Annotated in this window: 48 protein-coding genes, 2 tRNA genes and 3 rRNA genes (2 of these 53 only partly in view); 20 read left to right on the plus strand and 33 right to left on the minus strand. The window is 65.8% G+C overall.

What is annotated here, in order from left to right:
- The 6 genes from ACEN9N_RS25125 to ACEN9N_RS25150 all read right to left on the minus strand — a co-directional run.
- On the minus strand, positions 1-198 hold the beginning of the coding sequence (locus tag ACEN9N_RS25125; protein WP_413315032.1) for a tripartite tricarboxylate transporter substrate binding protein. The gene continues 792 nt to the left of window position 1, outside the view; 198 of the gene's 990 nt are visible here — the first part of the coding sequence; its start codon is at positions 196-198; its stop codon lies off the left edge, out of view.
- Positions 199-257: 59 nt separating this feature from the next.
- Positions 258-614 (minus strand): cupin domain-containing protein, encoded by a 357-nt coding sequence (locus ACEN9N_RS25130; RefSeq protein WP_007832571.1) that lies wholly within the window; start codon positions 612-614, stop codon positions 258-260.
- Between the two features lie 18 nt (positions 615-632).
- On the minus strand, positions 633-1,640 hold the full coding sequence (locus tag ACEN9N_RS25135) for a quinone oxidoreductase family protein (RefSeq protein ID WP_413315033.1): 1,008 nt from the start codon (positions 1,638-1,640) through the stop codon (positions 633-635).
- A gap of 3 nt (positions 1,641-1,643) precedes the next feature.
- Complete coding sequence (locus tag ACEN9N_RS25140) at positions 1,644-2,534, minus strand: beta-keto acid cleavage family enzyme (protein WP_495654774.1); 891 nt, start codon at positions 2,532-2,534, stop codon at positions 1,644-1,646.
- Positions 2,531-3,295 carry an SDR family NAD(P)-dependent oxidoreductase gene (locus ACEN9N_RS25145; RefSeq protein ID WP_495654775.1) on the minus strand — a complete coding sequence of 255 codons (765 nt, stop codon included), beginning with the start codon at positions 3,293-3,295 and terminating at the stop codon, positions 2,531-2,533. Before ACEN9N_RS25145 ends, ACEN9N_RS25140 begins: the two co-directional genes overlap by 4 nt.
- Before the next feature lie 136 nt (positions 3,296-3,431).
- Entirely contained in the window at positions 3,432-4,298 is an 867-nt protein-coding gene (locus ACEN9N_RS25150; protein WP_007837932.1) for a dioxygenase family protein, read from the minus strand.
- A 133-nt stretch (positions 4,299-4,431) separates the two neighbouring features.
- Here ACEN9N_RS25150 and ACEN9N_RS25155 point away from each other — a divergent pair, with 133 nt between their 5' ends.
- On the plus strand, positions 4,432-5,466 hold the full coding sequence (locus tag ACEN9N_RS25155) for a LacI family DNA-binding transcriptional regulator (protein ID WP_495654776.1): 1,035 nt from the start codon (positions 4,432-4,434) through the stop codon (positions 5,464-5,466).
- A 12-nt stretch (positions 5,467-5,478) separates the two neighbouring features.
- Here the strand turns inward: ACEN9N_RS25155 and ACEN9N_RS25160 are convergent, their stop codons facing one another.
- From ACEN9N_RS25160 to ACEN9N_RS25170, 3 genes are read right to left on the minus strand one after another with little or no spacing between them, the layout of a single operon-like run.
- On the minus strand, positions 5,479-5,820 hold the full coding sequence (locus tag ACEN9N_RS25160; protein WP_413315036.1) for a hypothetical protein: 342 nt from the start codon (positions 5,818-5,820) through the stop codon (positions 5,479-5,481).
- 16 nt (positions 5,821-5,836) lie between these two features.
- Positions 5,837-7,510, minus strand: coding sequence for a hypothetical protein (locus tag ACEN9N_RS25165; protein ID WP_495654777.1), 1,674 nt, complete (start codon positions 7,508-7,510; stop codon positions 5,837-5,839).
- 31 nt (positions 7,511-7,541) lie between these two features.
- Positions 7,542-7,736, minus strand: coding sequence for a YjiS-like domain-containing protein (locus ACEN9N_RS25170; RefSeq protein WP_007837912.1), 195 nt, complete (start codon positions 7,734-7,736; stop codon positions 7,542-7,544).
- Between the two features lie 100 nt (positions 7,737-7,836).
- Here ACEN9N_RS25170 and ACEN9N_RS25175 point away from each other — a divergent pair, with 100 nt between their 5' ends.
- Entirely contained in the window at positions 7,837-8,730 is an 894-nt protein-coding gene (locus tag ACEN9N_RS25175; protein WP_495654778.1) for a LysR family transcriptional regulator, read from the plus strand.
- Between the two features lie 7 nt (positions 8,731-8,737).
- On the opposite strand, the gene ACEN9N_RS25180 is transcribed toward ACEN9N_RS25175, so the two are convergent.
- The 3 genes from ACEN9N_RS25180 to ACEN9N_RS25190 all read right to left on the minus strand — a co-directional run bounded on the left by ACEN9N_RS25180 (position 8,738) and on the right by ACEN9N_RS25190 (position 11,402).
- Positions 8,738-9,775, minus strand: coding sequence for an aliphatic amidase (locus ACEN9N_RS25180; RefSeq protein ID WP_495654779.1), 1,038 nt, complete (start codon positions 9,773-9,775; stop codon positions 8,738-8,740).
- 173 nt (positions 9,776-9,948) lie between these two features.
- Complete coding sequence (locus ACEN9N_RS25185) at positions 9,949-10,449, minus strand: hypothetical protein (RefSeq protein WP_413315039.1); 501 nt, start codon at positions 10,447-10,449, stop codon at positions 9,949-9,951.
- Positions 10,446-11,402, minus strand: coding sequence for a LysR family transcriptional regulator (locus ACEN9N_RS25190; protein WP_495654780.1), 957 nt, complete (start codon positions 11,400-11,402; stop codon positions 10,446-10,448). Before ACEN9N_RS25190 ends, ACEN9N_RS25185 begins: the two co-directional genes overlap by 4 nt.
- Before the next feature lie 95 nt (positions 11,403-11,497).
- Between ACEN9N_RS25190 and ACEN9N_RS25195 the strand changes: the two genes are divergently transcribed.
- Positions 11,498-12,493, plus strand: coding sequence for an NAD-dependent epimerase/dehydratase family protein (locus tag ACEN9N_RS25195; RefSeq protein ID WP_007837906.1), 996 nt, complete (start codon positions 11,498-11,500; stop codon positions 12,491-12,493).
- Positions 12,494-12,500: 7 nt separating this feature from the next.
- On the opposite strand, the gene ACEN9N_RS25200 is transcribed toward ACEN9N_RS25195, so the two are convergent.
- From ACEN9N_RS25200 to ACEN9N_RS25220, 5 genes are all read right to left on the minus strand, one after another.
- Positions 12,501-13,445, minus strand: a complete 945-nt coding sequence (locus ACEN9N_RS25200; RefSeq protein WP_495654781.1) for a glutaminase — start codon at positions 13,443-13,445, stop codon at positions 12,501-12,503.
- Positions 13,442-14,350, minus strand: a complete 909-nt coding sequence (locus ACEN9N_RS25205; protein ID WP_495654782.1) for a DMT family transporter — start codon at positions 14,348-14,350, stop codon at positions 13,442-13,444. The genes ACEN9N_RS25200 and ACEN9N_RS25205 overlap by 4 nt, the downstream gene beginning before the upstream one ends.
- Positions 14,351-14,435: 85 nt before the next feature.
- Positions 14,436-14,933, minus strand: a complete 498-nt coding sequence (locus tag ACEN9N_RS25210; protein ID WP_007837902.1) for a BON domain-containing protein — start codon at positions 14,931-14,933, stop codon at positions 14,436-14,438.
- A complete protein-coding gene (locus ACEN9N_RS25215; protein ID WP_042674233.1) occupies positions 14,933-15,442 on the minus strand; it encodes a flavin reductase family protein in 510 nt (169 codons plus the stop codon). The genes ACEN9N_RS25210 and ACEN9N_RS25215 overlap by 1 nt, the downstream gene beginning before the upstream one ends.
- A 43-nt stretch (positions 15,443-15,485) precedes the next feature.
- Positions 15,486-16,400: a LysR family transcriptional regulator gene (locus ACEN9N_RS25220; protein WP_413315043.1), complete on the minus strand. Its 915-nt coding sequence runs from the start codon at positions 16,398-16,400 to the stop codon at positions 15,486-15,488.
- Between the two features lie 73 nt (positions 16,401-16,473).
- On the opposite strand from ACEN9N_RS25220, the gene ACEN9N_RS25225 reads away from it, so the two are divergent.
- Positions 16,474-18,462, plus strand: coding sequence for an alkyl/aryl-sulfatase (locus ACEN9N_RS25225; protein ID WP_495654783.1), 1,989 nt, complete (start codon positions 16,474-16,476; stop codon positions 18,460-18,462).
- Here ACEN9N_RS25225 and ACEN9N_RS25230 read toward each other — a convergent pair.
- Entirely contained in the window at positions 18,444-19,673 is a 1,230-nt protein-coding gene (locus tag ACEN9N_RS25230) for a nucleoside recognition domain-containing protein (protein WP_413335820.1), read from the minus strand. The two genes, ACEN9N_RS25225 and ACEN9N_RS25230, sit on opposite strands and share 19 nt — an antisense overlap.
- A gap of 71 nt (positions 19,674-19,744) precedes the next feature.
- Between ACEN9N_RS25230 and ACEN9N_RS25235 the strand changes: the two genes are divergently transcribed.
- Together ACEN9N_RS25235 and ACEN9N_RS25240 are read left to right on the plus strand one after the other, a co-directional pair.
- On the plus strand, positions 19,745-21,322 hold the full coding sequence (locus ACEN9N_RS25235; RefSeq protein ID WP_413315045.1) for a phospholipase D family protein: 1,578 nt from the start codon (positions 19,745-19,747) through the stop codon (positions 21,320-21,322).
- Positions 21,323-21,437: 115 nt separating this feature from the next.
- Positions 21,438-22,595 carry an ABC transporter substrate-binding protein gene (locus ACEN9N_RS25240; RefSeq protein WP_007837896.1) on the plus strand — a complete coding sequence of 386 codons (1,158 nt, stop codon included), beginning with the start codon at positions 21,438-21,440 and terminating at the stop codon, positions 22,593-22,595.
- Between the two features lie 107 nt (positions 22,596-22,702).
- On the opposite strand, the gene ACEN9N_RS25245 is transcribed toward ACEN9N_RS25240, so the two are convergent.
- The 8 genes from ACEN9N_RS25245 to ACEN9N_RS25280 form a co-directional block, all read right to left on the minus strand.
- Positions 22,703-23,407, minus strand: a complete 705-nt coding sequence (locus tag ACEN9N_RS25245) for an ABC transporter ATP-binding protein (protein WP_495654784.1) — start codon at positions 23,405-23,407, stop codon at positions 22,703-22,705.
- The gene (locus tag ACEN9N_RS25250) at positions 23,400-24,167 is read right to left on the minus strand and encodes an ABC transporter ATP-binding protein (protein WP_495654785.1); all 768 of its coding nucleotides are present in this window, start codon (positions 24,165-24,167) and stop codon (positions 23,400-23,402) included. The genes ACEN9N_RS25245 and ACEN9N_RS25250 overlap by 8 nt, the downstream gene beginning before the upstream one ends.
- Positions 24,164-25,126 (minus strand): branched-chain amino acid ABC transporter permease, encoded by a 963-nt coding sequence (locus ACEN9N_RS25255; protein WP_495654786.1) that lies wholly within the window; start codon positions 25,124-25,126, stop codon positions 24,164-24,166. Before ACEN9N_RS25255 ends, ACEN9N_RS25250 begins: the two co-directional genes overlap by 4 nt.
- 127 nt (positions 25,127-25,253) lie before the next feature.
- Positions 25,254-26,114, minus strand: a complete 861-nt coding sequence (locus ACEN9N_RS25260; protein ID WP_495654787.1) for a branched-chain amino acid ABC transporter permease — start codon at positions 26,112-26,114, stop codon at positions 25,254-25,256.
- A gap of 23 nt (positions 26,115-26,137) precedes the next feature.
- Positions 26,138-27,337 (minus strand): ABC transporter substrate-binding protein, encoded by a 1,200-nt coding sequence (locus ACEN9N_RS25265; protein WP_495654788.1) that lies wholly within the window; start codon positions 27,335-27,337, stop codon positions 26,138-26,140.
- Between the two features lie 96 nt (positions 27,338-27,433).
- Positions 27,434-27,757 carry a 2Fe-2S iron-sulfur cluster-binding protein gene (locus ACEN9N_RS25270; protein ID WP_413315052.1) on the minus strand — a complete coding sequence of 108 codons (324 nt, stop codon included), beginning with the start codon at positions 27,755-27,757 and terminating at the stop codon, positions 27,434-27,436.
- Positions 27,758-27,768: 11 nt separating this feature from the next.
- Positions 27,769-29,214 (minus strand): glutamine synthetase family protein, encoded by a 1,446-nt coding sequence (locus ACEN9N_RS25275; RefSeq protein WP_495654789.1) that lies wholly within the window; start codon positions 29,212-29,214, stop codon positions 27,769-27,771.
- A gap of 9 nt (positions 29,215-29,223) precedes the next feature.
- Positions 29,224-30,558, minus strand: a complete 1,335-nt coding sequence (locus ACEN9N_RS25280) for an aromatic ring-hydroxylating dioxygenase subunit alpha (RefSeq protein WP_495654790.1) — start codon at positions 30,556-30,558, stop codon at positions 29,224-29,226.
- A 262-nt stretch (positions 30,559-30,820) separates the two neighbouring features.
- Here ACEN9N_RS25280 and ACEN9N_RS25285 point away from each other — a divergent pair, with 262 nt between their 5' ends.
- Complete coding sequence (locus ACEN9N_RS25285; protein ID WP_413315055.1) at positions 30,821-31,555, plus strand: GntR family transcriptional regulator; 735 nt, start codon at positions 30,821-30,823, stop codon at positions 31,553-31,555.
- An 87-nt stretch (positions 31,556-31,642) separates the two neighbouring features.
- Here the strand turns inward: ACEN9N_RS25285 and ACEN9N_RS25290 are convergent, their stop codons facing one another.
- Positions 31,643-33,142 (minus strand): amidase, encoded by a 1,500-nt coding sequence (locus ACEN9N_RS25290; RefSeq protein ID WP_495654791.1) that lies wholly within the window; start codon positions 33,140-33,142, stop codon positions 31,643-31,645.
- A 105-nt stretch (positions 33,143-33,247) separates the two neighbouring features.
- Entirely contained in the window at positions 33,248-34,054 is an 807-nt protein-coding gene (locus ACEN9N_RS25295) for a metallophosphoesterase (protein WP_007838270.1), read from the minus strand.
- An 80-nt stretch (positions 34,055-34,134) separates the two neighbouring features.
- Between ACEN9N_RS25295 and ACEN9N_RS25300 the strand changes: the two genes are divergently transcribed.
- The gene (locus ACEN9N_RS25300; protein WP_042674327.1) at positions 34,135-34,353 is read left to right on the plus strand and encodes a hypothetical protein; all 219 of its coding nucleotides are present in this window, start codon (positions 34,135-34,137) and stop codon (positions 34,351-34,353) included.
- A gap of 9 nt (positions 34,354-34,362) precedes the next feature.
- Here ACEN9N_RS25300 and ACEN9N_RS25305 read toward each other — a convergent pair whose 3' ends face one another.
- The gene (locus tag ACEN9N_RS25305) at positions 34,363-35,343 is read right to left on the minus strand and encodes a LysR family transcriptional regulator (protein WP_413315058.1); all 981 of its coding nucleotides are present in this window, start codon (positions 35,341-35,343) and stop codon (positions 34,363-34,365) included.
- Between the two features lie 123 nt (positions 35,344-35,466).
- Here ACEN9N_RS25305 and ACEN9N_RS25310 point away from each other — a divergent pair, with 123 nt between their 5' ends.
- The 6 genes from ACEN9N_RS25310 to rrf all read left to right on the plus strand — a co-directional run bounded on the left by ACEN9N_RS25310 (position 35,467) and on the right by rrf (position 42,030).
- On the plus strand, positions 35,467-36,009 hold the full coding sequence (locus tag ACEN9N_RS25310; protein WP_007838266.1) for a hypothetical protein: 543 nt from the start codon (positions 35,467-35,469) through the stop codon (positions 36,007-36,009).
- Positions 36,010-36,775: 766 nt separating this feature from the next.
- Positions 36,776-38,310 (plus strand): 16S ribosomal RNA (locus tag ACEN9N_RS25315).
- 90 nt (positions 38,311-38,400) lie between these two features.
- Positions 38,401-38,477, plus strand: a tRNA-Ile gene (locus ACEN9N_RS25320).
- A 39-nt stretch (positions 38,478-38,516) separates the two neighbouring features.
- Positions 38,517-38,592, plus strand: a tRNA-Ala gene (locus ACEN9N_RS25325).
- A gap of 321 nt (positions 38,593-38,913) precedes the next feature.
- A 23S ribosomal RNA gene (locus ACEN9N_RS25330) occupies positions 38,914-41,789 on the plus strand.
- A 128-nt stretch (positions 41,790-41,917) separates the two neighbouring features.
- A 5S ribosomal RNA gene (gene rrf / locus ACEN9N_RS25335) occupies positions 41,918-42,030 on the plus strand.
- Together the 16S, 23S and 5S rRNA genes with 2 tRNA genes alongside form the textbook arrangement of a ribosomal RNA operon.
- A gap of 174 nt (positions 42,031-42,204) precedes the next feature.
- On the opposite strand, the gene ACEN9N_RS25340 is transcribed toward rrf, so the two are convergent.
- From ACEN9N_RS25340 to ACEN9N_RS25350, 3 genes are all read right to left on the minus strand, one after another.
- Positions 42,205-44,076 carry a phosphoenolpyruvate carboxykinase (GTP) gene (locus ACEN9N_RS25340; RefSeq protein WP_478180536.1) on the minus strand — a complete coding sequence of 624 codons (1,872 nt, stop codon included), beginning with the start codon at positions 44,074-44,076 and terminating at the stop codon, positions 42,205-42,207.
- Positions 44,077-44,228: 152 nt separating this feature from the next.
- The gene (locus ACEN9N_RS25345; RefSeq protein ID WP_007831971.1) at positions 44,229-44,381 is read right to left on the minus strand and encodes a hypothetical protein; all 153 of its coding nucleotides are present in this window, start codon (positions 44,379-44,381) and stop codon (positions 44,229-44,231) included.
- 119 nt (positions 44,382-44,500) lie between these two features.
- On the minus strand, positions 44,501-45,700 hold the full coding sequence (locus ACEN9N_RS25350) for a threonine ammonia-lyase (RefSeq protein ID WP_193386545.1): 1,200 nt from the start codon (positions 45,698-45,700) through the stop codon (positions 44,501-44,503).
- 116 nt (positions 45,701-45,816) lie between these two features.
- On the opposite strand from ACEN9N_RS25350, the gene ACEN9N_RS25355 reads away from it, so the two are divergent.
- The 3 genes from ACEN9N_RS25355 (at position 45,817) to ACEN9N_RS25365 (ending at position 51,168) form a co-directional block, all read left to right on the plus strand.
- On the plus strand, positions 45,817-48,141 hold the full coding sequence (locus tag ACEN9N_RS25355; RefSeq protein ID WP_413316319.1) for an ATP-binding protein: 2,325 nt from the start codon (positions 45,817-45,819) through the stop codon (positions 48,139-48,141).
- 62 nt (positions 48,142-48,203) lie between these two features.
- Positions 48,204-49,826, plus strand: coding sequence for a S41 family peptidase (locus ACEN9N_RS25360; protein ID WP_495654792.1), 1,623 nt, complete (start codon positions 48,204-48,206; stop codon positions 49,824-49,826).
- Positions 49,827-49,986: 160 nt separating this feature from the next.
- On the plus strand, positions 49,987-51,168 hold the full coding sequence (locus ACEN9N_RS25365) for a nucleoside hydrolase (protein ID WP_413316324.1): 1,182 nt from the start codon (positions 49,987-49,989) through the stop codon (positions 51,166-51,168).
- A 3-nt stretch (positions 51,169-51,171) separates the two neighbouring features.
- Here the strand turns inward: ACEN9N_RS25365 and recQ are convergent, their stop codons facing one another.
- Positions 51,172-53,064, minus strand: coding sequence for a DNA helicase RecQ (gene recQ / locus ACEN9N_RS25370; RefSeq protein WP_086012098.1), 1,893 nt, complete (start codon positions 53,062-53,064; stop codon positions 51,172-51,174).
- A gap of 287 nt (positions 53,065-53,351) precedes the next feature.
- Here recQ and ACEN9N_RS25375 point away from each other — a divergent pair, with 287 nt between their 5' ends.
- The 3 genes in view from ACEN9N_RS25375 to ACEN9N_RS25385 are tightly spaced (each overlapping or abutting the next) and all read left to right on the plus strand, a layout consistent with a single transcriptional unit that may run on beyond the window.
- Positions 53,352-54,323: an ABC transporter substrate-binding protein gene (locus ACEN9N_RS25375; RefSeq protein ID WP_495654793.1), complete on the plus strand. Its 972-nt coding sequence runs from the start codon at positions 53,352-53,354 to the stop codon at positions 54,321-54,323.
- Positions 54,304-55,182, plus strand: a complete 879-nt coding sequence (locus ACEN9N_RS25380) for an ABC transporter permease (protein WP_495654794.1) — start codon at positions 54,304-54,306, stop codon at positions 55,180-55,182. The genes ACEN9N_RS25375 and ACEN9N_RS25380 overlap by 20 nt, the downstream gene beginning before the upstream one ends.
- A protein-coding gene (locus ACEN9N_RS25385; RefSeq protein WP_056588378.1) for an ABC transporter ATP-binding protein crosses the window boundary here: on the plus strand, positions 55,182-55,627 show its 5' portion. Its footprint extends 334 nt past the window's final position; only the first 446 of its 780 coding nucleotides appear in the window; it begins with the start codon at positions 55,182-55,184; its stop codon lies off the right edge, out of view. Before ACEN9N_RS25380 ends, ACEN9N_RS25385 begins: the two co-directional genes overlap by 1 nt.

Consider the following 55,627-nt stretch of genomic DNA (forward strand, 5'->3'; position numbering starts at 1 on the left):
CAGTGCGGGCCCGAGCTTCTCGGCCACGAGGCGTGCGACGATGTCGGTGCCGCTGCCTGCGGTGAAGGGCACGACCAGCTTGATCGGCTGCGTGCCCGGCCACGGGCCCTGTGCGTGGGCGCCGGTCAGCGCGCAGGCGGCCAAGGCTGCTGCCGCCGCCAGTGTCTGCCTGCGGCTCCATGGGGATGTCTTCTTCATGCGTCTTGTCTCCGTTGAATTGTTCGATGAGCGATGAATGACCGAAAGAGGGGAGGCCGCTACGCCGGTGGCGCGTTCGGCATCACCAGCGCGACCAGCACCGGCCGGTTGCTCCGGTTCTCCAGCTGGCGCTTTTCGCCGGGTGCGAAGCGGCAGCTGTCGTAGGGCTCGAGCACGTCTTCCTGGTGTGCGCCGTCGATCTCGCCGACCACGTGCAGCTGGCCTTCGAGCACGAGATACAGCTTTTCCATCGGCGAGCCGTCGAGACCGGTGTGGCCGCCGGGAAGGATCTGGCTCACGCCCATCCACATCTGCGTGGACGGCCCGGCCTCTTTGCCTTGCAGCCGCAGGCAACGCATGTCGAAATGGTTGGGCGCCTCGTAGTGCGGCGCTTCGTTGAAACGGGTCACGTGCATGGTCGGGTGCTCCAGGGTTCAGGGTCGCAGCACGACGCGGTCGGTGCTGCCAGAGAGCACCAGCCGGTAGGCGTCGATCGCTTCGTCGAGCGTGAAGCTGCGTGCGACGGGAAAGGGCTTCAGCGTGCCGCGCTCGAAGCCTTCGCGCATGGCGTCGAGCTGCGCGGTGCTGGCGATGCAGTCCATCGCCAGCGAGTCGATGCCCACATAGGTGTGCATGCCCCGGTAGAACGCGAAGATGTCGAAGGGCACCGCGCGCTCGTGCGTGGCGATGAAGATCTGCGTCGCACCCTTGGCCATCGCCTTGTTGGCGGCCTCGAAGTAGGCGCTGCCGACGGTGTTGTAGACGATGTGCGCACCGCGCCCGTCGGTGAGTTCGCGCACCTGCGCGCCCACGTCGGCGTGGTGGCGCGCATCGATCACGTCCACCGGTCCGCTGGCAAAGCCCTCGAAGGGACCGGCATGCCGCTGTACCGCGATCACGCGTGCGCCGGCCTGCGAGGCCAGCTGCACCGCAGCCTGCCCGACTTTGCCGTTGGCGCCGAGCACCAGCACAGTCTGGCCCGCCTGCGGCATGCCGCTGCGGCGAAAGCCTTCGTAAGCGGTGACGAAGGGCACGCCCACCGCGCCGGCTTCGTCCATCGAGATGCCTAGGGGCTTGGCGCGCAGCGCCTGCTCTGGCAGCACCAGGTAGCGCGCATGCGAGCCGTCGCGGGTGATGCCCACGTCGCCGCCGGAGCCATAGACCTCGCGGCCGATCCACTCCGAAGGGCCGCTCACCACGGTGCCCGCGAAGTCGCGTCCCGGGGTGCGAGGCCACACGGCCTGCGGCATGATGCCCAGCGTGGCCTTCACGTCGCTGGGGTTCACGGCCGCGGCGGCGATGCGCACCACGGCATGGCCGGGCGGCGGCGAGGGCTCCGGCTGCGGCGTGGCTTCGAGCTGCAGCGCATCGAGGTTGGCTGCCTTCTCGTTCACGCGCAACGCGCGGGAGCTGTGGGCGGTATGCATGGCTGCGACGCTCATCGTTCAGCTCCTCGCACCGGGCAGGCCCAGCATGGCGCGCGCCTCGCGCGGGTTGGCGATCTCGCCACCCAGGCTCTGCAGGATGTCGCGCGCCTTCGCCACGAGCTGGGCGTTGCTCTCGGCGAGCACGCCCTTCTCCAGGTAGATGTTGTCCTCCATGCCCACGCGCACATGGCCGCCCAGCAGCCATGCCTGCGCGACGATCGGGAACTCCATGCGCCCGATGCCGAAGGCGCTCCAGAAGGCGCCGCGCGGCAGCATGTTGCGCGCATAGAGCAGCGTCTCGGGCGTGGGCGCGAAGCCGTACTTCACGCCGAGCACGAAGGTCCACATGGCCGGGCCGTCGAGCGTGCCGTCGGCGATCAGGTCGAGCGCGAGGTTGATGTCGCCGGAGTCGAAGATCTCCAGCTCGGGCTTCACGCCGGCCTCGCGCATCACCTTCGCCATGCGCCGCACGTTCTTCGGCGTGTTGATGACCACGTCGGGCCCCGAGTTCATGGTGTTGAGGTCGAGCGAGCACACGTCGGGCCTGATGAGCGCAATGTGTTCCACGCGCTTCTCGGGCGGCAGCAGCGTGGTGCCCGGTGCGGCGATCTTCGGATCGTCCTCGCTCGGAATGAAGCGCCCGCCCGGCCCGGTCGTGAGGTTGACGATCAGCTCGCGGTTCTCGCGGCGGATGCGCTCGACCACCTCGCGGTACAGCTCGACCTCCATCGAGGGCTTGCCGGTTTCGGGATGGCGCACGTGGATGTGCACCTGCGCCGCGCCGGCCTCGGCCGCGGCGAGGCACTCGTCGGCGATCTGCACCGGCGTGATCGGCAGGTGCGGCGTCTGCTCCGGCTTCACGAGGTTGCCCGTGACCGCGCAGGTGATGAGTGTCTTGGCGGTGCTCACAGGTGGCGCCCTCCGTCGACCACGATGCGCGTGCCGGTCACGAAGCGCAGGGTGGTGGCCAGCGCTTCGACCGTGGCCGCCACGTCCTCGGGCAAGCCGATGCGGCCCAGCGGCGTGGTGCTGGCCATCTTGCTGGCGAACTCCGCGCCGCGCCCGGGCACGAAGCCCGATTCCACCGCGCCCGGCGACACCGACACCACGCGCACCGACGGCGCGAGTGCCTTGGCCAGTGCGTCGCCCACCACGTCGAGCCCAGCCTTGGCGGCCACGTAGGCGAGGTTGCTGCCCACGCCCGTGAAACCCGCGATGGAAGAGATGTTGGCCACCAGCCCGTCGCCGCTGGCCTTCAGCATCGGCGCAAAGGCGCGGATGGTGGCGAACACGCCGCGGAAATTGGCGCGCACGATGTCGTCGATGAGTTCGTCGGTCAGCGTGTCGAGGTCGCCTGCCGGCACCGGCTTCGTATGGCCCGCGCTGTTGACGAGGATGTCGCAGCGCCCGAGCGTGGCCTTCACCTCCGCCGCCGCGGCCACGAGGCTGGGCGTGTCGACGATGTCGGCGCGGATCGCGGCATGGCGCTGGCCGCTGACCGAGGGCAGGGCGGCCGCGCGCGCCGCCGCATCGTCACCCTTGCGGTGCAGCAGCACGCAGGTGGCGCCGAGCGCGGCCAGGCGCGTGGCCGTGGCATAGCCGATGGCGCCAAGGCCGCCGGTGATGACGGCGACCTTGCCGTCGAGTCTGGAGACTGGATCGAAGCTCATGGATGTGAAAGGAGTGGATGAGTCGGTACGGAGTCTTTTCGCGGAACACCGCGGAACCGGCTTTGCCGGGCCGCAGGTGTTGCCCCCTCGAAGGGGGTTGGCGAAGCGACACGAAGTGCGCGCAGCCTGGGGGTGGTCAAGGTATAGGAGGGCGGGGGAACTTCATCTCGCCCGGTTCGAGTTCGAAGTCGTGGTGGAGTGACGCGCTCTTGCCGTCGGGGGCCAGTGCGAAGCGGCCGATGAGGCGGCGCGTCACGCCGAAGGTCGGGTCGCTTTCCAGGTTCTCGTCGTCGTCGGCGAAGACCTGCGTGATCAGCACCTTGTGGCCCGGCTTGCTCACCATGAAGTGCAGGTGCGCGGGCCGGTTCGGGTGGCGCACCTGCGCGCGCAGCAGCACGCCGCAGGGGCCGTCGGTCGGCACCGGGTAGCCGGCGGGACGCACGCTGCGGAAATGGAAGCGGCCCTCGGCGTCGGTGGAAAAGCGCCCGCGCAGGTTCATGTTCTCCTGCGACGGGTCCTGGTTTTCGTAGAGGCCGATGGGCGAGGCCTGCCACACGTCGACCGTGGCGCCGGCCACCGGCTGGCCCCTGCCGTCGCGCACCGTGCCCGTCACTTCGAGCGGAATGCCCGGCGTGCCCGAGCGCGCGATGCTCTCGCCCAGTGCGCAGTCTGGCGAGTTCGCGCGCCAGAACGGCCCGAGCAGCGCGGCCGGCGATTCGCCATGCGGGTCCTGGTTGTTCTGCAGCGCGACCACGGTCGATACACCCAGGATGTCCGCCGCCAGCACCACCTCGTTTTTGGTCTCGCCCGTGGCATGGCCGATGGCGACGATGAATTCGAGTGCCTGCTCGAACTCTTCTTCCGTCAGCTTCACTTCCTGCACCAGGGCATGCAGGTGGCGCGTGACGGCTTCCATCACGGTGCGCAACCGCGGGTCGGGCGTGCGTTTCATGGCATCGAGCGTGAAGCCCAGCACCGATTCGGGGGAGGTGGCGATGTTCATGGTGGATTAGTGCAATCGTTTGCACGATATTAGTCCAGATCGCTGAAAAGTAAAATGCCCCCGTTCAGCAGGTCGGGAATACCAGAACGCCCCGTGCACCCCTGACCGGCACGACAACCGTTTGCATCAATCCATGAGTACCAGCCCAACTTCCACGCCCGTGACCATCCGCGACGTCGCCCGCGCCGCCGGCGTGCACGTGTCGACCGTCTCCCGCGCGCTCAGCCCCAAGAAGCGCTCGCTGATCAGCGACGAGGTGCTGCGCGTGGTCGAGGAGGCGGCGCAGCGCCTGGGCTACCGGCCCAACCGCGCGGCCTCGGCGCTGCGAACGGGCCGCACCCACACCATCGGCGTGCTGGTGCCGGACATCACCAACGCGGTGTTCCCGCCCATCCTGCAGGGCATCGAGGCCAGCGCCGCGGCGCGCGGGTACTTCGTGTTCGTCACCAACGTCGTGGATCCCGCGCTCGCAAGGCCCGTGCTGGAGCGCATGCTGGCGCAGCGGGTCGACGGGGTGGTCATGGCCACCGCCACGCGCGACGACCCGCTGATCGAATTCGTCACCCAGGCCGGCATGACCGCGGTGCTGGTCAACCGGGCCGACGAGACCGGCCGCCTGCCCGCGGTGGTCAGCGATGACCGGCTGGCGATGAAGCTCGCGGTCGATCACCTCGTGGGCCTGGGCCACAAGCGCATCGCGCACCTCGCGGGCCCGCAGAACATTCCCACTGGCGTGGGCCGTCGGCTGGGCGTGGAGCAGGCCTTGAGGGACCACCGCATGAAGCCCTTCCGCGTGGTCGAGTGCGCGAGCTACAGCCGCGAAGCCGGCGCGGTGGCGATGAAGCAGATGCTCGAAGCCGGCGCCGCCCCGCAGGCCGTGGTGTGCTGCAACGACCTCGTGGCACTGGGCGCCTACGACGCGCTGCGCGAAGCCGGCCTGCGCGTACCCAAGGACATTTCCATCACCGGCCACAACGACATGCCGCTGGTCGACATGGTCGACCCGCCGCTCACCACCATCCGCCTGCCGCACCGCGAGCTGGGCTGGCGCGCGGCCGAGATGCTGTTCGACGAGATCGACGGCCGTTCGATGTCGGCGTCGACAGTGGTGCTGCGGCCGGAGCTGGTGGTGCGCAAGTCGACTGCCAAGCCGTCCGCCGCGCGCTGAGCGCGGCAGGACTCACTTCATCCGCCACCACAGGGCCGCGATGTCGTCGCTCAGGCCCGCGAGCAGAAGCGCCACGGCGACCAGCGCGACGATCGCCTTCGCGCGTCGCGACAGACCTTCCTTCGGCGCGAAGTCTTCGGCGCGGCCGCTGAAATGCACGCCGCAATGGGGACAGCGCAGCGCGTAGCCGAAGACGGGCTCCTTGCAACGGATGCAGGGCACTTCGTCCGGCCCCGGCTTCGCCGATGCGTCGGCGCCGTGCGATGCCTGCGCTGCTGCGCGCAGCTTCTGCTGCCGCGCGCGGCGTTCGCGGTGGGCGGCCAGGTCGATGGGGTCGTTGGAGTTCTCGGGCATGCTGCTGAAAACCAGTCTAGCTTGCGCGCGACGCGGCCTTCTTCCGCGCCGCCGGCCGACGTGGCGGCTTCGCCTCCAGCACCAGTTCTGCCGGCAGCGCGTCGTTCCACGATTCGGTGAAGTAGGCGCGGTCGCTCGGCACCAGTTGCGGCAGCGCTTCGCGCAGCGAGGCCAGCGACTGCTCCGCCGCTTTCAGGTCGCCCGCGTGCGCCGCGTACCAGGCGTGCTCGAACAGCAGGCTGCAATGCTGCAGGCCCGGGTAGCGGCGCTGCCCGGCCTGGTGATCGGCCAGCCGCGCCTGCGCCACCTGCACCCAGTGCGCCGGCCAATTCGCGGCGTCGAAAGCGTCGGCCAGCGGACCGGCCAGCGCCGAGACCGCGGCCGGGTCCAGCGGCTTCTGCGCGCGGAACTGCGCGAGCGTGGGCCGGGTCTCCGGCCTGCAGTGGCCGCGCGCGATGCGCATCAGGTAGATCGCGTTCCACGCCGAGCGGCCCTGCCCGTCGGCGCGGCTGCAGAGCCATTCGCTGAAGGCGATCCACTGCACGGCGCGGCGGGTGGTGTCGGCTTTGCCGTCGTGGGCGAGCGCGGGCAGGTCGGACAGTCCCACGCGGTCGAACAGCCATGCGGCCATGCCCATGTTGGCGGCCACGTGCTGCGCCGCGTCGAAGGAGTGCGACTCGAAGGCGGCCGCCAGCGCCTCGCCGAAGCGGCGCAGCGATTCCTCGGCGAGTGCGGCGGCCGCGGGCATGTCGTCGGCCGACAGCGCCAGCGCGCGCGAGCGGCACACCAGCGCCCAGAGGTTGCACCACTCGAAGCGCACGTCGGGGTGGTGCCGCAGCACCAGCGCGCGAGCCGCGTCTTCGGCCATACCGCCCAGCAGCGACTGCGCCAGCGGCAGGTCGCGCGCGGTGTAGGCACACCACGCCGAGACGATGCACTCCATCGCGCCGAGGTAGTCGTTGCCCGCCACGTGGTGCGCGAGCCGCTGCTTCTTGAGCGCCTGCAGCCGGCGCCGCGCCTGCTCGTTGTCGCCGAGGCGGCGCCACAGCATGGCCTCGTTGAGCGTGACCAGGGCGCGCTGGAAGTCGGTGGCGGCCAGCGTGCCGGCGAGGCGGATCGATTCGAGGGCGCTCCCGCCCGTGTTCTCGCCCGCCACGGGCGCCATCAGCCGGCCCTGCCGCGCCGCCTGCTGCGACGCGACCAGCTGCTTCCAGAAAGCCGCGTCCTGCAGGTGCACGGCATCGGGCGGCGGCGAGCCGGCGGTCCGGGCGACCTGTGATCCGCGCGAACGCAGCCCGAGGAACGACGCCACCTCGGCCGTCGTGGCCGCGCGGCCTTCGACCAGCACGCGCACGCGCTTCGCCTCGGCGGCCGGCAGCCAGAACGGGCCCTGGCTGCGCCGTTCTGCATTGAGGAAGCGGGGCTCGCGCTGCGTGTCCTCGCCCCAGCCGACCTCGATACGCCAGGCCTTGAAGTCGCGGAACGCGCGGCTCACGACCATGCGCAGCGTACTTGCGTCGGACACCTCGCCGCGCAGGTCCGCCAGCCGCACGATGCCGGCGCCGGCATCGTGGGCATGCCGCATGCGCACCAGCAGCCAGAGCGACTGAAAGGCCGCGCGCCGGCCATTGACCGACTGCGGCGAAGTGAGTTCGATGGAAAGGAGAGCGGGAAGGACTGGCTTGGGCACGGCCCCGATTTGAACCTCAAATCCGGTGGTGTCAGTAACGGTCGCGGTCCAGCAGCTGCGGCACTTCGCTGCGCCCGATGCCCAGGTCGCGCAGCTCGTGATCGCTCATGTGCGAAAGCTGCGACGCATCGGCGCGCATGCGGCGGCGATCCATCACGCGGCGGTGCCAGCCGCGCAGGGCATGGATCAGGCGTTGATGGAAGGACGATGGCTTTGGCGCGGTCACGATGGGCTCCTTGGTTGGGAGCGCTCATCTTCAGGCGACGCATGCTATTGTGGAAGTTGAGATTCCTGACACTCGTCATCACCTTTCCTGATGTGAACCGATGCGACAACTCAACCTCGACCAGCTGCGCACCCTCATCGCCATCGTCGACCTCGGCACGTTCTCGGCGGCGGCCAGGGCGCTGCACCTCGCGCAGCCCACGGTGAGCCTGCACATCAGCGAACTCGAATCGCGCCTCGGCGCACCGTTGGTGGTGCGCGGCAACCGGCGCATCACGCCGACGGCGGCGGGCGCCGCGCTGGTGGAGCGCGGGCGCAAGCTGCTGCGCGACACCGACGACGCGATCGAGACCGTCAAGCGCCAGGCCGAAGGGCGCGTGGGCCGCGTGCGCCTGGGCACCTCGACCGGCGTGCTGGTCGACCTGCTGCCACAGGTGCTGGAGGCACTGGGCGCGGAGCATTCGGGCATCGACGTCGAGGTGAGCATCCGAGGCTCCTACGAGGCCATGGAGCGGCTGGCGGCGGGCACGCTCGACATCGGCCTGGTCGCCATTCCGCAGCCGCCGCTGCGCGGCATCGTCGTTACGCCATGGTGCAAGCAGCCCATGATGGCTTTCGTGCCGCGCCGCTGGAAGGCGCCGAAGCGCGTCACGCCGGCCTGGCTGGCGGCACAGCCGCTGATCTTCAACGAAGCGGCCACGCACATGTACCGCCTCACGATGGAGTGGTTCGCCGCCGCCGGCTTCGCGCCGCGCGCGCGCATCGAGCTCAACTACGACGCCGCCATGCGCAGCCTCGTGGCCGCCGGCTACGGTGCCGCGCTGCTGCCGCTGCAGCAGTCGACCGACACGGTGTCCGGCAACGACCGCATGCAGATCCTGCCGGTGAGCCCGAAGCTCACGCGCTGCGTGGGCATCGCGCACCGCCAGCATGCGCTGCTCGACGGTGCGACGCTGAGCGTGCTCGAGGTGCTGAAGACCTTCAGTCAGGCCTGAGCCATGTTCATCGGCCTTGCGCCGGCCCGTTCGGAATACCCTCGATGGGGCACTCCGGCGTGCCCGCCGTGCTGCGCGTGAGCGCTTCCACCATCTCGCGCGTTCCTTCGGGGTCGTTGATCCACTTCGCGTAGAAGTCGTAGGGGCAGGCCGCCAGCCCCTTGTCGCCGTCGCCCGAGTTGATGGTGCCGGTATAGCCGCGGTGCAGCAGCTTGAACAGGTGGTTCTGCGACTGGCCGTTCCTGCGCGCGTCGCGGATCAGGCTTATCGACAGTTCGGCATAGTTGATGCCCATCTCCTCCTCGCCGCACTCGCCCAGCGTGCGGCCGTCGAAGCCGATCAGCGCCGAGTGGCCGAAGTACGAGTACACACCGTCGAAGCCCGCCGCGTTGGCCACCGCCACGTAGGTGTTGTTCATGAAGGCCATGGCCTTCGACACCAGGATCTGCTGCTCCTTGGACGGGTACATGTAGCCCTGGCACCGCACGACGAGCTCGGCGCCGCGCATCGTGCAGTCGCGCCAGATCTCGGGGTAGTTGCCGTCGTCGCAGATGATCAGGCTGATCTTCATGCCCTTGGGGCCCTCGCTCACGTAGGTGCGGTCGCCCGGATACCAGCCCTCGATGGGCACCCACGGCATGATCTTGCGGTACTTCTGGACGATCTCGCCCTGGTTGTTCATGAGGATCAGCGTGTTGTAGGGCGCCTTGTCCGGATGCTCCTCGTGGCGCTCGCCGGTCAGCGAGAACACACCCCAAACGTTGGCGCGGCGGCAGGCGTCGGCGAAGATCGCGGTCTCCTCGCCCGGCACGGTGGCGGCCGTGTCGTACATCTCCTTCTCGTCGTACATGATCCCGTGCGTCGAGTACTCCGGGAAGATCACCAGGTCCATGCCCGGCAGGCCCTTCTTCATGCCGACCAGCATCTCGCCGATCTTGCGGGCGTTGTCCAGCACCTCGGCCCTGGTGTGCAGGCGGGGCATCTTGTAGTTGACGACCGCGACGCCCACGCAATCGCTGCTGCTCGAAATATCACCGTGTCTCATGACGCTGCTCCTGAAGGATGGTTGAGAAAGAAAAACAAGAAAGCCCGGATCGGCGTTCAACCGATCCGGGCTTTCCGGTGGAGCAATGGGTTCGTGTCGTCGAAGCCGATTGTTCTCAACTCAGCGCGGGCTGCACATACGTCATTTCGCTGATTGCGTTGGTACCCGGTGCGTCAGCGCGGCCGCGCGTAGCCGGATTCGATCCACGCACTCGCGCTGCTGGCCGTGAGCCTGAACGCGGGCGACACGTTCACGCTGGCGAGCTCGGAGTCGTCGGCATCGTCGTAGGCGCTGAGCGTGGCCGAGGGGTTGTCCTCGTCCGGCACGATGGCCAGCGCCACGCGCACGCGCCGGTCATCGCGCGTGGTGACGGTCACGCTCCTGTTGAGCGTGGCGTGCAGCTGCTGCTCGTGGCGGCGGATGACTTCGGCGGCGGTCTTCACCAGCGTGGAGAAGGCGGGGCCGTCGAGCGGCTTCGGATTCTTCTTGTCGCGGCCCATGGTCCAGGGGCCGACCAGTGCCGGCTCGGGGTCGCCGTGGCGCGTCATCTCGACGGCCCAGCCGTCGTCTTCCTCGTTCTTGATGATGCGGGCGGTCCAGCGGTCGTCGCGCCAGAGGCGGTCTTCCTGCAGGGGGAGGGAGTCGGAGTCGTTCGGTTCGGTAAGGTCGGTCATTCGGTGGCCTGGGTTCTCGCGGCGGCCATTTTCCCCTGTGTGCCGGCTACTTCCGGCGCGCCAACGTACTGTTGCAGTCCCTCGACCAGCGCGTCGAACGCGGCGCGGCAACGCGGGCTGTGGCGCAGGTCCTCGTGCATGGTGACCCAGGTGTCGAGTTTCATCGAGAAGGTGCGCGGCATCAGGTGCACCAGCGCGTCGCTGCGCCGGGCGAGGCCGACCTGGCAGATGCCGATGCCCGCACCCGCGCGGATCAGCGCCAATTGGGCCAGGTCGCTGTCGGTGCGCAGCGAGAAGGCGTCGCGGCCATAGCCCGGCCACGCCTTGCCCGCCTTGGCCGCGTTGCGCACGAAGGCCGGCGGTTGGTCGTAGCCGATCACCGCATGCGCGGCCAGCGCCTCGAGCTTGCGCGGCGTGCCGTGGCGCGCCAGGTAGTCGCGGTGCGCGTGAAAGCCCAGTTCGATGTTGCCGATGCGGCGCGCCACCAGCTGCTCCTGCTTCGGGCGCACCATGCGCACGGCGATTTCGGCTTCGCGCCGCAGCAGGTCCTGCACGCGGTTGGTCAGCACCAGCTCGACCTTCAGCGCCGGATGCGCTTCGCGCAGCCGCGCCACGATGGGCGGCAGCACTTCCACGCCCATCACCTCGCTGGCCGACACCCGCACCACGCCGCGCACGCCCGCGCCATGGCTGCTGGCGGCGCGCTCCAGCGAGGCCGCAGTGCTTTCCATGGCCTCGGCGTGGGTCTGCAAGGCCAGCGCCACCTCGGTCGGCAGCAGGCCGACCTGCGAGCGCGTGAAGAGCACAACGCCCAATGCCTCCTCGAGCGCGGCCACGTGGCGCCCGGCCGTGGGCTGGGTGATGCCCAGCGCGCGCGCGGCGCCCGAAAGCGAACCCTCGCGCAGCACGCCGAGGAAGGAGCGGTAGAGCTCCCAGCCGATGTTCGAAGTCATACAGAAATGTATAGCTGCTGGTTAATGTTCGGCAATTCCTTTTGAACCTCGCCAAATCCAGAATTCGTCCATCGACAACTGTTCTGGAGCATTTCATGGCACGCAACGACACGGTTCTGGTTCTTGGCGCAACGGGCGGCATCGGCAGCGAGGTGGCGCGCCAGCTGCGCGACGCAGGCTGGCAGGTGCGCGCACTCAAGCGCGGCGCGACCGAAGGCCGCAGCGACGGCATCACCTGGCTGGCCGGCGACGCGATGGATGCGCAGGCCGTGAGGCAGGCCGCGACGGGCTGCGCGGTCATCGTGCATGCGGTCAATCCGCCGGGCTATCGCCGCTGGTCGGAGCTGGTGCTGCCGATGCTCGACAACACCATCGCCGCCGCGAAGGCCGAGGGCGCGACCGTCGTGCTGCCCGGCACGGTCTACAACTTCGGCCCCGACGCCTTCCCGCTGCTGGCCGAAGACTCGCCGCAGCACCCGCTCACCCGCAAGGGCGCGATCCGCGTGGAGATGGAACGGCGCCTCGAAGACGCGAGCCGCCAGGGCGCCCGTGTGCTGATCGTGCGCGCCGGGGATTTCTTCGGCCCGAAAGCCGGCAACAACTGGTTCTCGCAGGGGCTGGTAAAGGCGGGGCAGCCGGTCAAGGCCGTGAGCTACCCGGGCCGCGCCGGTGTCGGCCACCAGTGGTCGTACCTGCCCGACGTGGCACGCACCATGGTCGAGCTGCTCGCGCGGCGCGACCGGCTCGAACCCTTCGCGTGCTTCCACATGGCGGGCCACTGGGACGCCGACGGCACGCGCATGAGCAGCGCCATCGGCAAGGTGGTGGCGCGGCGCACGCGCGGCACCGGCGCCGCGGTGCGCGTGTCGGCCTTTCCGTGGTGGCTGCTGACGCTGGCCTCGCCCTTCGTCGTCACCTTCCGCGAGATGCGCGAGATGCGCTATCTGTGGCGCACACCCGTGGGCATGGACAACGCGAAGCTGGTGGCCTTCCTTGGGCGCGAGCCGCACACGCCGCTCGAAGAGGCGGTGGAGGCCGCACTGGAAGGCATGGGTTGCCTGGCTTCGGCGCCGTTGGCCGCCACGGCCTGAAGAGCGATCAGAACACCGACAGCTCCGTGCGCGCCACGAACATCTCGAGCGCCTTCATGCCCAGCAGCGAATTGCCGGTGGCGTCCAGCGCGGGCGACCATACGCACAGCGTGAGTTTGTCGGGCACCACGGCCACGATGCCGCCGCCCACGCCGCTCTTGCAGGGCAGGCCGATGGAAAAGGCCACGTCGCCCGCCGCGTCGTAGGTGCCGCAGGTGAGCATCAGCGCGTTGATGCGGCGCGTCTGCCGCTCGCCGGTGATCGCAGGCTCGCCGTCGATCGGGTGGGCGCCGTCGCGGCTCAGGTAGGCGGCGGCGCGCGCGAGCTGGCGGCAGCTCATGCGCAGCGAGCATTGGTGGAAATAGGTATCGAGCACGGGCGCGACGTCGTTGTCGATCTTGCCGAAGCTCTTCATGAAGTTGGCCAGCGCGATGTTGCGAAAGCCCGTGTCGGCCTCCGATTGCGCGACTTCGTCGTCGAAGCCGATGGGCTCGCCGCACAGGCTCGTCATGAGCGCGAGGATGTCGGCCTTGGCGCTGCCGCCGTTGGCCTTGGCGTGGCTCACCAGCCGGTCGGCCACTGCGATGGCGCCGGCATTGATGAAGGGATTGCGCGGCTTGCCCTGTTCGTTCTCCAGCTGCACCAGCGAATTGAACGGGTTGCCCGAGGGCTCGCGGCCGATGCGCTCCCACAGCGCATCGCCCATGCGCTGCATGGCGAGCGTGAGCGTGAAGAGCTTCGACACGCTCTGGATGGAAAAGGGCGTCTCGCAGTCGCCCGCACCGGCCTCTTCGCCCTCGCAGGTGCGCAGCGCAATGCCGAACTGCCGCGCATCGACGCGTGCCAGCGCCGGGATGTAGCTGGCGACGGTGCCGCCTTGGCCGAGCTGCGGGCGCAGGGTGGCAACGATCTCGTCGAGTACCGGCTGGAAATTCGTGGTTGTCTTGCTCATGCGCTGCGTTGTACCGCAGGCCGCCGGTTCACCAGCACGATGCCCAGCGCGACGCCGACCAGCGCCACCACCAGCTGCGCCGTGAGCGGCTCCTTCAGCAGCGCCACGCCGAACACCAGCGCGAACAGTGGCGTGAGAAAGGTGAAGGACGACATCTGCGTGGCCGGGTAGTGCCGCAGCAGCCACATCCAGGTGAGGTAGCTGGCGAAGGCGCCGATCACGGTCTGCAGGCCGATGGAGGTCCAGGCCCAGCTGGAGTACGAAAAACTCCAGTGCTCGCCGAGCGCGAGCGACACCACCGGGCACACCGCCGTCGTCACTGCCACCTGATAGAACAGCGTCTTCTCTGCACTGGCCGTGGCCAGCCGCGTGGTGCGCAGCGTCAGCGTGGTCAGGCCCCAGAGCATGCCGGCGGCCAGTGCCATCCCGTCGCCGACGAGCTGCGACGAACTCATGTGGCCGAAACCCTCGCTGAAAGCCAGCACCACGCCCGAGAACGCGATGAACAGGCCCAGCCACTGGAAGCCGCGCAGCCGTTCGGCAGGCACCCAGCGCGGCAGCAGCAGCGACACCCAGAAAGGCGCGGTGTAGAGAAACACCGTGAGCCGCGAGGCGCTGGTGTGCTGCAGCCCCAGGTAGATGCCGGCGAACTCGCCCGAGAACAGCAGCCCCGCCAGCAGCCCCGGCCACAGCGTGCCGTCGCGCTCGAACAGCGGCACGCGCCGCCACACGCACCACAGCCACAGCAGCACGACCGCGCCGGTCATGCGGATCGAGGCCTGCCACAGCGGCGGCACCTCGGCCACGGTGGTCTTGATGAGGATCTGCTGCAGGCCCCAGAAGGCGCAGCAAGCAATGAGCAGGCCGATGGCGAGGCTGTCGAGATGGGTCTTGCGCTGGATCATTGGCGGGCGGTCGGTCACGGCGGATCGCCCGCCAGATTCATCCGATGATCGTACCGCGCCAGCGTGATCCGCGCGCAAGGCGCCGTCAGTTCGCGGCCCGAGGGTAGGGCGGCTTGCCGCGCGTGCCGACCATCAGGTCGGGCACCACGGTCTCGACGTCGGGCAGGGCGCGCGCGGCGCGTTCGAGCTTCTTCGCCAGCGCGGCATTGGGCACGCAGCCCTGCAGGTACACCCAGCGGCGCTGGATCATCACCCACACGCTGCCCTTGTTCACGCCCGGCACGGCCAGCAATGCGGCGCGCACCTTGGGCGCGAGCGGCTTGTCGTAGCGGTAGGCGTTGCTGTCGGTGCATTTGCCGGCCAGCCAGCAGCTGGTGCCGCGCTCCAGCCGCGAATGGGTCTGCAGGCGACGTTCCTCGGCCGTGTAGAACGGGCCTTCGGGCATCGCGCAGGCGGGCAGGCCCGCGGACACCTGGAAGAACGGATCGTCGAACCAGTTCTGCTTGAGCGGCCCCGCCGTTTCCTGCGCCATGCCGGTCTGCGCAGCGAGCAACAGGACGGACAACAGCGCAGGGCGTTTCATCACAAGGGATGCTCGGTATAGAAGCGCCCGCCGTGGAACAGCAGCGGCGAGGCGCCCGCATCGTGCGTGCAGCGCTCCACCTCGCCCACGAAGATCACGTGGTCGCCTTCGTCGTAGCGGCTGCGGTTGAAGCACTCGAAGCTGGCGGCCGCGCCCACCAGCACCGGTGCGCCGCCGAGGCCCTCGGTGAAGGCCACGTCGGCCCAGCGGTCGATGTTCTTGGCCGCGAAGCGTTCGGCCAGCGCCTTCTGGTTGGCCGCGAGGATGTTCACCGCGTAGTGCGAGCCGGTGCTCAGCGCGGGCATCGAGCCGGCCGCGCGCGCCAGGCTCCACAGCACCAGCGGCGGCGCAAGCGACACCGAGTTGAAGGAGTTGGCCGTGAGGCCGACCAGCGTGCCGTCGGCCGCGCGTGCGGTGACGATGGTGACGCCGGTGGCGAACATGCCGAGCGCTTCACGAAACTCGTCGGGCGAAAAGGAGGGCGGCTGGGCCCGGCGGGAAGTGGTCACTGAAAAAGGCGGCAAGGCTTGGAGGGCGGAGGACCATTTTGGCTCAGCGCCTGTCCGGCTGCTTGGCCGGGCTCATCAGCTCTGCCACCAGGCTGGCGTAGACGGTGGCGGCAGGTGAAAGCGTACGCCCTGCCAGGGTCACGAGGCTGTAGTGCGTCTGCATGTGCGCGAGGCCCGCGACCGGCAGCGGAACCAGCGCGCCCGTTTCGTGGCCCGGCCCCGGGGCGTCGGGGGCGAGGATCACCGCGTTGGCCGTGAGCGCGAGATGCCGCAGCGTGCCGGCGTCGTCGCAGGTCACGTTGAACACGCTGCGGTCGCCCCGTCGGGCCTGCCGGTCGAAATGCGTTGCCACCTCGGCCGGCAGGTGCGGGCCGGCCACGGGATAGGCCATGATTTTCTCGAGCGTCGCCTGCCTCAGCCGCAGCAGCGGGTGCTTCGGCCGCACGAAGAACGACACCGGTACGTCGGGCAGGCGCGCGAGCTTCAGCCCGGGTTGCCGCTTCGTCAGGTCGCGCGTGTCGGCGATGAACAGGTCGAGCTGGCGGCGCTGCAGGCGCTCGCACAGGGTGACGGTGTCGGCCACTTCCATGCGCATCTGCAGCTGCGGGTGGCGCTGGGCCATGAGCGACAGCGCCACACGGCCCAGCGTGCCGGCGGCGAAGGGACCGAGGCCCACCGCGAGGCTGCCGATGGCGAGGCCTTCGAGCTGCAGCACGTCGCGCTCGATCTGCTTCGCGTCGGCCAGCAGTTCGCGGGCACGCGCCAGCACCAGCTCGCCGGCTTGCGTGAAGCGCACGCTGCCGTAGGCGCGGTCGATCAGGCGCGCCTGCAGGCCCTCCTCGAGGTTCTCGATGCTGCGCGAGAGGGCGGGCTGCGACAGGTGCGAGGCCTGTGCCGCGCGGCCGAAGCTGCCCTGGTCGGCGAGGGCGACGAGGTGCTGGAGCTGGCGCAGCTGCATTTTGCGTTCTGGTTAAAAAGACAGCGCATATTTTGCATTTGCCAATGCTTGCGGCGCTTCGCAGAATTGTTGGATGACCCCTTCTTCCTTCTCCACCGCACTCGTTGCCCTGGCGTGCGCGCTGGGCGCATCGTCGATTTCCGCGCAGATCGCCCCCAAGGCGCCGCAGCCCTCCACCTTGCAGGCCAATGCAGACATGGCGAAGACGCTGCCCTTCGCCGACCGGCAGGACTTCGAGGACGCGATGCGCGGCTTCGTCGGCACCGTGCCAGATGCGCTCGTGCCCGGTGCCGGCGCGCGCCCTGTGTGGAGCATGAAGCCGTACGACTTCCTCAAGGCCGACGCGCCGGCCGACACCGTCAACCCGAGCCTGTGGCGGCAGGCGCAGCTCAATGCGATCCACGGCCTGTTCAAGGTGGCCGATCGCGTCTACCAGGTGCGCGGCTTCGACATCGCCAACATGACCATCGTCGAGGGTGACACCTCGCTGATCGTGATCGACCCGCTGCTGGCCGCCGAAACCGCGCGCGCCGCGCTCGATCTGTACTACCGGCACCGGCCCCGCAAACCGGTGGGCACGGTGATCTACACGCACGGCCATGCCGACCACTTCGGCGGCGTGAAGGGCGTGGTCGACGAGGCCGACGTGAAGGCCGGCAAGGTGCAGGTGCTCGCGCCCGCGGGCTTCATGGAAACGGCCGTGGCCGAGAACATCCTCGCGGGCAACGCGATGAGCCGGCGCTCGCAGTACCAGTTCGGCTCGCTGCTGCCGCCGGGCGTGCGCGGGCAGGTCGACACGGGGTTGGGCAAGGCGTTGGCGCGCGGCACGGTCACGCTGATCGCGCCCACGGCTACCATCGACAAGCCGACCGAGGAGCGCACCATCGATGGCGTGCAGTTCGTGTTCCGCCTGGTGCCCGGCTCCGAGGCACCGTCGGAAATGCTCATGTACCTGCCGCAGTTCCGCGTGCTGGACATGGCGGAAGACGTGACGCACACCATGCACAACCTCTACACGATCCGCGGCGCCGAGGTGCGCGACGGCAACCTGTGGTCGAAGTACATCGACGAGGCGCGCGTGGCTTTCGGCGGCAAGGCCGAGGTGCTGATCGCCCAGCACCACTGGCCCACCTTCGGGCAGGAGCGCATCGTCGAGCTGCTGAAGAAGCAGCGCGACATGTACAAGTTCATCAACGACCAGTCGCTGCGCCTGCTCAACCAGGGCTACACCGCCGCCGACATTGCCGAGACGCTGCGCATGCCGGCGAGCCTGGAGCAGGAATGGTCGGCGCGCGGCTACTACGGCACGCTGAGTCACAACGCCAAGGCCGTGTACCAGAAATACCTGGGCTGGTACGACGCCAATCCCGCCAACCTGAACCCGTTGCCGCCTGTGGCCTATGCGAAGAAGACGCTCGAGTACATGGGCGGCGCCGATGCGGTGCTGGCCCGTGCGCGCGAAGACTTCGGAAAGGGCGAATTCCGCTGGGTGGCCAGCGCGATGAGCCAGGTCGTGTATGCCGATCCGTCGAACCGCGCGGCCCGCGAACTGGGTGCCGACGCGCTCGAGCAGCTGGGCTACCAGTCGGAGGCCGGCACGTGGCGCAGCGCCTACCTGGTGGGCGCGATGGAGTTGCGCAATGGCGTGCCGAAGATCCCGGCGGGCAGCAGCTCCAATGCCGACACGCTGAAGGCGGTGAGCAATGACCTGTTCTTCGACTTCCTCGGCGTGCGGCTCGATGCGGCCAAGGCCGAGGGCAGGAAGATGGTCATCAACTGGAACTTCACCGATTCGAACCAGCAGTTCGTGCTGACGCTGGAGAACTCGGCGCTGACCCACATCGCGGGACGGCAGCCGGGTGCAGACGCTACGGTGACATTGAGCCGGGCCACGCTCGACGCGGTCACGCTGAAGGAGACGAGCTTTCCTGCGGCGGTGCTCGCGGGCAAGGTGAAGATCGACGGGGACCGCGCGAAGCTGGCGGAACTGATGTCGATGCTCGACACCTTCGAGCCGATGTTCCCGATCGTCGAGCCCAAGGCTCAGCCGAAGAACCAGTAGCACACCGCGATGGCGGCCACCACGCCCGCCAGCTCGGCCAGCAACGCACACGCCACCGCATGCCGCGCGCGCTGGATGCCGACCGCGCCGAAGTACACGGCCAGCACGTAGAAGGTGGTCTCGGTGCTGCCCTGGATGGTGGCGGCCACCAGCGCGGGGAAGCTGTCGACGCCCTGGCTCTTCATGGTCTCGATCAGCATCGCGCGCGCCGCGCTGCCCGAGAAGGGCTTGACCAGTGCGGTGGGCATGGCGTCGACGAAGCGCGCGTCGAAGCCGCCTGCGTGTACCAGCCAGCGCAGGCCGCCGAGCACGACGTCGAGCGCGCCCGAGGCCCGCAGCACGCCGACCGCGCACAGCATCGCGACGAGGTACGGCAGCAGGTTCTTCGCGATGTCGAAGCCTTCCTTCGCGCCTTCGATGAAGCACTCGTACACCTTCACGCGGCGGATCGCCCCGGCGAGCAGGAACACCATGACCACGCCGAACAGCGTGAGGTTGCCCAGCAGCGATGACAGCGACGCGATGGCCGCCGCCGACAGCGTGCCCAGCAGCGCCATGAAGCCGCCCAGCAGCAGCGCGCCGGGCACGAGGTAGGCCAGCACCACCGGGTCCCACAGCCGCAGGCGCTGCGCCACCGCCACCGACAGCAGCCCGACCAGCGTCGAGGCGCTGGTGGCCAGCAGGATCGGCAGGAACACCAGCGTCGGATCGCCCGCGCCCTGTTGCGCGCGGTACATGAAGATGGTGACCGGCAGCAGGGTCAGCGACGAAGCGTTGAGCACCAGAAAGAGAATCTGCGCGTTGGTGGCCGTCACCGGGTCGGGGTTCAGCCGCTGCAGCTCGCGCATCGCCTTCAGGCCGATGGGCGTGGCGGCGTTGTCCAGCCCCAGCGCATTGGCCGCGAAGTTCATCGTGATGAGCCCGAGCGCCGGATGCCCCGCCGGCACGCCCGGCATGAGGCGCCGGAACAGCGGCCCCAGCAGCCGCGCCAGCCAGCCGACCAGCCCCGCCGCCTCGGCGATGCGCAGGAAGCCCAGCCACAGCGTGAGCGTGCCGAACAGCAGCACCATCACCTCGACTGCCAGCCGCGCCATCGCGAACAGGCTTTCGACCAGGGCCGCGAACACGGTCGGGTCGCCCCCCACGAGCCACCGCCCCAGCGCCGCCAGCGCCGCCATCCCGAAGAAACCCAGCCACAAGCCGTTGAGCACGCTTCTCTTTCCTTTTTTGCGGGTCGATCATAGGTCGCCGCAGCGGCCCGCCGCGAGCTACAGTTCGGGCCATGCGCGCTTTCATCGTTCGTCGTTTCGCCGCCTTCCTGGGCTTTGTTGCGGCCGCATGGCTGGCCGGCTGCGTCAGCCTGCCGCCGCCCGTGCCGCGCGCGAACGTCGCGGCGATCACCGACGTGGCGCAGACCGAGCTCGGGCAGCTGGCGGCCAAGGGAATGCCGGGCGGGTCCGCCGCGCTCTCGGGCTTCCGCCTGCTGCCAGAGGCGGCGTTTGCCTTCGACGCCCGCATCTCGCTCGCGCGGCATGCCGAGAAATCGCTCGACGTGCAGTACTACCTGATCCAGAAGGACGACGTCGGCCTGCTGCTGCTCAAGGAGCTGCGCGAAGCCGCCGCGCGCGGCGTGCGCGTGCGCCTGCTGGTGGATGATCTCTACACGGCCGGCGAGGACGAGGTCTTCAGCACGCTGTCGGCCTTCCCGAACATCGAGGTGCGGCTGTTCAACCCGCTGCCCTCGCGCGCCAATTCGCTGTCGGCGCGGCTGCTGTTCTCGCTGACCGACTTCGGCCGCATCAACCATCGCATGCACAACAAGCTGCTGGTGGCCGACAACAGCTTCGCGGTGTCGGGCGGAAGAAATATCGCCAACGAGTACTTCATGCGCAGCACGGCGGCGAACTTCATCGACATGGACGTGTTGTCCAGCGGCCCCGTAGTGCGCCAGATGTCCGAGGGCTTCGACCGCTACTGGAACAGCGAACACGTGCGTCCCATCGAGCAGATCGCGCCGCTGCGCATGCCGGTGGAAGAGGCGCAGAAGCGCTTCGACGCCATCGCTCGCACCGCGGTGCCCGACGTGCCGATGCGCCCGCGCGACGTCCTCGACAAGCCGCCGGTGGGGCAGGAGCTGATCACCGGCGATGTCGATCGCCACTGGGCGCCGTTCAAGCTGTTCGTGGACGACCCCGAGAAGATCACGCGCAAGCCCGAGGCGGCCTTCGAGGGCAGCGTGACCGAGGGCGCGCTCGGCGTCATCAATTCGGCGAAGCGCGAGGTCAAGATCGGCTCGCCGTACTTCATTCCCGGCGCGCGCGGCATGGCGATGATGAAGAAGGCCATCGAGCAGGGCGGACGCATCACGGTGGTCACCAACTCGCTCGGTGCGACCGACGAGCCGCTCGCCTACGCAGGCTACGAGCGTTACCGCGCCGACATGCTGAAGATCGGCGTCACCATCTACGAGATCGCGCCCACGCTCACGGGGCGCTCGGGCCGGTTCGGGGATTTCGGCAAGTCGATCAGCCGGCTGCACGCCAAGCTCGCAGTGGTCGACGACGACCGGTTTTTCGTCGGCTCGATGAACCTCGACCACCGCTCGGCCGCCGTCAATACCGAAATGGGCCTCGTGATCGACAGCCCGGAACTGGTGAAGGACTACGACAAGCTGCTCGGCGGCGAGCGCCTCAACCTGGGCTACAGGCTGCGGCTCGGGCCCGACGGCCGGCGCGTGCAGTGGCTCGAGTACGACGATGCCGGCGGCGACATCGTCCACGAGGACGAACCCGGCGAATTCCTCTGGCTGCGCTTCAAGAACTGGCTGCTGCTGCCCATCGTGGGCGAGGAACTGTTGTAGACAGCTGACTGGCTGAGTCCGAACGTCCTTTCCAGGAGGAGGGAGTGCGTTACATTTCTAGTAGAAATGTGAAGTTTTGTCACTGCCCTTTGGAGGGCTCCTGGAGATTTCCCCCATGACCGTTCCTGTGCCGCGCGAATCGATTGCGCCGCTTTCCACCAGCCGTCGCCGTGCGCTGACCGGGCTGGCCGCAACCGCTGCAGCGGGCTTGGGATTTCCGGCGCTTGCGCAGACGCGGGCGGTGCGCGTCGGCGCCACCTTCGACAACAGCAGTGTCGAGAAGGCCAACGGGCAGGGTCTCTACCAGGGGTCGAGCGCGTTCTTCAATGCGCTGAACAAGGCGGGCGGCATCAACGGTACCAAGGTCGAGCTCGTGATTGCAGACGACACGTTCAAGCCCGAGGTGGCCAAGGCCAACGCGCTGGCCTTCGAGAAGGACAGCTCGGTGCTCGCGCTGGTGCATCCGCTGGGCACGCGCCAGACGGCCGCGGTGATGGATGCGGTCCCCGGCATCGCCGTGGTCGGCCCGATCACCGGCACCATCTCGCTGCGCAAGAAGGTTTCGCCGAACACCTTCTGGGTGCGCGCCAACTACGACCAGGAAGTCGACAAGCTCGTGAGCACGGCCATCGTGCTGGGCCAGAGCCGTATCGGCCTCGTGCATTCGGACGATCCGCTCGGCCAGTCGGTGCTGGGGGCCTTCAAGAATGCGCTGGTCAAGGCCAAGCTGGAGCCGGCGGTGATCGCGACCACGCCCAACACCACCAGCATGGAAGTCGGCCCCGCCGCCGACGCCATCGCCAAGGCCAAGCCGCAGGTCATCGTGGTCGGCCTGGCCGGCACGGCACCGGTGTTCCTGAAGGCATTGCGCGAAGCGGGCAACAGCAGCTCGGCCTACGGCCTGTCGATCACGGCCAGCGCGCTCGCGGCCATGGGCGACCTGGCGCGCGGCCTGGGCTTCGTGATCGTGGTGCCGTCGCCGTATTCGACCAAGTACGAGATCGTGCGCCGCTACCAGGCCGACATGGTGGCCAGCGGCGTCAAGGAGTTCTCGCTCACGAGCCTCGAGGGCTACATGAACGCGGCCGTGCTGGCGGAAGGCATGCGCCGCGCCGGCGGCTCGCTGACGCGTGCCTCGGTGATGTCGGGACTGGCGAGCATCGAGAACTTCGACCTGGGTGGGGTGAAGATCAACTACGGCCGCACGAACCGTGAAGGCGGCCAGTTCGTGGACGTGGCCGTGATCGGCAGCCGTGGGCAGATGCTGAGCTAGGCCTGGTCCTCCCCCAGGCTTCGCGCACTTCGTGTCGCTTCGCCAACCCCCTCGCCGGGGGGCAACACCTGCGGCCTGGCAAAACCGGTTCCGCGGTGTTCTGGCAATCAAACCCCGACGCCCAGCAAGCCTTCCAGCAGTTCCTGGTCCGAAGCCAGTTCGCTGCTGGGCCCCGCGTGCACGACGGTCCCGCGCTCCAGCACGATGGCCTTGTGGGTCATCTCCAGCGCCAGCACAGGGTGCTGCTCCACCACGATCGACGCCAGTCCTTCCGACTCGCACAAACGGCGAATAGCAGCAGCCAGCTCTTCCACGATGATCGGCGCGAGGCCCTCCATCGGCTCGTCGAGCAGCAGCAGCTTGGGGTTGGTCATCAGCGCGCGGCCGATGGCCAGCATCTGCTGTTCTCCGCCCGAGAGCTGGTTGCCGTAGTTGCCGCGCCGCTCGCGCAGGCGCGGGAAGAAGTCGTAGACGCGCTGGAGGTTCCAGCCGCCGAGCCGCGAGATCACGGTGAGGTTTTCTTCCACCGTGAGCGACGGGAACACCTCGCGCTCCTGCGGCACCCAGCCCAGCCCCGCACGCACGCGCTGGTGCGACGGCCAGCGCGAGATGTCGGCGCCCTGCCAACGGATCGCGCCCTGCATCACGCGGGTGTTGCCCATCAGCGTTTCCAGCAGCGTGGTCTTGCCCACGCCGTTGCGCCCGAGGATGGCGAGGCTCTCGCCTTGCTGCAGCGAAAAGTCGAGCCGGTCGAGCACGACGGCGTTGCCGTAGCCGGCGGTGATGCGGTCGAAGGCGAGTGCTTCAGGCATGGTGATGCGAGCTTCCCAGGTAGACCTCGCGCACGCGCGGGTCGGCGCCGATGTCCAACGGCGTGCCCTCGGTGAGGATGCGTCCGCCGACCAGCACCGAGATGCGGCGCGAGAAGCGGAAGACGAGCTTCATGTCGTGTTCGATGAACAGCACGCTGATGTCCTGCGGCAGCGCCGCGATGGCTTCGAACAGCTCGCCGCTCTCGTCCTGCGGCACGCCGGCGGCGGGCTCGTCGAGCAGCAGGATGCGGGGCTTGGCCGCGAGCGCCAGCGCGATCTCGAGCAGGCGCTGCTTGCCGTAGGCCAGCTCGGCCACGGGCACGTCGGCCAGGCTGTCGAGCCTGAGCGTGCCGAGCAGCGCATGCGCTTCGTCGAACACCGCGCTGCAGCCCTTGAGCGGCCGCCACCAAGTGGCGCCCAGCCCTTCGCGCTCGCTGATCGCCAGCACCACCGACAGCAGCGGCGTGAGGCTGGGGAACAGCGTGTTGATCTGGAACGTGCGCGCCAGGCCCATGCGTGCGCGCTTGTCGCACGACAGGCGCGTGATGTCGCGTTCGCCCATGTGGATCGAGCCGCTGGTGGGCTTGAACACGCCGGTGAGCAGGTTGATGAGCGTGGTCTTGCCGGCGCCGTTGGGGCCGATCAGCGCTTGCCGCGCGCCGGGTTCGAGCGACAGGCTCACGTCGCTCACGGCCTGGAACGCGCCGAAGCGGATGCCCAGGCCCTGGGTGCGCAAGGTGTGCGTGGTGCTCGAGCTCATCGCGCCTTCCCCGTGCGAACGAAGTGCGACAGCGCGCCCATGATGCCGCCGCGGCCCAGCATGACCGCCGCGATCAGGAAGATGCCGAGCCAGAACATCCAGTACTGGGGGTTCATGTCGGCGAACCAGTCGTGCACGAGCATGTAGACGATGGCGCCGATCAGTCCGCCGTACAGACGGCCGGTGCCGCCCAGCACGAGGATGATGAGCACCTCGGCCGAGCGATTGAAGCCGATCGACTCGATGCCGACGAACTGCGTGGTCTGCGCCAGCAGCGCTCCCGCCACGCCGGCCACCGCGGCCGAGAAGGCATAGGCCATGCGCAGCCGCGCCTCCACCGGCGAGCCGATGGCGAGCATGCGCTTGCGGCTGTCGTGGATGCCGCGAAGAGCCAGGCCGAAGGGTGAGCGCAGCACCCGCCGCACGAGCAGGAACATCGCGAGCACCGCGCCGAAGGCATAGCCGAAGGCGGTCTTGCCGTAGAGGTCGAAGTCGAAGAGGCCGAGCACGGGTGCAATCGCCACGCCTTGCAAGCCGTCGGTGCCACCGGTAATGCCCGAGAGGCGGTTGGCCACTTCGAACAGCAGCACGCACACGCCGATGGTGATCATGAGCCGTGTGAGGTCGGCGCCGCGCACGACGAGGTAGCTCAGCACATAGCCCAGTACGCCGCACACCGCGAGTGCGAACAGCAGGCCGGTGAAGGGCTCGCTCCAGCCGTACTTGACGAGCAGGCCGGCCGCGTACGCACCAGCACCGAAGAAGGCCGCATGGCCCACGGTGAGGATGCCCGCATAGCCCAGCGCCATGTCGAGCGACACCGCGAAGAGGCCGAAGATCATCACCTGGCTCATCAGCGTGAGCTTGTCGGGCAGCAGGAAGAAGCTCGACGCCAAAGCCAGCCAGAAGGCGATTTCGGCAGCGCGCAGTTGAGTAGGGGAGAGGGTGACTGGCTTCATGCGCGTTCTATCGCTTGTGCTTGTCTTGAGCGCTGCTGTTCGGGGTGCGTGCACAGGGCGTCGGGTACTCCCCCTCCGCGAATGTCCACCGTGTCGGCGTGAGTGCACCCCGAAGGAAACGCGCACATCATGCGAGCCCCTTCTTCGCGACGATGCCGTTGGGCCGCACCAGCAGCATGACGATCATGAAGACGTAGATCAGAAAGGCGCCAGCTTCAGGCAGGTAGTACTTGCCCGCCACGTCGACGATGCCGACCAGCAGCGCCGCGATGAACGGCCCGGTGACGGTGCCCGCGCCGCCCACGCACACCACCATCAGAAAGTAGACGAGGTACTTGTGCGGGAACGACGGCTCCAGCCCCAGCATGCCGAGGCTCAACGCACCGCCAAGACCGGCGAGGCCGCAACCCAGGGAGAAGGTCAGGAAGAACAGGCGCTGCACGTGAATGCCGGTGCCGCCCGCCACGCGCTGGTTGTCCACCGCCGCACGCACCATCGCACCATAGCGCGTCTTGCCCAGGCCCAGCAGCAACGCAAGCAGCACGGCCACGCCGCAGACGATCAGGAACAGACGGTAGCGGCCCACCTCCAGGCCCAGCAGCGACACCTGGCCGTCGAGTGCCGGCGGCAGCGTGAAGGGCTGCATCGTCGGGCCGAAGAAGTACGTGAACGCGGCGATCGACACGAACACCACGCCGATCGACAACAGCACCTGGTCGAGCGGGTGCGCGCGGTACAGCCGCCGGTAGAACACGAACTCCAGCACCGCGCCCGCCACCGCCGCCGACACGAAGGCCGCTGCCAGCGAGAGGCCGAAGCCCAGGCCGAAGTGGTTCATCAGCACGCTGGCCGTGTAGCCGCCCACCATCGCGAAACTGCCGTGCGCGAGGTTGACGAAATTCATGAGCCCCATCGTGATGGACAGGCCCACGCCGATGAGGAACAGGAGCATGCCGTAGGCCACTCCATCGAAGATCACGATGCCCATGAATTTCCTGCTGGCTTGCTTGCTTACTTGGCGGAGGCGGCTTCCTTGGCCGGGTCTTTCACGCGGTCGAACTTGTCGAACTCGACGTTCACCAGCTGGCCGTTCACGCGCTCCGTCTTGCGGATGTAGACGGTCTGCACGATGTCGCGCGTGGCCGCATCGATCTCGATCGGGCCGCGCGGGCTCTCGAAGCTCAGGCCCTTGAGCGCGTCCATGAACTTGTCGCCGCCGGTGTCGCCCTTGGTCTTGGCCAGCGCGAGGTCGATGGCGGCCATGGCGTCGTAGGCGGTCACGGCAAAGTAGCTCGGGCGCAGCTTGGTGCCGTTGTCGGCGGCGAAGTCCTTCACGAACTTCTGGTTCTTGGCCGAGGGGTGCGCGAAGGAGTAGTGGTGGCTGGTGACCAGGCCCAGCGCCACGTCGCCGGTGGCATCGAGGTAGCTGTCGTCGGTGGCCTCGCCGGTGGCGTAGAGCTTGATGCCGGCCTGTTCCATGCCGCGCTCCTTCCACACCTTCAGGAAGGCCGGCGGCATCACGCCCGAGGGGAAGAAGAAGAACACGGCCTGGGGCTTGGCATCCTTGATGCGCTGCACGTAGGCCGAGAAGTCGGGGTTGTTCATCGGCGTGCGCACTTCGCCCGAGACCTTGCCGCCGCCGGCGGTGAAGGTCTTCTTGAAGGCGGTTTCCGCATCGACGCCCGAGGCGTAGTCGGCCACGACCGTGTACGCGTCCTTGATGCCTTCCTTGAGCATGTAGCGCGCCATCGGGTCGGTGACCTGCTGCACGGTGAACGACAGGCGCGCCACGTAGGGCGAACTGGTGGTGATGGCCGAGGAGGCGGCGTTCATCACGATGGTCGGGATCTTGGCCTGCGTGGCGATGGCGCCCACGGCGTATGCGTTGGGGCTGAAGTCCAGGCCGGTAAGGATGCTCGCCTTGTCGCGCACGATCAGCTCCTGCGCGATGCGCTTGGCGGCGTCGGGCGCGGGGCCGGCGGTGTCTTTCTTGATGATCTCGACCGTGCGGCCACCGACCTTGCCGCCATGCTCCTTCAGGTAGAGCGCGATGCCGGCGTCGAACTGGCGGCCGTAGTCGGCGTAGGGGCCGGAGTAGGTGGCAATGAGGCCGATGCGCAGCGGCTCGTCGGCGGCCTGCGCCGCGGCACCCAGCAGGCCGAGGCCGGCCAGCAGCAGGGTCGAGAGGATGGTTCTCTTGGTCATCGTCATTGGAAAACGCCTTTCAGGTGGAATGGATGCGGCCGCTCGGGCGCCGCTGTCGTGTAACCGGATGTGCAAAGCGGGCGATGATGCCCGAGCCGCGCTTCAGATCTGGGTATCGGGCACGCGCACCGTGAGGCCATCGAAGGCCGTGGTGATGTTGAGCTGGCAGCTCAGGCGCGAGCCAGGCTTGCGCTCGGAGGCGACGGCGTCGAGCAGCGCGCTCTCCATGTCGTCGGGCGGCGGCAGCAGGTCGATGAAGGCGTCGTCCACGTAGACGTGGCAGGTGGCGCAGGAGCAGCAGCCGCCGCACTCGGCGTCGATGCCGCGCACGTTGCCGCGAATGGCGGTCTCCATCACGCTGGCGCCGACCTTGGCGTCGACCGCGCGCGTGGCGCCGTCCTTGAGGATGTAGTGGATCGTGGGCATGGGTCTCGGGGCTAGAACATGTCGAAATACTCTCGGTGCTCCCATTCCGAGACCTCGAGGTTGAAGCGGGCGATCTCCGCTTCCTTGATGTGGCAGAGGTAGTCGACGAAGGTCTTGCCCATCTGCGCGTTGAGCATTTCGTCGCGGCGCAGGCAGGCCAGCGCCTCGCCCAACGAGCGCGGCAGTTGTTCGGCCGGCGTTTCGTAAGGCGCGTCGGCCGAAGGGCCGGGGTCGGTCTTGTGGTGGATGCCGTCCAGGCCCGAGAACAGCTGCGACGCAAGGTACAGGTACGGATTGGCCGTCGGCTCGCCCACGCGGTTCTCGATGCGCGAGGCGTTCTGCCCCACGCCGCCGAGTACGCGAAGCATCGCGCCGCGGTTGTCGCGTGCCCAGATCGCACGGTCGGGCGCGAGCGAGAAGGGGCGGTAGCGCCGGTAGCCGTTGATGGTGGGGCTCGCCAGCGCCGCCGCGCCGCAGGCGTGCGCCTTCAGGCCCCCGAGGTAGTGCATGCCGATTTCGCTCAGGGTCTGGCCCTCGGCCTGCGGCATGAACGCGTTCACACCGTCGCTCTTGCGGCGCAGCGACTGGTGCAGGTGCCAGCCGCTGGACATCACGTTCGGAATCTTCGGGCGGCACATGAAGGTGGCATGCAGGCCGGCGCGCTGGCAGATCTGCTTGATGGCGCTGCGCAGCAGCACCATGGTGTCGGCGGGCATCACGCCGGCGGTGGGGCCGAAGGTCAACTCGAACTGGCTCGGGCCGAACTCGATCTCGAGCGAACGCAGCGGCAGGCCGAGCGCGATGAGGTTCGAGCGCAGCAGCTCCATCAGCGTGTCGACGCGGTCGTAGCGCAGCTCGGTGAGGTACTGGTGCCCGTGCGACAGCAGCGACACGCGCGGCGGCTCGCCCGGCTGGCCCGAATCGGCCAGGCCCATGCGTGCGTCGTCCAGCTTGAAGACGTGGAACTCGACCTCGAGGCCGGCGATGAAATCGAGCCCCAGCGTGTCGAGCTGGCGCACCGCGCGCTGCAGGATCTGCCGCGTCGCGAAGGGGCAGGGCGTGCCGTCGGCCATGTAGGCGTCGCACATCACCCAGCCGGTGCGCGGCGACCACGGCAGGATCTTGAAGGTGGCGGGGTCGGCCACGATGGTGAAGTCGGCGCCGCCCTGCAGGCCTTCGATGGCGAAGCCGCCGCCTTGCGTGAACACCGGAAACACGGTCTTGTGCGAGGTGTCCTTGGCCAGCAGCGTGGAGGTGAGGTTCACGCCTTCCCATAGCGCCGAGCGCGCCTCGGCGGCAACGAGCGTCTTGCCGCGCAGGATGCCGTGCTGGTCGGGCCAGGCGAAGCGGACGAGGTCGACCTCGCCGCTGTCGATGCGGCGCACCAGTTCCCTGGCTTGCGCGTGCTGGTCGTCGGACCAGAGACCGAAGCGGTCGACGAATGTGTGGCTGGTCATGGCGCGTGCTCAGGCAGCGAGCCGTGCGGAGGCCCAGTCGGACTTCAGGCGGCGCGCGCGGTCGGCGTCCTGCCAGTAGGCCTCGGTGGCGGCTTCGTCGCTGACGTTGCGGCCGATGCCGTCGATGGAGGGCGGCCCGGTCATCGCGCTGGCCTGTGCCGCGTCGATGAGCATCGGCGCGCTCTCGCCGGCCAGCGTGGCCTCGATGGCCTTCACCAGCACGCGGCGGTAGGCAATGATCCCCTTGTCGGTGCTGCCCAGGTGTTCGCGCGTGCGGTCCTGGATCGGGCCCTGCGATTCCACCGCCCATTGGTCGTGCACGTTGATGTCGTCGCCCATGCCGGTGTAGGTTTCGGTCAGCTGCTCCTCGATGCTGTAGCCGTAGTTGTTGCGCTTGTTCTTGCGCGAGGTGTAGTCGGGCAGCTCGTAGAGCTTCAGGCGCTGGTCGCGCATCTGCTGCTTGTCGACCGGGCCGGTGAAGCTGGTGAAGATGGCGTACCAGTAGCAGTGCGTGTCGTCCACCGGCACGTGCCATTGCGAGATGGTCATCTCTGCGCTCATCGGGATCACGAAGGCCTGCGGGAACACCACGTTGGTCACGCGCACGTGGGTGGTGTCTTCGGACAGCTTGCGCAGCGCCTTCAGGCGAAAGCCGTAGTCGGTGGGCTCGACGCTGATGTCGGGCCGGTCGTACTCGCGCAGTACCTTGGTGATGGGCATGTCGGAGTCGGCCGAGGCGCCGCGGAACTGCTTGCCGTAGCTCCCGGAGGTGTCCTCGTCCTCGAAGAAGCGGTGCAGGTACGAGGCGTGTGCCGGGTCGATGCCCACTTCGAGCGCCTGCAGCCAGTTGCACTCGAACAGGCCCTTGAAGGCGAAGGTGTGGCTGTCTGGCGCGACGAAGCAGTCGAACTCGGGAAAGGCGGGGGGCTCGCCCTCGCCGATGTAGGCGAAGACCACGCCGCTCTTCTCGACCACCGGATAGGCCGACTGCTTGATGCGGCTGCACAGCTTGCTGGTGGCGGGCTCGGCCGGGGTCTCGAGGCAGTTGCCCTTGGCGTCGAACAGCCAGCCGTGGAAGGCGCAGCGGATGCCGCCGTTTTCGAGCCGGCCGAAGGCGAGGTCGGCGCCGCGGTGCGGGCAGTCGCGGTCGAGCATGCCGAGCTGGCCGCTCTCGTCACGGAACAGGACGAAGTCCTGCCCCATGAGCTTCACCGGCTTGACCGGGCGCGGGCCCGCCAGTTCGTCGACCAGGGCCACCGGCTGCCAGTAGCGGCGCAGCAGCTTGCCGGCGGGGGCGCCGGGTCCGACGCGGGTGAGAAAAACGTTCTGCTCTGCGCTGATCATCGTGCGGGCTCCATCGTGGGGACTGTGGAAAGAGGCTTGCATTCATTGCATGCAACTGTATGCATTCTCTTGGTGATCCTCGATCCAGGTCAAACTTTCATCTGCGATTCAGCCCCAATCTGGGGCTTGGGAAGGCAAAAATCAGGGTAAATGCTGAGCATATCGTCGGTTCTTGACACTTGTCTCTTAGTTGTGCATGCAACATCCGAGCCAGGCTAAATATGCTGCGTGCAATGGCGGGCGTGTCTCCTAGAATTCGTGGATGGACTCCCAACAATCCCGCGTGCTCGTGCAACTGCGCGACATGATCCTCAAGGGCGAATTCGGGCCCGGAGAGCGGCTGGCCGAGATCCCGCTGGCCGAGAAGCTCGAAGCCTCGCGCACTCCGGTGCGGCTGGCACTGGCCAGCCTGGAGCACGAAGGGCTGATCGAGCAGTCGCCCTCGGGCGGCTACCAGATGCGCCGCTTCACCTCGCAGGAAGTGGCCGACGCCATTCGCGTGCGCGGCGTGATCGAAGGCTTCGCGGCGCGCCTGTTGGCCGAGGACGGTGCGCCGCGCCAGCTGCTGCGCGACCTGAAGGATTGCCTGGAAGCCGGCGACCGCGCGGTGAACAAGCCCAGCATGGAGATCGACGACTACGCGGCCTACGTCGAGATGAACGACCGCTTCCACAAGCTGATCGTCGACGGATGCGGCAACCTCGCGCTCAAGCGCGTGATGGACATGCTGGGCGGCCAGCCTTTCGCCGCGCCGAGCGCCATGCTGCCAATGCAGTCGTCCATGGAAGAGGGCCAGCAGTGGATGCGTCAGGCGCACCGCACGCACCACGCGATGGTGCAGGCCATCGAGCGCGGCCAGGGCTCGCGGGCGCAGGCGCTGGGCGAAGAGCACGTCGAGATCGCGCGCATGAACCTCGACTACGCGCTGGAGCGGCCGGAGCTGGCGGCCGAGCTGATGCCCGGCATTCGCCTGGTGTCCAAGGGCCGCGGCGCCTGAGCGGGCAAGGGCTGTTTCGCCGATTCGTCGGCATCCGCTGCGCCTGCCAGGACTCGCGAAGAGGCCGTCGCGCAGGCGGGTGCCGTATCAGCTGCTGAGAGCGCGCCGCGGCGTCACCACGGCTTCCACCGCCGCGCCAACCGCGAGCAGCCGGTGGTCGGTGTTGCCGATGCCGGCCACCATCAGCCCGACCGGCGCCGTGCCGACGTCGTGGCAAGGTACCGAGAGCGCGCAGCCGTCGAACAGATTCACCACGGAGGGGTTGCGCAGCATGCGGGCATTGATACGGTAGTAGGTGTCGTCGTCCTTCAGCACGTCGGCGATCGGTGGTGCGGTGTCGGGCGTGGTGGGCATCAGCATGGCGTCGTAGCCGGCGGCCGCCGTGTTGATCGAGCGGATGAACTGGCGGCGCAGCGCCTGCAGCTGCAGGTAGTCGGGCGCGGTGATGGTTTCGCCTGTCTTGATGCGGGCGAGCACGCGCGGGTCGTACTTTGCGGCGGCGCTCTTGATGAAATCGCGGTGCCAGGCGAAGGCCTCGGCGGCGGTGATCATGCCGCGCGGGTTGATGGTCGGCGCCTTCGCGAACTCGGCCATGGGCAGTTCGGTGACCGTGGCGCCGGCGGCCGAGAGCTTGGCCAGCGCCGACGCGAAGGCCGCGGCCACGGGCGGCGACAGGTCGTCCTGGAAAAAGGTCTTGGGCACCGCGAAACGCAGGCCGCGCAGCGGCAGCACGCGCAGTGGGCGCGGCAGTTCGGCGGCCAGCACGGAGTCGAGCAGGGCGCAATCTTCCACCGTCCAGGCCATCGGTCCGGCCGAGTCGAAGGAGGTCGACAACGGCATCACGCCGTCCAGCGGAATGCGCCGCTGTGTCGGCTTGAAGCCCACGAGCCCGTTGAGGGCGGCCGGAATGCGCAGCGAGCCGCCCGTGTCGGTGCCGATGGCGCCGGCTGCCATGCCGTCGGCCACCGAGATCGCGCCGCCCGAAGTCGAGCCGCCCGGGATGCGGCCGGTCGCGCGGTCGTAGACGTTCTTCGGTGTGCCGTAGTTCGGGTTGATGCCGAGGCCGGTGTAGGCGAACTCGACTGTATTGGTGCGCCCGATGATGATCGCGCCGGCGCGCCGCAGCCGCTCGACCACGAGGGCATCGCGCGCGGCCGGCGGCTGGCCGGCCAGCACTGTCGAGCCGCCGAGCGTGGTGATGCCGGTTTCGTCGAACAGGTCCTTGAGCGAGATCGGGATGCCGGCGATCGGCGAAGCGGCCGCGCGGCCGTTCTTGCGTTCGGTGTCGAGCTGCGCCGCAGCGGCGCGGGCCGAGTCGGCGTGCACGCGTATGAAGGTTCGAGCGCCTTCGCCGGCCGGGTTCTGGATGGCGGCCAGCGCTTCCTCCACCAGTTGGCTGCTGCTGAGGGAGCCGGCGGCGAGGCGGCGTGACATCTCGGCCATCGACAACTGACCCATGGCCTTGCCCGCGCCTTCGCCCGGACCCTGGGCGAAAGCCCGGGGCCAGACACCCAGCAGGCCGGTGGCAGCGGCGGCGCCCGCGGTCTGTTTCAGGAAAGTGCGTCGTTGTTCTTGCTGTTGCGTCATGGCGCTCTCCTCCATCGGTGAGATGGGCTCGGATCAGTCTACACAGCGGCAGTGGCGCGTACGTTGCCGGCCGTTACCGTGTTACAGCGCGTGCCGATGTTCTTTTCAGCGCACGTCGATCAGCAGGTGGGGTCTGAAGCCCTCCTGCTCGCCATTTCGCGCGTAGCCCAGCGGATTGGCTACCACGCGGCAACCATTCTTCACATAGTCGGAAGGGCAATGCAGATGACCGTGCAGCCACAGCTTGGCGTGGGGCAGCAGTTCGTCCAGCGCATTGCAGAAACCGGCCGTGCCGGGCGTCAGGCCGTAGCGCGGGTCGCCGCTCTCGAGACTGGGTGCGAAGTGGGTGATGGCCACCGTGGTGCCGTCGAAAGGCTCGGCCAGCGCCTCGGTGAGCCAGGCCTGGCAGGCCAGCGCCTGGTCCCGCAGCTGGGGGGCGAGGAAGAGTTCGCCGTTACGCATGGTGGCCGCTTTTTCAAGGTAGAAATCGGCCGCGCGCATCGCCTTGCCGCGTTTCTTGAGCGCCTCGGCCAGGCTGTCGGCGGGTTCGGCCAGCGCGTCGAAATCAGCCCACAGCGTCGTGCCGACAAAGCGGATGCCGTCGATCACCCGCGTTTTGCGCTCCAGCCAGAGGATGTCGAGCTCCTCGCAGAGTGCGCGCAGGCGGCCGTGGGTCTCGTCGAAATCGAGGTTGTCGTATTCATGGTTGCCTGGCACATAGACCACCGGCACCGGCCAGCCGTTGCGGGGCGAAAATCGGCCCAGGCCGAAGTCGGCATCGGTCAGGCGGGAGCCCTGCTGGTAGGAGCCGATGTCGCCCGCAAGGATCAGCATGTCGGCACCCGGCACGGGCTCGGCATGGAAGCGGGGATGGGACTCCAGGTGCAGGTCGGAGAGCAGTTGAAGCTTCATCGTCGGGGCAGTCTAGGTGAATTGCCCCATGCATGAAGCGCATAAGGCTTGGCTTGAATTACTAGGGATAACCCTTATTCTTGAACCATCAACCACTCCAGCGCCGCCACGAGCCGCGCACCGTCATGTTCAGCCTCATTGCCCAAGTGGCCCGTTTCTTCCGTTCCACCGCTGCCAACGCCCCGGCCAGCCATGCCGCCGCGCTGATGGAAAGCGCCGACATGCGCGCCGGCCGTGGAGCCCACCACGCGCAGGAACTGCGCGCCGCCGCCTCGGCCTGGCTCAGCGTCGTTCGCTGATCTCTCCGGTCAGCCGGGCACCTTCTGCCCAAGGACCGACCCGGCGAAAGCCGCGGCTGCCGAGCGCAACAACGCCGTTCGCAGCCATTCGTGCGCATGCCCGTGCTGGGCGCGCCGGTGCCAGATGGCATCCACATGCACCGGCGGCTGGTCGAAGGGCAGGTCGCGCAGCACCAACTGGTCGTCGATGCCGGTCACGGTCACGAAGTGGCGCGGCAGCACTGTCAGCAGGTCAGAGTTGGCGACCACCCGTCCCGCCGTGAAGAACTGGTTCACCGTCACCACGATGCGCCGCTCACGGCCCAGGGCGCCCAGCGTCTGGTCGATGAAGCCGTATGGCCGCCCCGAAAAACTCACCAGCAGGTGCCGCGCCGCGCAATAGTCGTCGAGCGTAAGGGGCGCATTGGCCAGGGGGTGCCCGCGCCGCATCACGCATACATACTGGCCCAGGTAGAGCCGCTGGGTTTCAAACGCGACCCCCACGCCGGACTGCCCGCGCGCCGCGAGGCTCGCGATCACTGCCGGGAAATAGCCGACGGCCACATCCACCTCTTCCAGTTCCAGCATGCGGCGGGGGTCGCGCGTGGTCAGCGGGAGCACGCGCAGCGAGATGGCAGGCGCCTCCTTTTCGGCGATCTGTACCAGTCCGGGGACCAGTTCGGCCGCGGTGGCATCGGCCATCGCTAATAGGAAGGTGGTGTCGGCAACCCCTGCATCGAACTCGCCGGGAGCCAGCGTGTGCTGCAGCTGGCGCAAAGCGTCGCGCACTGTCGGCCACAGCGCCAGCGCGCGCGGCGTGGGTTCGACGCCGGCGCCGGAGCGGCGCACTAGCTCGTCTCCCAGCACTTCGCGCAGGCGCCTCAGTGCGTTGCTCACCGCCGGTTGCGTGATCGAGAGGTTGCGGGCGGCGCGCGTGAGGTTGCGCTCCGCCATCACTTCGTCGAAGACGCGAAGCAGGTTGAGGTCGAGCGTGCGAAAGTTGACATCCATCAATCCTGTGAATGATAAACATCAGAAAGATAAAGTTGATGCACACTAGGGTAAGCCCTAATATCACTGCATCGGCCTTGTTCGCCACCACTGATTACCACACTGTCCCAGGAGGGATGCATCATGACCAGCTTCGTTCACGTTGACCAACCTACTGTCCACCCCGGCGTGCGTCGCGCCGAAGTCATGTTCGGCCAGATCCAGGCCGCTCGCGCCGGCGTCAACGGCGCCCGCCCGCTCGTCGCGCTGCTGATCGTCGCCATCGCGGCGGCGGTGCTGGTGGTGACCGACTCCCTCGTTTCCAATTGGAACGAAGGCGGCCTGCTCGCTGTCTGGGCCGTGTTCTGCCTCACTGCCATTGCCTTGTTCGCGCTGTTCGCAGGCTCGGTGCGCCAAAGCAGCATCGCTGGTGCCTGGCGCGCTGCCGCCGAACGCCGCGCCGCTGCCCGTGCCGACGCCCGCTTCCTGGAAACTGCCCAGAACGACCCGCGCATCATGCAAGAGCTGCAGGCTGCGATGTGGCGCCAGCAATCGGAAGGCACAGTGCCTGCCGCCGAAGCTGCCAAGATCGACGCACTGGCCCGCACCAGCGCCCGCTCGCAGCAAGTGCGCATGCCCACGCTGTATGAAGCGATGCGCCGCATGAACAGCTCGCGCTATTACTAAGCAGCAACCTGCTGAATGCGAAAGCCGCTCTTGAGCGGCTTTTTTCTTGTCTGTATGGAAAGAGGTGGACTCGTTCACCTGAAGGGGAGGAAGCCCTCGATGACTTTCGGAAGGCTTCTTTGAAGGCCGAGCGAAAAAATCCCCGAAGGTTGACGATGCGGGCAAAAACGATGCATAATCGAAGGCTGCGCTGACAACGCCTTCGGGTGTTATGAGTAGGCCGTCCTCCTAGGAGTTCTGCTTGCGAGTCGGCAAAGAAAGTCTTCAAAAAGTTTGACTGGTCTTAAAAAACCGGTGCATAATCGAAGGCTTCGCTGAAACGGCTTCAGTGGTTTGCAATGAAAGTTGCGGGTTGCGATGAAGGGCTGGTTGAAAGCGAAAAGGGTTGAAAAAGTTTGGTGAGACTTCAAAAGTCGTGCTAGACTACAAGGCTCCGCTGAAACGGCTTCAGCAGCTTGCAACGAAGGTTGCGGGGTGCGAATAAAGAAGATGTTGAAAGCGAAAAAAGTTTGACGATTCTTTAAAAATCGTGATAGACTACAAGGCTTCGCTGATCGCAGCAAAGCAAAACGAAGCAGACGAAAGTTGCTTCGGGGTTCGTTAAAAATTTACAGCCGATAAGCGTGGGCGTTTGAAGGTAATTGCGTAAGTTCTTCGGAACAAGTCGCAAGACTTAAAAACGCTCATGAGATAGAAGTGAAGTTCACTTTAATTCTTTTTTTATGAGTTTTGCTTGACCGCGAGGTCAGGCGCAAAAATCAAGATCGAACTATAGAGTTTGATCCTGGCTCAGATTGAACGCTGGCGGCATGCCTTACACATGCAAGTCGAACGGCAGCGCGGGAGCAATCCTGGCGGCGAGTGGCGAACGGGTGAGTAATACATCGGAACGTGCCCAATCGTGGGGGATAACGCAGCGAAAGCTGTGCTAATACCGCATACGATCTACGGATGAAAGCAGGGGATCGCAAGACCTTGCGCGAATGGAGCGGCCGATGGCAGATTAGGTAGTTGGTGAGGTAAAGGCTCACCAAGCCTTCGATCTGTAGCTGGTCTGAGAGGACGACCAGCCACACTGGGACTGAGACACGGCCCAGACTCCTACGGGAGGCAGCAGTGGGGAATTTTGGACAATGGGCGCAAGCCTGATCCAGCCATGCCGCGTGCAGGATGAAGGCCTTCGGGTTGTAAACTGCTTTTGTACGGAACGAAACGGCCTTTTCTAATAAAGAGGGCTAATGACGGTACCGTAAGAATAAGCACCGGCTAACTACGTGCCAGCAGCCGCGGTAATACGTAGGGTGCAAGCGTTAATCGGAATTACTGGGCGTAAAGCGTGCGCAGGCGGTTATGTAAGACAGTTGTGAAATCCCCGGGCTCAACCTGGGAACTGCATCTGTGACTGCATAGCTAGAGTACGGTAGAGGGGGATGGAATTCCGCGTGTAGCAGTGAAATGCGTAGATATGCGGAGGAACACCGATGGCGAAGGCAATCCCCTGGACCTGTACTGACGCTCATGCACGAAAGCGTGGGGAGCAAACAGGATTAGATACCCTGGTAGTCCACGCCCTAAACGATGTCAACTGGTTGTTGGGTCTTCACTGACTCAGTAACGAAGCTAACGCGTGAAGTTGACCGCCTGGGGAGTACGGCCGCAAGGTTGAAACTCAAAGGAATTGACGGGGACCCGCACAAGCGGTGGATGATGTGGTTTAATTCGATGCAACGCGAAAAACCTTACCCACCTTTGACATGTACGGAATTCGCCAGAGATGGCTTAGTGCTCGAAAGAGAACCGTAACACAGGTGCTGCATGGCTGTCGTCAGCTCGTGTCGTGAGATGTTGGGTTAAGTCCCGCAACGAGCGCAACCCTTGTCATTAGTTGCTACATTCAGTTGGGCACTCTAATGAGACTGCCGGTGACAAACCGGAGGAAGGTGGGGATGACGTCAAGTCCTCATGGCCCTTATAGGTGGGGCTACACACGTCATACAATGGCTGGTACAAAGGGTTGCCAACCCGCGAGGGGGAGCTAATCCCATAAAACCAGTCGTAGTCCGGATCGCAGTCTGCAACTCGACTGCGTGAAGTCGGAATCGCTAGTAATCGTGGATCAGAATGTCACGGTGAATACGTTCCCGGGTCTTGTACACACCGCCCGTCACACCATGGGAGCGGGTTCTGCCAGAAGTAGTTAGCTTAACCGCAAGGAGGGCGATTACCACGGCAGGGTTCGTGACTGGGGTGAAGTCGTAACAAGGTAGCCGTATCGGAAGGTGCGGCTGGATCACCTCCTTTCTGGAAACAAGCAATTTAATTTAAACGCCCACACTTATCGGTTGTTGGAAGAAGTCGGTTGTCTTCATTTTTTGAAGATGATTGGCGAATGGGTCTGTAGCTCAGCTGGTTAGAGCACCGTCTTGATAAGGCGGGGGTCGTTGGTTCGAGCCCAACTAGACCCACCAAATCTTCCTGTGACGCGTTTGGAACATTGAAGTGTTCACGGGGGATTAGCTCAGCTGGGAGAGCACCTGCTTTGCAAGCAGGGGGTCGTCGGTTCGATCCCGTCATCCTCCACCAATAACGATACTTAATTCAACACCAAAGCGGCTTCGTGTGAAAGCATGAGGCTTCTTTGTTGTTGATCAAGATCTCTTGATCAATCGGCTGTTCTTTAAAAATTCATAGAGTCGAATCAGCGCTGCTGATGGAAACTGCACATTCGTAAAGGTTTAGTGCAGACCGTGCCATCAGCAGCATAGAATTTTTGATTGCGTCAAAAGAAACTTCAATTTCGAGTCAAATCGAATTTTGAATGTAACGGCATAACGCGCCAGGTGAAAGACCTGGTAATTCCTTGAAACGATTTTGGATCTCCGCGAGGAGAGCTCAAAGTTATAGGGTCAAGTGAATAAGAGCACGTGGTGGATGCCTTGGCAATGATAGGCGACGAAGGACGTGATAGCCTGCGATAAGCTTCGGGGAGCTGGCAAATTAGCTTTGATCCGGAGATTTCCGAATGGGGAAACCCACCTGCAAAGGTATCGCATGATGAATACATAGTCATGCGAGGCGAACCGGGTGAACTGAAACATCTCAGTAGCTCGAGGAAAAGACATCAACCGAGATTCCGAAAGTAGTGGCGAGCGAAATCGGAGAAGCCTGTTAGTGATAGCACAAGACATAACGGAACAGCTTGGAAAGGCTGGCCATAGCGGGTGATAGCCCCGTACGTGAAATGACCTGTGTGGTACTGAGCTAACGACAAGTAGGGCGGGACACGAGAAATCCTGTCTGAATATGGGGGGACCATCCTCCAAGGCTAAATACTCATCATTGACCGATAGTGAACTAGTACCGTGAGGGAAAGGCGAAAAGAACCCCGGGAGGGGAGTGAAATAGATCCTGAAACCGCGTGCTTACAAAAAGTAGGAGCCTCGTAAGGGGTGACTGCGTACCTTTTGTATAATGGGTCAGCGACTTACATTCAGTGGCAAGGTTAACCGAATAGGGAAGCCGTAGAGAAATCGAGTCCGAATAGGGCGATCAGTCGCTGGGTGTAGACCCGAAACCAAGTGATCTATCCATGGCCAGGATGAAGGTGCCGTAACAGGTACTGGAGGTCCGAACCGACTAGTGTTGCAAAACTAGCGGATGAGCTGTGGATAGGGGTGAAAGGCTAAACAAACTTGGAAATAGCTGGTTCTCTCCGAAAACTATTTAGGTAGTGCCTCAAGTATTACCATCGGGGGTAGAGCACTGTTTTGGCTAGGGGGTCATGGCGACTTACCAAACCAAGGCAAACTCCGAATACCGATGAGTACAGCTTGGGAGACAGAGCACCGGGTGCTAACGTCCGGACTCAAGAGGGAAACAACCCAGACCGCCAGCTAAGGTCCCTAAAATTGGCTAAGTGGGAAACGAAGTGGGAAGGCTAAAACAGTCAGGATGTTGGCTTAGAAGCAGCCATCATTTAAAGAAAGCGTAATAGCTCACTGATCGAGTCGTCCTGCGCGGAAGATGTAACGGGGCTAAGCCAGTTACCGAAGCTGCGGATTTGCAATTTATTGCAAGTGGTAGGAGAGCGTTCTGTAAGCCTGTGAAGGTGCGTTGTAAAGCGTGCTGGAGGTATCAGAAGTGCGAATGCTGACATGAGTAGCGTTAAAGGGGGTGAAAAGCCCCCTCGCCGTAAGCGCAAGGTTTTCTACGCAACGTTCATCGGCGTAGAGTGAGTCGGCCCCTAAGGCGAGGCAGAGATGCGTAGCTGATGGGAAACAGGTCAATATTCCTGTACCGATTGTTAGTGCGATGTGGGGACGGATCTTAATAGGTCATCCAGTTATTGGATTATTCTGGTTTAGTTGGATGTAGGCGTGCATTAGGCAAATCCGGTGCACATATACCGAGGCCAACGATCGAGCGGACTTGTCCGTGAAGTGACTGAACGAGGTTCCAGGAAAAGCCACTAAGCTTCAGCTAACAACGACCGTACCGCAAACCGACACTGGTGCGCGAGATGAGTATTCTAAGGCGCTTGAGAGAACTCAGGAGAAGGAACTCGGCAAATTGACACCGTAACTTCGGAAGAAGGTGTGCCCTATTAGTGTGTAGTGAACAACGAAGCATGAATGGGTTGCAAAAAATCGGTGGCTGCGACTGTTTATTAAAAACACAGCACTCTGCAAACACGAAAGTGGACGTATAGGGTGTGACGCCTGCCCGGTGCTGGAAGATTAAATGATGGGGTGCAAGCTCTTGATTGAAGTCCCAGTAAACGGCGGCCGTAACTATAACGGTCCTAAGGTAGCGAAATTCCTTGTCGGGTAAGTTCCGACCTGCACGAATGGCGTAACGATGGCCACACTGTCTCCTCCTGAGACTCAGCGAAGTTGAAATGTTTGTGATGATGCAATCTCCCCGCGGAAAGACGGAAAGACCCCATGAACCTTTACTGTAGCTTTGTATTGGACTTTGAACAGATCTGTGTAGGATAGGTGGGAGGCTTTGAAGCAGGGTCGCTAGATCTTGTGGAGCCAACGTTGAAATACCACCCTGGTGTGTTTGAGGTTCTAACCTAGGTCCATTATCTGGATCGGGGACAGTGCATGGTAGGCAGTTTGACTGGGGCGGTCTCCTCCCAAAGCGTAACGGAGGAGTTCGAAGGTACGCTAGTTACGGTCGGACATCGTGACGATAGTGCAATGGCATAAGCGTGCTTAACTGCGAGACTGACAAGTCGAGCAGATGCGAAAGCAGGACATAGTGATCCGGTGGTTCTGTATGGAAGGGCCATCGCTCAACGGATAAAAGGTACTCTGGGGATAACAGGCTGATACCGCCCAAGAGTTCATATCGACGGCGGTGTTTGGCACCTCGATGTCGGCTCATCTCATCCTGGGGCTGTAGCCGGTCCCAAGGGTATGGCTGTTCGCCATTTAAAGAGGTACGTGAGCTGGGTTTAAAACGTCGTGAGACAGTTTGGTCCCTATCTTCCGTGGGCGCTGCAGATTTGAGGAAGCCTGCTCCTAGTACGAGAGGACCGGAGTGGACACACCTCTGGTGTATCGGTTGTCACGCCAGTGGCATTGCCGAGTAGCTAAGTGTGGAAGAGATAACCGCTGAAAGCATCTAAGCGGGAAACTCGTTTCAAGATGAGATCTGCCGGGGCCTTGAGCCCCCTGAAGAGTCGTTCAAGACCAGGACGTTGATAGGTCAGGTGTGGAAGCGCAGTAATGCGTTAAGCTAACTGATACTAATTGCTCGTGCGGCTTGACCCTATAACTTTGATCAATCCGATCAAGGTGTTATGCCAAGTTGACGCATTCAAAATAATTCGCCACAAGCTGATTCCAAACTCTATGAATTCGTTCTCTTGATCATGTGATCAACAGAACAACCCTTTATGCCTGATGACCATAGCGAGTTGGTCCCACTCCTTCCCATCCCGAACAGGACAGTGAAACGACTCAGCGCCGATGATAGTGCGGGTTCCCGTGTGAAAGTAGGTCATCGTCAGGCTCTTACAGCCCAAAAAACCCCAGTCAGTGATCTGACTGGGGTTTTTTGCTTTGGGGAATTTGAAAATGGAAATGCAATGGGAATGGCGACACCGTCAATAACCAAACCGAACAGCCAATAAAAAAGCCCGATGGACAATCCACCGGGCTTTTTAGTTGGCGCAATCAGCGATTGTCAGGCTGCCAGACGCTGCTCGATCGCAGCCTTGGTTTCCGGCAATTCCTTCGGCAGATGGTGCTCGAGCTGCTTGAACAGCTCGGAGTGCAGCTTCAATTCAGCCTCCCACGCAGCCTTGTCGATGCTGGTCACGGTCGCGAACTGTTCGGCGCTGAAATTCAGGCCTGTCCAGTTCAGGTCCTCGTAGCGCGGGCTCACGCCAGTGATGTGCTCCACACCATTGGTCTTGCTGCCTTCGACCCGATCGATCATCCACTTCAGCACGCGCATGTTCTCGCCATAGCCAGGCCAGACGAACTTACCGTCCGCGCCCTTGCGGAACCAGTTGGTCGTATAGATCTTCGGCAGTTTGGCGCCCGAGGCTTCCAGTTTCTTGCCGAGATCGAGCCAGTGCTGGAAGTAGTCGCTCATGTTGTAGCCCATGAACGGCAGCATGGCGAACGGGTCGCGGCGCACGATGCCTTGCTGGCCAGCCGCGGCAGCGGTCGTCTCCGAACCCATGGTCGCGGCCATGTACACGCCTTCCACCCAGTTGCGGGCCTCGGTGACGAGCGGCACGGTGGTCGAGCGGCGGCCACCGAAGATGAAGGCATCGATCGTCACGCCCTTCGGGTCGTCCCACGCCTCGTCGAGCGCCGGGTTGTTGGTGGCCGCCACGGTGAAGCGGGCGTTCGGGTGCGCGGCCTTGGCACCGGTTTCCTTGGCGATCTGCGGCGTCCAATCCTTGCCCTGCCAGTCGATCAGGTGCGCTGGCAGCGCCTTGCCCGGTGCGTCCTGTTCCATGCCTTCCCACCACACATCGCCGTCGTCCGTGAGCGCGACGTTGGTGAAGATCACGCCGTCGTCCAGGCTGCGCATGCAGTTCGGATTCGTCAGCATGTTGGTGCCGGGGGCCACGCCAAAGTAGCCGGCCTCGGGGTTGATGGCACGCAGAGAGCCATCGGCCTGCGGTTTGATCCAGGCGATGTCGTCACCGATGGTCGTGACTTTCCAGCCTTCGAAGCCCGCCGGCGGCACCAGCATCGAGAAGTTCGTCTTGCCGCAGGCGCTCGGGAACGCCGCTGCGACGTGGTATTTCTTGCCTTCGGGATTCGTCACGCCGAGGATGAGCATGTGCTCAGCCAGCCAGCCTTCGTCGCGACCCATGTTCGAGGCGATGCGCAGGGCGAAGCACTTCTTGCCCAGCAGCGCGTTGCCGCCGTAGCCCGAGCCATAGCTCCAGATCTCGCGCGTCTCGGGATAGTGAACGATGTACTTGGTCTTGTTGCAGGGCCAGGACACGTCCTTCTGGCCGGCCTCGAGCGGCGCGCCCACGGTGTGCATGCAGGGCACGAATTCGCCATCGGCGCCCAGTACCTCGTACACGGCCTTGCCCATGCGGGTCATGATGCGCATGTTGACGGCCACATAGGGCGAGTCGGAGAGTTCGATGCCGATGTGGGCAATCGGCGAGCCCAGCGGGCCCATGCTGAACGGCACGACGTACATCGTGCGGCCCTTCATGCAGCCGTCGAACAGGGGCTGCAGCGTCGCGCGCATTTCGGCCGGGGCCATCCAGTTGTTGGTGGGTCCGGCGTTTTCCTTCTCCTGGGAGCAGATGAAAGTGCGGTCTTCGACGCGCGCAACGTCGCTCGGATCGGACACCGCGAGGAACGAGTTGGGGCGCTTGGCGGGGTTGAGCTTCTTGAAGGTGCCGGCGTCGACAAGTCGCTGGCAAAGGCGGTCGTATTCTTCCTTGCTCCCGTCGCACCAATGAATGGCTTCGGGTTTGCACAGCGCGGCCATGTCGGCCACCCAGGCAATCAATTTCGCGTTCTTGACGTATGAGGGCGTCTGAATGGTGAGGCCCTTCATCGTGGGTGCGTTCATCGGAAAATCTCCTAAGTTGAAAAATCGTCTTTCCGAACGGGGCGCCGTGCCGCTCAGGCACGGAGGTCCGTTTGAGAAAACGTTTCGCTTTGGGAGACTGCGTCAGCGCGGGCCGCACCGCCCGCGGACAAAGGCGCGAACGCCTGTCAGCGTCAGGCCATGTAGACCGCGATGGATGCCAGTAGCAGCATCAGCACGCCGCCGGCCAGCGGCAGCACCAGTGGCATCAGGTGAACGACCGACTCGACGGCGTCTTTTTCGACAGCGGCGCCCTGGCTCGGCTCGATGGGGGTGGGGTTGGACATCGGGAAGTACCTCGAATACGCAATTGACAAACTGCCGGCATTTTACCGACGGGCAGCCTGGGACCGGTCTAGGGGGTTGCGAGCCCCTGAATAGAACCGTCCGGGGTTGATCTTGCGGCTCAATGCTGCTCTTCGGCTTCGAAGCCGGCGTCCTTCAGCGCGGCCAGCACGCTGGCGAGGTGAGCGCGTCCGCGAGTCTGCAGCACCAGTTCGATGTCGACGTTCTGCGCCGCCAGCATCGTGAAGGCGCGCTGGTGATGGACTTCATCGACGTTAGCGCCCGCTTCGGCCACGGTGGCCGTGATCTGGGCCAAGGAGCCCGGAACATCGCGCGCGCTAACGCGCACGCGAGCCAGCCGGCCAGCCCGCACCATGCCCCGTTCGATGATGGCCGCGAGCAGCAGCGGATCGATGTTGCCGCCCGAAAGAACCAGCCCCACGCGCTTGCCCCTGAAGCGCTCGGGGTGCCGGATCAGCGCCGCCAGGCCGGCCGCGCCCGCGCCCTCGACCAGGGTTTTCTCGATTTCGAGCAGCATCAGCACGCCCTGCTCGATGTCGCCCTCGTCCACCAGCAGCAGGTCGTCGACCTTGCTTGCGATGATCTCCCGCGTGAGCACGCCAGGCGTTCCGACCGCGATGCCCTCGGCGATGGTGCTCTTGCCCTGCGCGTGGTGCGTACCCTTCACCGCATTGACCATGGCTGGAAAGCGCGTGGTCTGCACCCCGACGATCTCGATGCCCGGCTTGCGTTCGCGCGCCGCAACCGCCATGCCGGCAATCAGTCCGCCGCCGCCCACCGCAACCACCAGCGTGTCGAGGTCGGGCACCACGTCGAGCATTTCGAGCGCCACCGTCCCCTGACCCGCGATGATCGCCTCGTCGTCGTAGGGATGCACGAAGGTCAGCCCCTCGCGCTGGGCCAACTCCAGCGCGTGGGCGCGGGCCGCATCCAGCGTGTCGCCGTGCAGCACCACCTCGGCACCGAAACCGCGCGTACGTTCGATCTTCACGCCGGGCGTGAAGCGCGGCATCACGATCAATGCGCGCAACCCCAGCCGCTGCGCGTGATAGGCCACACCCTGCGCATGGTTGCCGGCAGACATGGCGATCACTCCGCGTATACCGTTCTCCGAGAGATCGACCAGCTTGTTGCATGCCCCCCGCTCCTTGAACGAGGATGTGAACTGCAGGTTCTCGAATTTCAGGAACACCTGTGCGCCGACGATCTCGGAGAGCGTGCGCGACTCGACGCAGGGTGTATTGAGCACCTGACCTTGGAGACGCGCCGCGGCGCGCAGGATTTCATCGATTCCGACCATGGCGCGCATTGTGGCTGGAATCGCACCCATGAGGGTTTTTACCGTTCGCCGGTCTTCCCGAAGCCAAAAGTCTGCGTTATGGTCGCTCCGAGATTGTCCTCGTTGGAGGTTGCCTGATGGTCAAGCGTGCGGGTGTCGATGTCGTGGCTGCTGCGGTACGCGGGCAGGCACTGCCGTCGCCCGGCCTCAAGGAGGCGCCGGTGCTCGAGCTGATGTGCTCGCACTTCGTGCTCACGCTGGCGGCCAAACAGGGGCCGCGTTTCAATGTGCGGCGCGACATCAATGGCCTGCTCTCGCTCACGGGGCGGCACCTGGTGTGGCCGGCGGCCGTGCTGCAGCGGCTGCGCGAATTCCTCGGGCGACGCTGCGCGGGCAACGAGGCCTGGAAGGGCGTCGAGGACTTCGACGGCCGCACGCTGCTGGAACGCCACGGCGTGTGGCGCGGCCCGTATGAAGAGGGCACGCTCTTCTTCTATCTCGACGAATACGCGAAAGACCAGCCGAAGGACCTGCTCTCGGTGCTGGCCGTCACGCGCGACTGGCTCACGCACGCGCTGCGCAAGCAATCGACGCTGGTCGAGAAGAACATCGACGCGCTCGCGGGCCTGCTGCAGCTCAACAAGGCCGAGCGCGCGCTGTTGCTCTACGGCACGCTCGCGCGCTACCAGCGCGACCTGCGCTCGCTGCTGGTCGAGTTCAAGGTCAACAACGCTCCCGAGGCCTATGCGGCCATTGCCGACCTCGCGGGCGTGAACGCGAGCGAGGTGGGCGAGGCGTTGCGCGCGGGCTCGCGGCTCGAGCGCATCGGGCTGGTCGAGAACCTCATCTCCGAGCACAACATCACCGACCTGGCCGACCTCATGAAGGTCAGCGAGAAGCTGCCGCCGGTGCTCATGCGCGAGTACCGCGACCACAACGAGCTGATGGCCGTGTTCACGCGGCCCTCGGCCAAGAGCGCGCTGACGCCACACGACTTCTCGTTCGTGCAGGAAGACGCGCAGATGCTCGTCACGTTGCTGCGCGCGGCGGTCGCGCGCAAGGAGCCCGGCGTCAACGTGCTGCTCTACGGGCCGCCCGGCACCGGCAAGACCGAACTCGCAAAGGTTGTCGCGCAGGCTGCAGGACTCGAACTCTTCGAAGTCGAGTATGCCGACCGCGACGGCAATTCATTGAGTGGCCGCGACCGCTACCGCTCGCTGCAGATCGCCCAGGTGTTCCTCAAGGGCAGCGCGCAGGCCGCACTGCTGTTCGACGAGGTCGAGGACGTCTTCCCGCCCATCAGCACCGAGGCTGCGCAGTTCATGGCGCGCGCCGAGCAGATCCCGGCGCCCACCAGCGGCAGCGTGAGCGGCAAGGCCTGGGTCAACCAGATCCTCGAGGCCAACCCCGTGCCCACGCTGTGGGTCACCAACCGCATCGAGCAGATCGACCCGGCCTTCCGTCGCCGCTTTGCCTACCACCTGGAGCTGAAGTCGCCGCCGCCGGGCGCGCGCGAGCAGCTCGTGAAGAAGACGCTCGAAGGCGTGGTCGTGTCCGAGGCCTTCACCGCCAAGCTGGCCGAGCGAAAAGGCCTCACGCCCGCGCAGATCCGCACGGCAGTGCGCTTTGCGGGTCTCGCGCGAACCGACGACGCTTCGGTGGAAGCGCTCATCGAACGCCAGCTGCGCAACGCAGACCTCGCCTTGGGCACGCTCGATGCCGGACGCGGCGAGCGCCGCAGCGTGACCACCTACGACCTCGACATGCTCCATGTCGAGACCCGCTTCGAGATCCCGCGCATCGTCGAGGCACTGAAGGCGCGCGGCCACGGCACGCTGTGCTTCTACGGCGCGCCCGGCACCGGCAAGACCGCGCTGGCCGAGCACATCGCCAAGGCCGTGGGCCGTCCGCTCATCGTCAAGCAGGCCAGCGACCTCATGAGCAAGTACGTCGGCGAAACCGAGCAGAACATGGCCGCCATGTTCCGCGAGGCCGAGAACGAAAAGGCCGTGTTGCTGCTCGACGAGGCCGACAGCTTCCTGCAGGACCGGCGCGGCGCGCAGCGCACCTACGAGGTCACCGAGGTCAACGAGATGCTGCAAGGCATGGAGCGCTTCAACGGCGTCTTCGTCTGCACCACCAACCTGCTCGACCGGCTCGACCAGGCCGCGCTGCGGCGCTTCACCTTCAAGATCAAGTTCATGCCGCTCACCGCCGCGCAGCGCGAGCGCATGTTCGTGACCGAGGCGCTTGCGGGCGACGCCGCGCTCATGACAGGTTCCATGCGTTCGCGGCTGGCCCCGCTGACACAGCTGTGCCCGGGCGATTTCGCGGCGGTGAAACGGCAGACCGACATACTGGCGGCCGAGTTTTCCGCGACCGAATTCCTTGACCAGCTCGAAGCCGAGCACCGTATCAAGCCCGAAGTGCGCGAATCGCGCGGCATGGGTTTCGTGCAATAGCGGGAACAGAAGAAAACCGGGCGCGCGAAACATCCGCGCGTCCGGGCTACGAGGAGGAACGTATGGACTTTCGCAAGGTCGACGCGCGGCTGCTGCCGCGCCCAGGCGCATCGGTTGCGGGCGCCGCGCTCGCGGTGGCCTGCCTGCTGGCGGGTTGCGGAGGTGGCGGAGGCGGTGGCGGTGGCGGTGGCGCAGGCCTGCCGATCGGCCTGCTGCCCGGGACCACGGCACCGCCCGCCAGCGGTGGCGGCGATGGCGGCATCGTCGCCTCGGCCACGGTTGCCGGCCTGTGCGCGGCGCCGCGCGCGGGCGTCAACCCCGACACGGGTGCCGCCTATCCGGACCGCGCTGGCTCGCTCGACAACGAGAAGAGCTGGGTGCGCGGCTGGATCGACGAAACCTACCTCTGGTACACCGAGGTGCCGACCACGCTCAAGGCCGCCGACTACGCCACGCCGGTCGCCTGGTTCAACGTGCTCAAGACGCCGCTCACCACGGCTTCGGGCCGTGCCAAGGACCGCTTTCACTTTACCTACGACACCGAGGTGTACCGCCAGCTGTCGCAGGGCGGCGTGTCGGCCGGCTACGGCATGGAGACGGCGGCGATACGCAGCTCGCCGCCGCGCGACATCCGCATCGCCTTTGTCGAGCCGAACTCGCCCGCTACCAATGCGAGCCTGCAGCGCGGCGCGAAGATCCTCACCATCGACGGCATCAACGTCGTCAGCAGCACCGGCACCGCCAACGTCAATGCGATCAACGCCGCCCTTTCGCCCAAGGCCGTCGGCGAATCGCACACCTTCACCTTCGAAGTGAACGGCGTCGCGCAGTCTCCCGTGCAGTTGACGGCCGCGAAGGTCACCAGCACGCCGGTGCAGAACGTCCAGGTCATCGACACCGGCAGCGGCCGCGTGGGCTACCTGCTGTTCAACGACCACATCACGACCTCCGAGGCGCAGCTCATTGCCGCGGTGAACACCTTCAAGCAGGGCGCGGGCATCCAGGATCTCGTGCTCGACATGCGCTACAACGGCGGCGGCCAGCTGCTCATCGCCAGCCGGCTGGCCTACATGATCTCGTCGCCGGCGGTGACCGCGGGCAAGACCTTCGAGCAACTCACCTTCAACGACAAGAACCCGTTCCACCTGACGGCGGCGCAGACCCTGACGCCCTTCACCGGCACCAGCCGCAGCGGCCAGGCGCTGCCTACGCTGGGCCTCTCGCGCGTCACGGTGCTCACCGGCCCCGACACCTGCTCGGCGAGCGAGTCGGTCATCAACAGCCTGCGCGGCGTGGGGGTCACCGTCAACCTCGTCGGCGGCACCACCTGCGGCAAGCCCTACGGCTTCTACCCGCAGGACAACTGCGGCACCACCTATTTCGCGATCCAGTTCAAGGGCGTGAACCAACAGGGCAGCGGCGACTACGGCGACGGCTTCGCGCCCACCGCGGGTTGCACCGTGGCCGACGACTTCACCCACCAGCTCGGGGACCAGAGCGAGGCGCGGCTGTCCGCGGCGCTCACGCTGCGCAGCACCGGCGCCTGCCCGGCCGGGTCGTCCAAGGCCCTGGCGCCGGGCCTGGACAAGAGCCAGGCCGTGCCCGATGTGGAGCAGCCCTACATGCCTGGCCGCTCGCCGCTGCGCGAGAACCGGCTGATCGATCCCGCACCCGATCCGGCCTGATCCGACCGGCCCGCGCAAACCCCTAGGCTGTGGCGCTTGCCATGGCCGCGGCTTGCGCCGTAGAGTTGGCAAACGTTTGCGCAAAGCTTTGCGCAAACGTTTGTATTTCAGTGCCTTCGACTGAAAACCAACCTCTTAGTCTCAGGAGCGGAAGATGCAGATGCGCAAATGGATCGGGGCGATGTTCATCGCCGTCATCACGGTGTTGGCGGGCTGCGGCGGCGGCGACGGAGGCGGCGGCATCGGCCTGGGCCCGGGCTTCGGCGGCGGATCGGGCGGCTCCACGGCGCAGAAGATCATCATCGACAGCGACTACAACACCATGAGCGACGACGGCCAGCTCGGCGTCATGGCAGTCCAATTGCAGGCCAGCGGCAAGGTGCAGGTCATGGGCATCAGCGTGGTGTCGGGCAACCAATGGCTCAAGCAAGGCGTGGCCGACGCGCTGATGTCGATGGAGCGGCTCGGCGTGGGCAACCGCATCGGCGTCTACGTGGGCGCGAACTACGCACTCAACCACAGCTTCGCCGACGTGCAAGCCGAGATGGCCGCGGGTGCCGGCGGCGACGGCTATCTCGGCGCCTGGGGCGGTCCCGAGCCGAAGACCGATGCCGACCTCAAGCCCTCGCCCGACGGCTTTGCGCAGCACACCGTCGTGCAGCGCAAGAGCGCGGTCGACTTCATCGTCGACACCGTGAAGGCCAATCCCGGCCAGATCACCATTCTTGCCATCGGCCCGCTCACCAACATCGCACTCGCGGCGAAGCAGAACCCCGAGATCGTCCCGCTCATCAAGAAGATCATCTACATGGGCGGTGCCATCGACGTGGCGGGCAACACCACCAAGGCCGCCGAGTTCAACTGGTGGTTCGACCCCGACGCCGCGCAGTACGTGGTGCGGCTGCCGATCCCGCAGGTGGTGGTGCCGCTGGACGTGACCGACACCGTGTTCCTCACCAAGACCATCTACGACCGCATCGCGCACCCGGCCAAGCCCACGGCCGTGACCGACGTGTTCCAGAAGCTCAACGGCTACGGCTTCGACGGCAAGAACGGCTTCGAGAACAACCCGAACTACACCCAGAACATCTGGGACACCCTCACGCTGGCCTACCTGATCGACCCGGGCTACGCCACGCAGACGGTGGACCGCTACGTCGACGTGATCGCCAAGCCTGGCGCGGCAGACAACGGCCGCTCCATCGGCTATGCCTCGCAGCCTGCGGGCCCCACGCTGCAGAAGATGACGGTGGTGAAGAAGTTCGACAACGCGCGCTTCTTCGAGCTGTACGTCGACCTGCTCACGCGGCCGGTGCCGGTCGTGCTGCCCGCGACCAACTGAAGGCTAGAAGGCCTCGCACACCCGCAGCACTTCGCTGCCATAGGCCTCGAGCTTCTTGGTGCCGATGCCGCTGATGCCCTGCAGGTCTTCGAGCGTCGCCGGTGCCCGCTCGGCGATGGCCGCCAGCGTGGCGTCGTGGAAGATCACGTAGGCCGGCAGGTTGTGCTCCTTCGCCACTTCGGCGCGCCATGCCTTGAGCGCCTCGAAGCGCTTCTTGCCGGTGTCGTCGAGCTTGGCGGCGGCCGGCGAGGGCGCGCCCTTGACGGTCTTCTCGCGCCGGGACTTGCGCTCCGCCGGTGACGACACCGATTCGCGCAGCGTCACGCTCGCCTCGCCCTTGAGCACCGCGCGCGAGCCTTCGGTGAGCTTCAGCGTGTTGAACGCCTCCGCGTCGACCGCGAGCGCGCCCGTGGCGATCAGCTGGCGCAGCACGCCGCGCAGCGCCACCTCGCTGAACTCCGCGCCGATGCCGAAGGTGCTGATGCGCTCGTGGCCGAACTGCTTGACCTTCTCGGTCGGCTTGCCGCGCAGGATGTCCATGATGTGCCCGGCGCCGAAGCTGATGCCGCTCAACTGCTGCACGCGGTAGATGGTGCTCAGCAGCTTCCGCGCGGCATCGGTGCCGTCCCACACCTGCGGTGGGTTCAGGCAGTTGTCGCAGTTGCCGCAGGGCGTGCTCTTCTCGCCGAAATAGCCCAGCAGGCGCACGCGCCGGCAGTCGCTCGCCTCGGCCAGCGAGAGCAGCGCGTCGAGCTTGCCGCGCATCACCTGCTTGAATTCCTCGCCGGCAGGGCTCTCGTCGATCATGCGGCGCTGGTTCACCACGTCCTGCAGGCCGTAGGTCATCCAGGCGTCGGCGGGGCCGCCGTCGCGGCCCGCGCGGCCGGTTTCCTGGTAGTAGCCTTCGATGTTCTTGGGCATGTCCAGGTGGCCGACAAAGCGCACATCGGGCTTGTCGATGCCCATGCCGAAGGCGATGGTCGCGACCATCACGATGCCTTCCTCGCGCAGGAAGCGGTCCTGGTGCTTCTGGCGCACCGCCGCATCGAGCCCGGCGTGATAGGGCAGCGCGTTGATGCCGGCGTCGCGCAGCATCACCGCCACGTCTTCCACCCGCTTGCGCGACTGGCAATAGACCACGCCCGCATCGCCTTCATGCTCGCGCTCGATGAAGCGCAGCAGCTGCGTGGTCGCGTCCTTCTTCTCGACGATGGTGTAGCGAATGTTCGGTCGGTCGAAGCTGGAGACGAACTGGCGCGCCTCCTCGAGCTGCAGCCGCTCGACGATGTCGGCGCGCGTCAGGTTGTCGGCCGTGGCCGTGAGCGCGATGCGCGGCACGCCGGCGTAGCGCTCGTGCAGCACGGTGAGCGCGCGGTACTCGGGGCGGAAGTCGTGGCCCCACTGGCTCACGCAATGCGCCTCGTCGATCGCGAACAGCGAGAGCTTGCCGCGCTCCTTCAGCGAATCGAGCTGCGACAGGAAGCGCGGCGTGTTCACGCGCTCGGGCGCCGCGTACAGCAGCGTGATCTCGCCGCGCAGCATGCGGCGCTCCACGTCCTGCGTCTCTTCCCAGTCGAGCGTGGAATTGAGAAAAGCCGCGCTCACCCCCGCCTCGTGCAGCGCGCCCACCTGGTCGTGCATCAGCGCGATCAGCGGCGACACCACCACCGCCACGCCGTGCCCCGCGCGCTGCCGCGCGATGGCAGGGATCTGGTAGCACAGCGACTTGCCGCCGCCCGTGGGCATCAGCACCAGCGCGTCGCCGCCGCCGACCACGTGGTCGACGATGTCCTGCTGGGCCCCGCGGAACTGCGCATAGCCGAAGACTTCGTGAAGGATGTCGGCGGGTGCGCTGCTGCCGGAGGCGTCGATGGGGCGAGGAGCGAGAGAGGACACAGGCAGCGGAGGGGAGGTCGGAAGGGGGCGAGGGGAGGGCCGCCGATTGTCCCCCAGCCGCGCAGATATGACTGTGGCACAAGGTTTGCAATGGTGGCCCCCGTCCTGCAACCTTTCTTGTCTAGACAGCAAATCGGTGCATTTCCCAAGGAATTGCACCAGAAATGATCTTTCGGGTTATCCTGTATATACAAGTTGGGGCGCTTGGCAACAATGCGAGGCGTGCGCAGCCCGGCCACCGAGGCGCGCCGCCGAGCCATCTCTCAAGAACGGAACCAGGAGTACCCATGGTCAAGACGACGGTAGTTGTGAAAGTCGCTTCGCTGCTGGCAGCAGGTGCATGTGCAGCGGGCATGGCCGGAGCGGCCGCCGCCCAGGAAACCAAGATCGCGCTCGGCATGTCCGGCTGGACCGGCTTCGCGCCGCTCTCGCTGGCCGACAAGGCGGGCATCTTCAAGAAGAACGGCCTGGACGTCGAACTCAAGATGATTCCGCAGAAGGACCGCCACCTGGCGCTCGCGTCCGGCGCCATCCAGTGCGCGGCCACCACGGTCGAGACGCACGTGGCCTGGAACGCCAACGGCGTGCCCATCGTGCAGATCTTCCAGATGGACAAGTCCTACGGCGCCGACGGCATCGCGGTGCGCAACGACGTGAAGAGCTTCGCCGACCTCAAGGGCAAGACCATCGGCGTGAGCGCCCCCGGCACCGCGCCCTACTTCGGCCTGGCCTGGATGCTCAGCAAGAACGGCATGACCCTGAAGGACGTGAAGGTGGTCTCGCTCGAGCCGCAGCCCGCCGCGCAAGCTTTCGTGGCCGGCCAGAACGACGCCGCCATGACCTACGAGCCGTACCTCTCGACCGTGCGCGCCAACCCCGCCGCCGGCAAGATCCTGGCCACCACGCTCGACTACCCGATGGTGATGGACACCGTCGGCTGCGCGCCCGCCTGGCTTAAGGCCAATCCCAAGGCCGCCGCCGCGCTCACCAAGTCGTACTTCGACGCGCTCGACATGATCAAGGCCGAGCCCGAAAAAGCCAACGAACTCATGGGCTCGGCCGTCAAGCAGAGCGGCGAGCAGTTCGCCAAGTCGTCCGCCTACCTGCGCTGGCAGGACAAGGCGGCCAACCAGAAGTTCTTCTCGAGCGAACTCACGACCTTCATGAAGGAAGCCGCGGCCATCCTGCTGGAAGCCGGCGTGATCCGCAAGGCGCCTGAAGACTACGCGGTGACCTTCGATGCAAGCTACGTCAAGTAAGGCGCTGCCGCAGGTGCCGCCGCGCGCGGCATCGGCCTCCACCGCCGTCTCCTCTCTGCCCGTGGCGCCCGTGCGGCGCCGCGCATTCGCGCCGCTCGAACCCGTCGGTGCGCGTGCCCGCGTGCTGCTCGGGCTCGGCTTCTTCGTCGTGTTCGTGCTGGTGTGGTCGCTGGCCACGCTCGGCGGCTTCGTGTCGCCGACCTTCCTCGCCAGTCCGCCGACCATGGTCAAGGAAGGCTGGCTGCTCTTCACCGAGTACGGCTTCATCGGCGACATCGGCATGACCGTGTGGCGCGTGTTCGGCGGCTTCCTGCTGGCGGCCGTCATCGCGGTGCCGCTGGGCGTGGCCATGGGCACCTGGAAGACCGTCGAGGCCTTCTTCGAGCCCTTCGTCTCGTTCTGCCGCTACCTGCCGGCCTCGGCCTTCATTCCGCTGCTGATCCTGTGGGCGGGCCTGGGCGAAATGCAGAAGCTGCTGGTGATCTTCATCGGCTCCTTCTTCCAGATCGTGCTGATGGTGGCCGTCACCGTGGGCGGCGCGCGGCGCGACCTCGTCGAGGCCGCCTACACGCTGGGCGCCAACAGCCGCGGCATCGTGGCGCGCGTGCTCATTCCGGGCGCCGCACCAGGCATCGCCGAGACGCTGCGCCTCGTGCTCGGCTGGGCGTGGACCTACGTGATCGTGGCGGAGCTGATCGGCTCGTCATCGGGCATCGGCCACATGATCACCGACAGCCAGGCGCTCTTGAACACCGGGCAGATCATCTTCGGGATCATCGTGATCGGTGTCATCGGCCTGTTGTCCGATTTCGCTTTCAAGGCGCTGAACCGCCGTCTGTTTGCCTGGGCTGCATTGTGATGAACCAACTTTCCATCCAGGGCGTCTCGCGCGTCTTCACCGGCACCAAGGGCCAGCGCACGCAAGCATTGCAGCCGATCGACTTCGAGGTGAAGGAGAACGACTTCGTCACCATCCTCGGCCCCTCGGGCTGCGGCAAGTCGACGCTGCTGCGCATCGTGGCGGGGCTCGACTTCCCGACCACCGGCCAGGTGATGCTCGACGGCGAGCGCATCGAAGGCCCGGGCGCCGATCGCGGCGTGGTGTTCCAGAGCTACACGCTCTTTCCGTGGCTCACGGTGGCGCAGAACATCCGCTTCGGCCTGCGCGAGCGCGGCATGAGAGAGGCCGACCAGAAGGAGCGCAGCGAGTTCTTCATCGCCAAGGTGGGGCTGCGCGGCTTCGAGAATCACTTTCCGAAGCAGCTCTCGGGCGGCATGCAGCAGCGCACCGCCATTGCGCGCGC

This window comes from Variovorax sp. Varisp46 (assembly GCF_059491885.1).

What these genes read in the sequence shown, in the direction of transcription:
- ACEN9N_RS25340 (WP_478180536.1), bottom strand. Translation starts at nt 44,076, where the DNA reads ATGAACGCACCCACGATGAAGGGCCTCACCATTCAGACGCCCTCATAC.
- ACEN9N_RS25245 (WP_495654784.1), bottom strand. Translation starts at nt 23,407, where the DNA reads ATGCCTGAAGCACTCGCCTTCGACCGCATCACCGCCGGCTACGGCAAC.
- ACEN9N_RS25305 (WP_413315058.1), bottom strand. Translation starts at nt 35,343, where the DNA reads ATGGATGTCAACTTTCGCACGCTCGACCTCAACCTGCTTCGCGTCTTC.
- ACEN9N_RS25290 (WP_495654791.1), bottom strand. Translation starts at nt 33,142, where the DNA reads ATGACGCAACAGCAAGAACAACGACGCACTTTCCTGAAACAGACCGCG.
- ACEN9N_RS25175 (WP_495654778.1), top strand. Translation starts at nt 7,837, where the DNA reads ATGCGACAACTCAACCTCGACCAGCTGCGCACCCTCATCGCCATCGTC.
- ACEN9N_RS25180 (WP_495654779.1), bottom strand. Translation starts at nt 9,775, where the DNA reads ATGAGACACGGTGATATTTCGAGCAGCAGCGATTGCGTGGGCGTCGCG.
- ACEN9N_RS25365 (WP_413316324.1), top strand. Translation starts at nt 49,987, where the DNA reads ATGCGCAAATGGATCGGGGCGATGTTCATCGCCGTCATCACGGTGTTG.
- ACEN9N_RS25225 (WP_495654783.1), top strand. Translation starts at nt 16,474, where the DNA reads ATGACCCCTTCTTCCTTCTCCACCGCACTCGTTGCCCTGGCGTGCGCG.
- ACEN9N_RS25255 (WP_495654786.1), bottom strand. Translation starts at nt 25,126, where the DNA reads ATGAAGCCAGTCACCCTCTCCCCTACTCAACTGCGCGCTGCCGAAATC.
- ACEN9N_RS25250 (WP_495654785.1), bottom strand. Translation starts at nt 24,167, where the DNA reads ATGAGCTCGAGCACCACGCACACCTTGCGCACCCAGGGCCTGGGCATC.
- ACEN9N_RS25205 (WP_495654782.1), bottom strand. Translation starts at nt 14,350, where the DNA reads ATGATCCAGCGCAAGACCCATCTCGACAGCCTCGCCATCGGCCTGCTC.
- ACEN9N_RS25270 (WP_413315052.1), bottom strand. Translation starts at nt 27,757, where the DNA reads ATGCCCACGATCCACTACATCCTCAAGGACGGCGCCACGCGCGCGGTC.
- ACEN9N_RS25295 (WP_007838270.1), bottom strand. Translation starts at nt 34,054, where the DNA reads ATGAAGCTTCAACTGCTCTCCGACCTGCACCTGGAGTCCCATCCCCGC.
- ACEN9N_RS25200 (WP_495654781.1), bottom strand. Translation starts at nt 13,445, where the DNA reads ATGAGCAAGACAACCACGAATTTCCAGCCGGTACTCGACGAGATCGTT.
- ACEN9N_RS25185 (WP_413315039.1), bottom strand. Translation starts at nt 10,449, where the DNA reads ATGACCGACCTTACCGAACCGAACGACTCCGACTCCCTCCCCCTGCAG.
- ACEN9N_RS25350 (WP_193386545.1), bottom strand. Translation starts at nt 45,700, where the DNA reads ATGGTCGGAATCGATGAAATCCTGCGCGCCGCGGCGCGTCTCCAAGGT.
- ACEN9N_RS25145 (WP_495654775.1), bottom strand. Translation starts at nt 3,295, where the DNA reads ATGAGCTTCGATCCAGTCTCCAGACTCGACGGCAAGGTCGCCGTCATC.
- ACEN9N_RS25380 (WP_495654794.1), top strand. Translation starts at nt 54,304, where the DNA reads ATGCAAGCTACGTCAAGTAAGGCGCTGCCGCAGGTGCCGCCGCGCGCG.
- ACEN9N_RS25130 (WP_007832571.1), bottom strand. Translation starts at nt 614, where the DNA reads ATGCACGTGACCCGTTTCAACGAAGCGCCGCACTACGAGGCGCCCAAC.
- ACEN9N_RS25360 (WP_495654792.1), top strand. Translation starts at nt 48,204, where the DNA reads ATGGACTTTCGCAAGGTCGACGCGCGGCTGCTGCCGCGCCCAGGCGCA.
- ACEN9N_RS25285 (WP_413315055.1), top strand. Translation starts at nt 30,821, where the DNA reads ATGGACTCCCAACAATCCCGCGTGCTCGTGCAACTGCGCGACATGATC.
- ACEN9N_RS25280 (WP_495654790.1), bottom strand. Translation starts at nt 30,558, where the DNA reads ATGATCAGCGCAGAGCAGAACGTTTTTCTCACCCGCGTCGGACCCGGC.
- ACEN9N_RS25210 (WP_007837902.1), bottom strand. Translation starts at nt 14,933, where the DNA reads ATGAAACGCCCTGCGCTGTTGTCCGTCCTGTTGCTCGCTGCGCAGACC.
- ACEN9N_RS25240 (WP_007837896.1), top strand. Translation starts at nt 21,438, where the DNA reads ATGACCGTTCCTGTGCCGCGCGAATCGATTGCGCCGCTTTCCACCAGC.
- ACEN9N_RS25345 (WP_007831971.1), bottom strand. Translation starts at nt 44,381, where the DNA reads ATGTCCAACCCCACCCCCATCGAGCCGAGCCAGGGCGCCGCTGTCGAA.
- ACEN9N_RS25160 (WP_413315036.1), bottom strand. Translation starts at nt 5,820, where the DNA reads ATGCCCGAGAACTCCAACGACCCCATCGACCTGGCCGCCCACCGCGAA.
- ACEN9N_RS25190 (WP_495654780.1), bottom strand. Translation starts at nt 11,402, where the DNA reads ATGACTTCGAACATCGGCTGGGAGCTCTACCGCTCCTTCCTCGGCGTG.
- ACEN9N_RS25375 (WP_495654793.1), top strand. Translation starts at nt 53,352, where the DNA reads ATGGTCAAGACGACGGTAGTTGTGAAAGTCGCTTCGCTGCTGGCAGCA.
- ACEN9N_RS25155 (WP_495654776.1), top strand. Translation starts at nt 4,432, where the DNA reads ATGAGTACCAGCCCAACTTCCACGCCCGTGACCATCCGCGACGTCGCC.
- ACEN9N_RS25220 (WP_413315043.1), bottom strand. Translation starts at nt 16,400, where the DNA reads ATGCAGCTGCGCCAGCTCCAGCACCTCGTCGCCCTCGCCGACCAGGGC.
- ACEN9N_RS25310 (WP_007838266.1), top strand. Translation starts at nt 35,467, where the DNA reads ATGACCAGCTTCGTTCACGTTGACCAACCTACTGTCCACCCCGGCGTG.
- ACEN9N_RS25355 (WP_413316319.1), top strand. Translation starts at nt 45,817, where the DNA reads ATGGTCAAGCGTGCGGGTGTCGATGTCGTGGCTGCTGCGGTACGCGGG.
- ACEN9N_RS25275 (WP_495654789.1), bottom strand. Translation starts at nt 29,214, where the DNA reads ATGACCAGCCACACATTCGTCGACCGCTTCGGTCTCTGGTCCGACGAC.
- ACEN9N_RS25260 (WP_495654787.1), bottom strand. Translation starts at nt 26,114, where the DNA reads ATGGGCATCGTGATCTTCGATGGAGTGGCCTACGGCATGCTCCTGTTC.
- ACEN9N_RS25150 (WP_007837932.1), bottom strand. Translation starts at nt 4,298, where the DNA reads ATGAACATCGCCACCTCCCCCGAATCGGTGCTGGGCTTCACGCTCGAT.
- ACEN9N_RS25135 (WP_413315033.1), bottom strand. Translation starts at nt 1,640, where the DNA reads ATGAGCGTCGCAGCCATGCATACCGCCCACAGCTCCCGCGCGTTGCGC.
- ACEN9N_RS25235 (WP_413315045.1), top strand. Translation starts at nt 19,745, where the DNA reads ATGCGCGCTTTCATCGTTCGTCGTTTCGCCGCCTTCCTGGGCTTTGTT.
- ACEN9N_RS25195 (WP_007837906.1), top strand. Translation starts at nt 11,498, where the DNA reads ATGGCACGCAACGACACGGTTCTGGTTCTTGGCGCAACGGGCGGCATC.
- ACEN9N_RS25265 (WP_495654788.1), bottom strand. Translation starts at nt 27,337, where the DNA reads ATGACGATGACCAAGAGAACCATCCTCTCGACCCTGCTGCTGGCCGGC.